The organism is Schleiferia thermophila (assembly GCF_003337435.1).
Taxonomy (GTDB): domain Bacteria; phylum Bacteroidota; class Bacteroidia; order Flavobacteriales; family Schleiferiaceae; genus Schleiferia; species Schleiferia thermophila.
The window spans coordinates 1-57,671 of record NZ_QPJS01000006.1 but is presented as its reverse complement, the minus strand read 5'-3'; the positions used below and the strand labels follow the sequence as shown (position 1 = coordinate 57,671).

The window sequence follows — 57,671 nt, the reverse complement described above, 5'->3', positions numbered from 1 at the left end:
TGAATATGCTAGGGGAGAACGCGATGCTGCTGAGCTGTTGTTTGAGTGTGAGGAGTATTGGCAAATTTTCAATGCCATGAATGGCAGGTGGTGATGCGCAGTCTTGTGATTTGGGGTTAATTATGTCTTCCAAACAGGGAGCATCCGGACCGGGAGGTTAAAAGATGAGGGGATAGATTTACATGAAATGATGGGAGGATAAATGGTGGCTGGATTGACGATTAGGCTATGCGTGAGGGATGCGGAGGGCGCCCGAAGGGCGGTGCGCAGCACGGGAGCGAAGCGTACCCCGGAGCAGCCCGACCCCGCGCGGCAAGGCCACGTGAAGGTGGCCGGCGCGCGGGGGCACGCCCTAAAAATCAAACCCTATGGATATGTGAAACATGCCGGGCAGCAGGGTGTAATCTTCGATACCGCGGGCGTAGTCGATGCGAACGATGTGGCCGAAGAGTACCAGTCGCATGCCGGCTCCTATGCTGGCGATGAGGGGGTCTTTGCGGCTGTCGATGATGATGCGAAGATTGCCTTGGTCGATGATGGTGGTGTTGATGGCATTCTCGGGGCTGAGGGGTGAGATGCCGTTCCAGGCGGTGCCTACGTCGCTGAAGAGCAGGAGTTGGAAGTTTGAAATGAAGTTGTTTCGGATGGGGCGCTGAAGGAGCATCCGGAAGATGGGCAGTCGGAGCTCCGAGTTGATGAGGGCGAAATTGTTTCCGTTGCGGGCGTTTTGGAAAAAGCCTCGCATGTTGGTGACCAGTGTTTGGAAAATGTACTGTTGGGTGGTGGCAATGGGAGTGTTTTCGTCGAATTTTGGGGTAAAGTTGTTGTCGACTCCTCCGAGAAAGTGCAGGAGGCGCTCAGGTCCAAAGGAGGTGCCAAGGGCAAGTCTATTTGCCCAAATGGCTGACCTGCCGGTGGGCAGGTAGTGTCTGAAGTCGAGACCTGCGGTGAAGAGGCCTGAACCGGTACGGAGGGGATTTCGGTAGTATTCGCTGAATATTTTGTATCGGAAACCTGTCCAGAGATTGATGCCACGGCTGAGGGATTCGTCATGTACGAAGGAGGCTCTGAGTATCGCGAAGTGTTGGTACTCGGTGGGTTGCTGCAGTGAGTTTGCTTCGCGGGCTAGTGCTATGCGGGTGTCGAGCCGGTAGGATGGGCTGAGGTGTATCGACCTGACTTCGTCAATTGGGAAGATGGCTTTGTACTGGCCTTCGTGGGTGAGATATCTGAGCCAGACGGGTTGGTTGCCGGTGACCACCATGCTTCGGCGGTAGAGGGTGTATTCGTGTTTCCAGCGTTTTTTGTGGTTTCCGAACCAAAGCAGCAGTTCATGGTTTGGGGACAAGGACCGGCCTGCCAGGGGGTTGAGCTCTGCGCGGAATCCCAGAAGTAGTTTGTAATCTTTCAACACATCAGCCACAGTGATTCTGGTCATTGCGTTGATTTGAGGATTGAGCAGGTGGGGTTGTGGTCTGCCGGTAAAGGGTTGGTACTGGGGGATAAGGAAGGCATTGTCGAGATTGAAGGAGAGGTGGTCGCGATAGAAGCTGAGGAGGTATGGTCTGCGGGGGGGAAGTTTGACATCTTCTTGTTTTCGGGCGAGGGGTTGTATTTTTGATAAAATGGACGGAGCCTGGAGCTGTGTGGGGGCTGCTGGCCTGCTTTTGCCGGTGGGGCGATATTTATCGATGAGTCGGGGGTCAAATTCATAATCGTCTATATAAAATTCGTAGAGGGGAGTTCTGACTTTAGAGCGGATGCCTGTGATGGTCTGAGGGGTATCGGAGAGCTGGTGGGTTTTGAATGGCTGGAGGTTGGTTTTTGATGTATTGTCGGGTATAGTTTGAAGTATTATCTGCGGACGTCCTTTTCTGTCGGTAATGGAGAGTATAAGTGTCGAACTATCAGGTCCCGGAGCGTAATGGGAAATAATACCGGGAAGCTCAGCCAGTGGAGTTGTGTTGGTATAATAGCGGTAATGTATGGCTGTATCGACACGAGTAACAGCACTGTCGAGGGTTGCTAAGGTGAAGGTAGTTGACAGATTCTGAGACCATTCGGAATAGATGAGGGTACCCCTTTTGAGCTTATGAGGACGGCCGGATTTATTGTCGGAGGCAAGCAGCAGGGTGGTTTTGTCTTCCTGTTTGCGGTGGAAGATTTGAAGGTTTTCTGGTCGTAATTCAGGATGAGGTTCTTTGGAAGGTTGGGGCGGCTGGGTACGGTTGGTGGATACGGCAATCCAGTCGTTGCCTGAAATGTAGATGGGATACAGGTCGGTGTGGATGTCGGAGGTGATGTTTTTGAGGGAGGTGTTTCGGATGTCGTATTCCAGAATGTCGGTTCGCCCATCTTTCATGGCGCTGAGTAGGAGTTTTTGTCCATCGGGGCTGTAACTGGCTGAAAATATTTTGGTAACGCCATAGAGGGGTTTTTTGGTCCATTTTTTTTCTTCGAAATCGTAGAAATTGAGTCTGATGAATCCGTTTTTTTCGTCGATGATGAGCAGGATGGGTAGGGATGGATTCCAGACTGGTATAGGGAGTTGGTGGTCTGGTGGCTCATAACTTCGATGGCCGGAGGTGTAAAGTCTTTTCTTCTTGCCTGTTTTGAAGGTGTACAGATGTACATACCGCTTGCCTCTTTTAACGGAGGCTATGGCCAGTTGATTGAGGGATGGATTGGGGTCTAGTGCTGTGATGCTGTGGTGGCTGTGTAGCTTGAGCAGGGCGATGGATTGGTTTGGCAGGGAGTAGTTTTGCAGGTCATTGAGCCACTTGTCGTTGGAGAGTTTCCAGCGTTTGATTAATTCTTTGGTGGAGATGCCGAGGACGTATTCTATTCCATAATCGAGGCTTCGGTGGATAAGGCTTGTAAAGAGGATGTTTTTGATTACTCCGCGGCCGTAGTTCAATCCGATGTAAGACCAAAGGCCGTGACCAGCCAGTCTGGCCAAATCGGCATCAAGGGTATTGATACGTCGGAAGGCGTTTCGGGAGTGAAGTTCTAAAATCTGCCAGGAAATCCGCTCGTCGTTTCCATAGGCAAGGTACGAGATTAATCCTTCGGTAAACCAGTCCGGGAAATGTATCCGCATTAAATCAATGCCGGCTGGCTGGAGGTCACCGAACATTTGAAAGTGTAGGAGTAGCCGTGCCAGTCCGGCTCTTATTTCCTGTTCGAGGGTTTGGTAACTTCCCGTAAAATGCAGGAGAAGAGTGGACTGTCTTCCCTGTAGGATAACTCTGGTAGAATTGGCGGGTTGGTTGATGTCGGGGTTGAGATTTGACTGTAGGCGGTCGCCATGGGTATTGAATAGAATCACTTGAAATCTGCCTTCCAGGTTGACTTCAAGGATTACTTCGAGCTCTTTCAAATTGCGGAAGACAAGGTTGGCAACTGCCTGTGGATACAGGGTATTGTCGGCATAGGTGTATATATCAAAACGGTCAAACCGGTAAAAACCCCATTCAAACTGATTGTATTGAACCCGGTTTTTGCCAAATTGCTGGACCAGGCCGTAATAAAATTGTGAATGGACGCTGGTGACAGCTTCAATAGCAAATATTAGGGCGTAAACAAAGTACCGGAGCATATAAACAAAAATAGGATCAAATCAGCTTTCCGCCGGCTTTTGTTCAGGGAGTTTCGGCCGGCAAAAGGGGCCTGAAGTGGCATAGATTGTTTTTTGTGAGATTTTTTTTAGAGATGAGGTCCCGATATTCATCAGATAAACTTCCAAGGCTCTCCGTCTTCTATATCCAGGGATAAATTTACCGATGTCTTATTAAAGATTATCTGGTTGGCTGATACTTTTACGGGCTTTTTTTATTATCATCTTTCAAAAAAACGCTGCTCATTTGAGAAAGTACTGGATTATCCTAATAGTGGCACTTGTTACACTTTCCTTACACGGTCAAAACGAGACGGATGAAAGGGCTCTGGTAAAAATCCAAGACGGAGTAAGTCTGCAGAGAGATACACTTTTTTTGCTAAATCTTAGGCTGAGAATACAGAATCGCTTTGGTATGATTGTCCACGACCAACAAGAGCTGCCGGAATATGATGCGCGTGTCAGACGCTTGAGACTCCGGCTCGATGGCTACCTGCTGAGTCCGAGGATACAGTACTATGTACAACTGTCGTTTTCGCAGGCCGACCAGGAGCTGGACAGAAGCAACACTCCACAGACCATACGGGATGCCATATTGTATTATGTATTCAGCGAAAAGTTGTATATGGGTTTTGGGCAGTCAAAATTGCCGGGAAACCGGCAGAGGGTGATTTCATCAGGTAGTTTGCAATTTGCCGATCGCTCCCTGGCAAACACTACTTTTAATCTGGACAGGGACTTTGGTTTTTTCTTGTACTACAGTGAAAAGTTTGGTCAGCAATACTTTAATCTGAAATCAGCACTGACTACCGGCGAAGGTCGAAATGCACAAATCACTTCTACGGGGTTGTGTCTGACAGCCCGACTTGAATGGCTTCCATTTGGAAAGTTTAACAATGCCGGTGATTTTACCGAGGGTGACCTGGAGCTGGAAAAAACCTTAAAACTTTCGGTGGCAAGTGGTTTCTCCAGAAACAAAAACACAAACCGCACCGGGGGACAAATTGGATTTCCTCTGTTTGAAAGAAGGACGTTTACTACCTACATTACGGATGTGATGGCCAAATACAGGGGGTGGGCTCTGCAGGCCGAACATTTTTACAGGCAGTTGGAGGACCCCATCACCTTTGGGCCTGGTGGTGAGGTAGCCTTTGTATACAAAGGTCAGGGGTTTGCTGGTCAGTTCAGCAAATATTTTATCCCTGGCTGGGAGGTAGCCCTCAGGCTGGCCACCACAAAGCCTGACCGAAGCATTAAAGATGTGGCCACGCGTTTTGACGAATATGTGGTAGGAATCACTCGATATCTGAGAGGTCATCGGGTGAAGGGTCAGTTCAATACGGGATATGTGGATATCTACAATTCCCTGGGCAGGAGAAGAGATGCTCTTGTTACCTTTCAGGTGGAATTTGGTTTCTAACGAACTCCAACCCTTATGCCGGGCATTTATATACACATCCCATATTGTCACAAAGCTTGCCACTATTGCAATTTCCACTTTTCGACCAATCTAAAGACGATAAACAGCACCGTAGAGGCCATTTGCCATGAAGCCGGGCTAGTGGCATCAGAGTTTAGCCAGGTTCATTTTGTCACATTATATATAGGCGGTGGGACGCCTTCCCTGCTCCATCCCGGGCAATTAAAGAAAATTCTGCACTCGGTACGGGAAAACTTTAGACTTACATCGCAAGAAACCACCCTTGAAGCTAATCCTGAAGACCTATTGCCTGAGAAACTCGAAGAATGGCTTGGATTGGGAATCGACCGCCTTAGTATTGGTATTCAGACTTTTGACGAGCAGTTTTTGAGGCAATTTAATCGCAATCATACTTCGCAACAAGCGTTTGATGCACTGAAACAAGCCCGGAGAGCGGGCTTCCTGAAGTACAATGTTGATTTGATTTTTGGTTTTCCGGGGCAGAGCATGGACCAATGGCTTAGCGATCTTCACCGAGCCATTGATTTGCAACCTCAGCATCTCAGTGTTTATTCTTTAACCCGCGAAGAAGGAACTGCATTTGACTATATGGTCAGGAGAAGAATGATTCAGGAAGCTGATGAGGGGCTGATGGCAGAAATGTTTTTTGCCGCGCGTGAACTACTGACCTCTACCGGCTACCAGCAGTATGAAATTTCCAACTACGCGCTGCCCGGCTACCATGCGCTCCACAACAGCAACTATTGGAAAGGAGAGCCATATATCGGATTGGGCCCGTCTGCTCATAGCTATACCGGCACACACCGCAGGTGGAATATCTCAAACAATGCCCTCTATGAAAAGTCTTTAGCTAATGGTGAAAAATGGTATGAAGAAGAACTGCTTACTCCGGAAATACACTTTAACGAATTGGTCATAACAGGTATCAGGACCATCTGGGGTATTGATATGGATAGGTGTCTTAATTTATTGAGGGATGAACAAAAGGACCAATGGCTAAAAAAAGTTGACCAACTGATAGAAAAGAATCAGTTAAAAAAAGAAAAAAACCATATCATCCTTCATCCGGATTATCTTTTCATATCTGACAGAATAGCCATTGAATTAATGGTCTGAAAAGTTTCAGGTTTTTTTTCTGACCGTTGATAGTGTCACGATCATGGGCAGGAAAGTAGCGACCAGGAATACACCAGCCTGCCGCTGAAGTATGGATTCAGTAAGCATTGCAAAGGCAATGACTAGAACCATCATTGTGCAGAGCCAATTTCGGCCATAAAACACAGGCAACAGCAAGGCGAGAAAAAGAAAAACTACACCTACTCCCCTTTCGGCCAGGGATTGGAGGAACTGATTGTGGTAATTATAAAAGCCGTCTCTCAGATAATATACTTTTTCGCCATCCCAGAATTTCTCATCACATGCGCTGAGGCGCTCCATCAAAAGCTTATCGGCCAGTCCCGGCTTATACCCTGTGATTGGAACTTCACTCAGCAGTTGAAGCGCTTCTTTCCAGATAAATTTCCTGTGATTGGTTTGCTTTCCATTTTTAACCTCCTTTAAGCTTCTGACTTCATCTAAGGTTTCATGCATCCTTCGATGTACCTCAGGTACAAATACATACAGCAAAGTGACACATACTGATAGCAACATAAAGTACATCAGGACTTTTTTTGTTTTGAATTTTTTTGAACTGAGAAAATGAATAATCAAAATGAATAAGAGAACCACCCATTGTATTCTGGATGCGAGAAGTATTACAGCAGCAATCAAAACGGATATCGCTGCGATTTTAAAGGATTTTTTAATAAAACAGGGCTGCCTAAGCAGCAGTACGATTGCAACGTTGTAATACAGGCTTAAATAATGTACGGGGAGGAAAAAATAAGGAGACCTTTTCGAATATTCAATGGAGGGATCTGAAATTTCAATCGCAATAAAATATACAATAAAAACCAGTGCAGAAAAAATGGACGAAGCCAAAAAAATATTTGGCAGATAAGTTTTTGAATACCTTAAAAAATCTTCATCATATACTACAAAAGGTAAACCCCAGAAAAGTAAGGGAACTTGTGTATTCATTATCTGGCGATACTCCGGGACATCCAAGGTCGGCAGACCAGAGAGATAGAGTAGTACAAGGCACAGATATACCCAGGCTGCAGGCCAATTGATGGTCAGCTGTCTCGGATTTGACGTCAGGCTGATAAGCCACCCGATGCCTGCTACCATCATTCCAGCAGATGCAGGAAGCCAGGGTGGTTGAAAAGGCAAAAGGGCAACATAATAAGACATGCCTAGCGAAAGAATCCAAAAAGCTGTTTTACGCAGCTTATGGTTGGACACTGTCATCAGGGATTGAGGATTTTTCTGTACTCATCGGGGTGGGTCAATACCCTGATAGCTTCAGCCACATCATGGTCAGCAGTAAGTGATTTTTGGATTCTTCCTTCCTGGTATTGGGCTCTGGAGACTATTTCCTCTTCCAGATAGCGGACGATTTCTTGTTTGTTTTTTTCTACATCGTCTTCTTTCGAGCGTTGGAATCTCTTTTTCAGTTTGTTTAGTTCGTTTTCTATTTCGACAAAATATTGTTCATCCTTGGTCGTTTCAACGATTTCAGAAAGGAGTTTTTCAGTTCTTGTCTGATAAGAAACCTCTTTGTCTTTTAACCAGTTTTTAAAGGCAGTCCATTCATTGTCGGACAACCGAAAGTTGACATCAATCTTGTCTCTTCCTTTTTTGTCCACGAAGAGAGTAACCCAGTCAAAGATCAGGTTGTTCTGAATTAAGGCTGAAAGGATAGGGCTGAATCTTCGAGGTTCGGTCACTATATCGGGGTCTATACCTCCACCATCGTAGACAGTTCGTCCATTTCTTGTAGTAAAACTCCTCCTCAGCGAATCGGCTACAGAAGATACAGAACCATCTTCATTGCGTTGGGAATAGTTTATGGCTTGTATACACCTGCCGGACGGTGTGTAATATTTGCTTACGGTTACTTTGAGTTGGGCGCCATAGCTGAGTTTTCTGGTTTGCTGAACAAGTCCTTTGCCAAAAGAGCGCTGTCCGATCACAACTCCTCTGTCTAAATCCTGCACAGCTCCGGATACAATTTCGGAAGCAGAGGCTGACCCTCTGTTGATAAGCACTACAAGAGGCACATCGGTATTGACCGGATTGTCCAAGGTTCGGTACGAGCGCTCCCATTCTTTAATTTTTCCTCTGGTACTTACGATTTCCTGGCCTTTTGGAATGAAAATATTGGAAACATTAATGGCCTCTGACAGTAGACCTCCGGGATTGCCCCTCAGGTCGAGGATTACACCTTTCAGATCAGCATTTTTCTGCAGGTCTGTCAATGCATCCTTGATTTCTTTGGAAGCTTTGTCGGTAAAGTTGGTCAGATTGATGTATCCAATGCCTGGTGCCACATACCCGCAATAAGGGACGGCTTTGAGCTGGATTTCCTCACGGTTAATTTTCAAATCCAATATGCGGTCCCCGCGTTGTACCTTTAAGGTAAACTGGGTACCCGGACTACCTTTCAACAAAGCACTGACTTCGCTGTCGGAAAAACCTTTTAACGATTTATCGTCAATGGCCAGAAGCAAGTCACCCGGTCTTACACCGGCCTTATCTGCAGGAGCATCTTTGTACACGCTTACCACCATCACATAGTCCTCTCGCTTACGGATGCTGGCTCCTATACCTCCGTACTGTCCGGTAGTTTGAATTCTGAAGTTTTCGATTTCGGATTCTTTGATATAGGTAGTATACGGATCAAGCGAGCTGAGCATGGACTGAATGGCTTTGTCCATCAATTTGGCCGGATCGGTTTCATCCACATAGTAGAGATTGATCTCTTTGAAAATATGTGAGAAGATATCGAGCTGTTTGTGTATTTCGAAGTAGTTGAGCGATGTAGCGGAAATGAGAAACAGGGCTACAACGGTAAATCTGAGTACATGCTTATTTTTCATCTTCTGGCTTGCCTTGATGTTCAACAAAGGGAAATTCCCGTGCCAATTTCTTAAAGGAGAGGTCTATTTCACTCCAGGTTGGAAGTTTTTTTCCGATATATATAAACAACATTAAGAAATCATTATTGCCCTGCGGAAGGAGATTTTTATTGAGCCGGTAGCCTTCTCTCATCAGTCGTCGGATCCGGTTTCTGTCATGGGCTTTTTTAAAAACCCGTTTCGGCACTGCGAAGGCGACACGTCTTGAGGGATTGTTAACAAACAACACTTTAAGCGGAAAAATGACCTTGCTGGCGCCATTTGAAAACAGTAGTTCGAATTCTGTTTTTTTCTTGATTAATTCAGCCTTTGACAGTCGGAAGTCGGGCACAGCATGGTAGGGATTGGAAGTGAGTCAGAAGCCTGAGTACCCGGGGCGGGACTTGAACCCGCACCCGCATTTCTGCAGACAGGATTTTAAGTCCTGCGTGTCTACCGATTCCACCACCCGGGCTAAATGAAAAACCCTCCGAGCAAACGGAGGGGGTTCTTGAGCGAGAAACGGGACTCGAACCCGCGACCCCGACCTTGGCAAGGTCGTGCTCTACCAACTGAGCTATTCTCGCAATCGGGCTGCAAATATACAGGCAGCCAGAAAAAATGTACAAGTAGGCTTAATGAAAATTTTATTCATACTCAAAGTTCACGTCTGTACGACTTGTTGCAAGAAACAATGGGTATATGTTATTCGAAAATTGAACTTTTTCGGTTTAAAACGCTGAAAAACAGATTAGATAAAAACACAAAAAGCGAAGCCAGGAGGTTGTACCAGAGGTATTCGACAGTGAGACCGGGAAATTTGTGCTGGAGGAAATGAAGACCTAGTATGCCCATCTGCGCAACAGAGGCCGTGAGTAATAAAAAAGGTGCAGAGGTCTTTTTCACAAAAAAGGCAACCAGAAAAATTCCAAGAATGGTTCCATAAAATAAGGAACCGAGGATATTGACCATTTCAATAAGATTGTCAAACAAAGAGGCTATTATGGCAAAAGCAATGGCCAGAAGACCCCAGAAAAAAGTTACGACACGAGAACACAATAGGTGGTATTTGCTATTTGGACCAATTATGCCGAGGCGATCGAGGTAATCGATCATTGTAGTAGTGGCAAGGGCATTGAGTTCACCGGCAGTAGAGCTCATCGCTGCCGACACAACCATTACCACTACCAAACCTATCAGCCCGTGAGGCAGATAATGTACAACATAGTGAAGAAAGATGAAATTGGTATCTTTAGGCGGTTTCGTATCACTTAAGAAAGCGTATTGCTCCAGGTATTCTTGCTTTACTGATGCGATTGCTGCCGAAAGTGACGCAATCGCTTCAGGTTGTGCTGAATTGTTTTTAACGTAGTCTTTTAGTTGATTTTTCAGTTCGCTATATTGATTTTCCAGTCGGCGAAGCTCAGGATGATTTTGAAGTTGAATCTGATTGCGCAATGAAGGGTTAAACACCATAGGCGCATCAGCAAAAGAAAAAAACATCCAAACCAAGACTCCGATAAAAAGGATGAACAACTGCATGGGAATTTTCAATAAACCATTAAAATACAATCCTTTGCGGGCCACACGGACATTACTTCCCGATAAATATCGCTGCACCTGGCTCTGATCAGTGCCAAAGTAGCTGAGCGACAAGAAGAACCCTCCCAACAAACCACTCCAAACGGTATAGCGTGTACTTGGGTCAAAACTCCAATCGAGTAACTGCAGTTTGCCATTAAGGTGGGCCGCCTCCAAGAACAGCTTCAGAGAAGCTGTTCCCGAAATGCTGTAGATGAGAATCCCTGTAACCACAAACAGGGAAAGAAAAATTACTGCCATCTGCCATTTTCCTGTAATCGAAACAGCACGCGTACCTCCGGAAACCGTGTATACAATCACGGCTAATCCCACCACTACACAAGTAGTTACAAGGTCCCAACCAAACAATACACACAATACAATAGCCGGCGCATAAATGGTAATCCCTGCTGCCAATCCTCTCTGAATCAAAAACAAAAAGGCAGTAAAAAGCCTGATCTTCAGGTCGAATTTCCTTTCCAGATACTCATAAGCAGTAATTACACGGCTTTTATAGTATTCATCTATAAAAAACCTGGAAATAAACCATACGGCAATTGGCAATCCGAAATAGAACTGTACGAACCTCAATCCGCTTTCGTATCCCAATCCGGGTGCTGACAAAAATGTTATAGCACTGGCCTGAGTAGCCATTACAGATAATCCTACAGTAAGCCAGGATGTATTGGTGCCTCGGTGAAAATCGCCGGAAGAAGCTACTTTTCTCGTCTTCCAGGCGCCATATCCCACTATAAAACCTATGCTAATAAAAATCACCAACCAGTCAATCCAATTCACTGAACCAAATTAAAAGTGAGGAAGAAGTGTAAACTTTCTGCAAAAAAAGCACCCTGAAAGATAGCTTGCACCAATTTATTTGATATTTGTGCACCAGATACATATCTACCTGGAACCAAATATCCTTGCTATGATTCGGAAAATTGTACTTCCAATACTCCTTTGGAGCGTGGCCACTACATCAGAGGCCCAGTTCAACAATGAAAGAATCGCGAATGAGTTTAAGCAAAATTTGAACAGCTATCTTGAAGCGTACCTGCGCCCCGCCTTTGATGGAACGGCTAATATCAGCCCACTATTGTGGAACTTGCCTTATGAGAACTCAAAATCGTACAACTTTTCTATCAATCTGAATACCGGTGCTTCATTTCTTCCTATTACAATGGCAAATTTTGATTTCTTTTCACTTGATAGAACTCAAAATTTTGAGCTCAAAAATCCAGGCAACAATATTTTACCAACCATCGTGGGTGGAGAAACGGACAATGAAATTTACTTCTACGTAACAGACAACAATGGCAACCGCGTGTTTGACCCCATCAGAGGCCACCATGTGAGGGCTGAGATTCCTGCCAATGATGGTTTTGACATTGGAGTGACACTGATTCCCACAGCAGCTGTGCAGCTAGGGGCCTGGCTACCTGTCCATACCGGTATCGGGCTCAGATACATCCCCACCATTATAGGCGATGATATTCAGTTTGGTTCGTTTGGATTTTCACTTCAACACAATCCATTGGGGTGGTTTGACCTGCCGATAGATGTTATTGTGGGATATAGTTTTAACCAGCTGACATTTGTCGGAAAAAATTTTGTCGAAGATGCCAATCCCAATCAATTCATTCTGGAAAGCCGTACCAACGCCATTGACCTGACGATCACCAAGAGATTCAGCTTTGTAAAACCGTACATTCAGTTAAATTACATAAATAACGTAAGCAGCGCCGACCTCAAGGGAACGTTTAATTACACATTTTCAGATTATCTAGGTGTACCGGCAGGGGTGTTGCAAAACCTGAGATTTAGCGTCACTGATCCAGTGTCCTTCAGCCGGTCAAATCAGTTTTTTAATGCGGGAGTTGGAGCACTTCTGACCTGGAAGAGCTTTTTTATGAATACGCACCTGATGTTTGGCAAGTTTCAGAATGTAGCGGTAAGCCTCGGATATCAGACCAGTATTTAGAATTCTGAAGACCTCCTCTTCAGATACCGGTATGGTTCGAGCGCATTACAAGACTGAAATAAACACTCACGAGTAAAGCTGCGCAAGCGCTGACAAACAGAGCAGGCACAGGCCCATACATCTGCCATATCAGTCCTGCCAATGAACTGGCCAGCATCAGGCTGATGCTTTGTAAAGCAGTATACGCTCCAATAGCCGTAGCTAGGTCTCTATGAGGGATGATGTCAGAGATCCATGCCCTGGCTACGCCTTCGGTGCAGGCATAAAATCCGCCGTATAGAACAAAGGCGATGAGCATCGCGTGCAGGGCTGTCTGCATAGCCAATAGTGCATACACCAATGAAAAAATTAAAAAACCAACTGTAGTTACGAACTTCTTTCCCACTCTGTCAGACAATATACCGACAGGCCAGGCAAGAAGCACATACGAGAGGTTGAAAAGAATGTAAAACCCAATCACTTCATAGTCTGAATATCCGGCGCTTTTGACACGGAGGAGCAAAAACATATCTGAACTATTGAACAAGGCAAAAAAAATCAGACCTATAAGGATTTTTTTGTATGGCTTAGGAGCTGATTTGACATAGCTCAGCGATACTAGCAACGATGGGATCCTCATGTGGCCACTAACCGAATGAACGGGTTTTTCACTGATTAGAAATGTGAGAAAAACAGAAATTAGCCCAGGGATAAAGGTTAAGAACAAAAGCCAGACATACTGACCAGGAAAAAGAAACAAAAAGCCAAGTGCCAGCAGCGGTCCAAATACTGCACCGAGAGTATCCATCGAACGGTGAAAACCGAAAACTGCACCCCGGTGCTCTGGTGAAGCCTCTTGAGCCAACAGAGCATCCCGTGCAGCGGTGCGGATACCTTTGCCAAATCTGTCGGCAGTGCGGGCAGAAAAGATACCTGCAGGATGAGTCCAGACGGCCAATAAAGGTCTGGAAAGGGCACTCAATGCATATCCGAGACGAACAAATGGCAGTCGCTTGCCAATCTGGTCTGACCACCGACCAAAAAATCCTTTGCTCAGCCCTGCAGTGGCTTCGGCCACCCCTTCAAGCACACCAATGAAAGCAAACGAATAACCTATTGACTGCAAATAGACGGGAAGAATCGGGTAAATCATCTCACTGGCCACGTCAGTAAATAAACTCACGAGCGATAGCACCCAAATTGTGCGTGTGAGATACCTGGCCTTCACTGGCAATCAAAAAACTGAGTTAGATATCAAGCACAACATCTTCCTCCGGACTGCTTTTCTGTTGGCCATAGGGCAGCGGATTTGTGGTTATTTCTTTGTGCAGCTTCCTGTTTTTCAATACGTCTAAAGCTGTCCAGACTGCCTGTTTAAAACTGTTTTCATCCGCCAATCCCTTTCCGGCAATGTCGTATGCCGGCCCATGGTCGGGCGATGTACGTACAATGCTAAGCCCAGCTGTAAAATTAACACCTTGCTCAAAGGCCATCAGTTTAAAGGGAATAAGCCCCTGATCGTGATACATGCTGATAATACCGTCAAATTTTTTATAGTGTCCACTGCCGAAAAATCCATCAGCTGAAAATGGCCCATAGACGAGGATACCTGTATTAAAAGCCTTTTCAATAGCCGGTGTTATGGTCGTGACTTCTTCCAAACCAATTAGGCCCGTATCGCCAGCATGAGGATTGAGACCCAACACTGCAATTTTTGGCTTACGAACGCCAAAGTCAATCTTCAGACTTCGCTCAAACCTGGCGATAGTATCCAAAAGTATCTCTTCTGTAATCATGGCTGGTACCTTGGACAGGGGCACGTGGACCGTAAGCGGTGTAATGCGAATCTGCTCACTGCACAAGATCATCATCGATGTACCGTCAAAGTGATGCTCAAAAAACTCCGTATGCCCTGGAAATCTGAATTCCTCACTTTGGGTGACGTGCTTGTTGATAGGGGCAGTGACTACGGCATCAATGGTACCTGATTTAAGTGCCTGAACTGCAGCCATCAGGGACCTTACCGCAAACTTACCTACATTTGGATCTGGCTTGCCAAATTCCAATGTAACCTCTTCCTTCCATGCATTCAGAAGATTGGGTCTTTTGGGATTAAGCTGGGATATATCGTTGATGATGTTGAAGCTGAAATCTGTGATGTTGAGTGCTTTTCGATGATAAGAGACCACCTTGGAGGAAGCAAACAACACTGGAGTGCACAACTCAGTAACCCGATTATCAAGCATGGTTTTAATGATGACTTCCAGGCCGATGCCATTGAGATCCCCGCAGGTAATGCCAAGTACGGGTTTAATTACGGTACTCATCAATCCAGTATTTGAGAAATTCGACCAGCAGACGCACCCCTGTACCGGTTCCACCCTTGCCCCGGTATGCATTGCCATTATCCTCTAAAAATGCTGTAGGAGCTATATCAATGTGAATCCATGGATAAGCGGTAAAATGTTCCAGAAACTTGCCTGCTGTAATTGCCCCGGCTTCGCGCCCACCGATATTTTTAAGGTCGGCAATCTGGCTTTTGAGCATGTCTTTGTATTCTTTCCAGAGAGGCAACCTTACACAGCGTTCGTAAACAGCATATCCTGCCTTTTCCAACAGGTGGAAAGTATGTTCATCGGCAGTGCCCATCACCACGTTGGCATGCTTGCTCACAGCCATCACGGCTGCCCCTGTGAGAGTAGCGAGATCGATGGCCAAAACAGGTTCATATTTTTTAGCATATGCCAGAGCATCAGCCAGGATCAGACGGCCTTCGGCGTCGGTATTCAGCACTTCCACTGTGGTGCCGTCGTACATAGTAATCACATCACCTGGTGTGAGGGCATTTTCACCCGGTCTGTTGTCAGTAGCCGGAATAAGCCCTGCCAGAAAAATGGGCAACTCCAATGCAGCTACTGCATGGAAAACACCAAGCACTGCAGCTGCTCCGCTCATATCGCTTTTCATGCTGTCCATCGATCCGGGTGTCGGTTTCAGACTAAGTCCACCCGTATCAAACATTACCCCTTTTCCTACCAGTACTATGGGTTTATCGTTGACAGCGTTGGTAGGCTTGTATTCCAAAACCGTGAAGGTAGGAGGGTCAATTGATCCTTTATTTACGCCAAGCAAGCCCCCCATTTTGAGCGCTTCAATTTTTTTCTTTTCAAAAATTTCTACCGAGAAATTGAGCTTTTTGCCAAGTTGTACGGAATATCCGGCGAGGTCGGAAGCATTCATGTCCATCACTGGAGTGTTGACCAGATCACGAGTAGCATAAACTGCCTCGGTCAGTGCCGTCAAGTATCTGATATTTTGGTCGGTTACTTCTGGTAAAATCATTTGGCTTAGCCGTACTTCTGGCTTTTTACTCAGATATCGGGAAAACCTGTAACTTCCCAGGGCTATACCTTCTGCCAGAGCCAGAACAAACTTCTCAGGGCCATTAATAATTATTGCTCCATCGGTCCACTTTTCCAGTTCAGGTACCAGTTCTGAACCTGTTACTCTGCACCATTCCAAGGCTTCTGGCTCAGCAAGGGATGTTTCAGGCATTTTCACCAACCACCGGCTATCCTGTCGAATAAACTTTACATCCTTCTGAGCAAAGTATTTGCGCTCTGAGGGGTTGAGTGTCGATTGAATTTTTTCTTCTGTAGTACATGTTATTTGGAAATTTACATTCTCAACATGCTTGTTGGTAAATTTCATAGGCTAATTTTTTTTAGTTAAGAAGGCCACAAAAGTAAAGATTACCGGAAAGGTCGGTGATAGGTCAATAAAATAAGAGCATTGAGAAACAAGGAACCGCTTCTTTCCTTCAGGAAGGAAGCGGTGGTTGCCTTATAAATTGGAATCAGAGTTTAAAATCTTCAGGTTTAAGCCCGCTGTTGATTTGAGCGGATGAAAAGGTCAGTTGGATGGACTGATTGCCCTGTCCCTGGCGGATTTTTCCCGGTATTTTCAGCCCTTGAACATCGCGGTAATCTCCCATTTCAACGTAAATACTCAACTTGCCCTGGGGAGTCTCCATATGGAATTCTTGTCGGACTTTGTAGAAAGTTTCTGTGTCGAAGTATTCCATCGTGATTTTACCTCTTTTGTCTTTGACTTCGAGTGCATAAGCAGGGCGTCCATCGATGTTTTCCACGCCTGTCAATTTCAATGAATATTCCGGATTGAGATATAGAGATTCTCCGACCAACATGGCCTGCTGGCGAAGATCATCGAGCTGCTCATCGGGGATGTCTGAGTCGCCCATCATGGATGTAGTACGGGCTTTTTTTCCGTTATAAACAGTTCTTTGGAGCGAGCCCATTCCATCTACGAGTAATTCATTACTCATCATGGGTGGGTTGGTCAACAGTCGCTTGGTGATGAATTTGCCTTTGAAGGGCATTCCAGTTATTTCTGCACTGTATTCGGTGGTGATATCTTTGATTGAGTTTATCACCTGCTCAGATCCGATGGCTGCGATGTAGTTTCGGATGATTTGCTCAGGGCTTATGTTCATGTCGGCTACTGCTGGCCCAGATGCAGAGATTTCATTGCCAAAAGCATCATAAAACTGTATACTTCCAAAAGTCCTGAGTTTTTCCACTACATCGGAAGCCTTACCCACTACAACAATATGAGCTCTGTCAACATTGAAATATTTGCGGCTAACGGTACGGACATCTTCAGCTGTAACGGCATTGAGGGCTTTCAGGTAGTTTTTATAGAAGTCTTTTGGCAGGTTGTAGCGTTCGATATCAATGGCAAAGCGGGCGATGGTCTGGGGGTTTTCAAGCGATAGGCCAAAGGTTCCGGATATGTATTTTTTTGCCAGATTGAGCTCAGCTTCAGTGACCAGCTCGTCGCGCATTCTTTTGATTTCCTTTATAATTTCGGAGATAGCGCTGTCGGTCACTTCGTTTCTCACTTCAGCGGAAGCATAGAAGCTGCCAGCGATTCTGTCGGTATTGTATCTGGAATAGGCTCCATAGGTATACCCTTTAGTTTCCCGCAGGTTTAGGAACAGTCTGCCTTCAGGACCTCCAAGGATCTGGTTTGCAATCCGCATCGCGATGGCATCGGGATGGCCGGGTGGCAGGTCAATGACATTACCTACATGAATGGCAGATTGTACAGAAGCATTTCTGTTGCTGAAATGAACGACGGGACTTTGAGGACTGGCTGGGAAGGGGTATTTAGCTGTCGGAACCTGCCCTTTTTTCCATCTGCCGAAATATTTTTGAGCGAGTTTGCGCGCATCTTTCTGGCTGATATCGCCTACTACAGCAAGAATTGCTGTGTTGGGTCTGAAGTAAGTCTGATGAAAGCGTATGCAATCATCGAGGGTGATTTTATCTACGGATTGTTCGGTCTCTACCTCTCCGTATGGATGGTTTTTGCCAAAAAAGGCCACATTGGTCACATTGGTTCGGATGGCCGATGGATTATCTTTGGCAGCCTGTATTCCGGATATGGCATTCAGTTTAATGCGCTCAAAGTCTTCAGCTGCCATGGCAGGGTTAATGACCACTTCGGAGAGCAGTTGAAAGAGTTTTTCGGCCGTACGGCTCAGCCCGGATATATTGGCTCCGGTTGAATAAGTTGACAAGGAGGCGCCTATAAAATCTACTTCTTCATTGAACTTTTCTTTAGGGAGGGATGTGGAGCCGTTCTTAATAAGCTCACCGGTAATATTGCCCAACCCTGCCCGTTCGCCTTCGAGTACCGGGTCATACGTGAATACAAGATTCAGACTCAATCGCGGCAATTTTTTATTTTCAACTACAATTACTTTAAGGCCATTTTTCAAAGTAAAGGTTTTGTAGTCTCCAAGTTGGATTTCGCGGGCAGGAGCGGGTTCGGGTCTTTTGCTTCTGTCCAATGTCTGCGCCATGGTTACACCTGTCATCATCACTGCTGTAAGTATTGTGTGAAAAATATTTTTCATTGAATTATGGTTGAGAGGTTTTGGGTAGATAGTAGAGTACAATTCTTTTGCTGGGATCGAGGTAGGCATTGGCTACCCGCATCAGGTCTTCGGGAGTGATGGCAGCTATTTTTTGGCTCATGGTGTTGATCAGGTTGGCATCGCCATAAAACACTTCATATTCGGCCAGCAGGTCTGCTATACCCTGCATGCTTCCCATTTGACTGATTTGTTGATTTTCAAATTGATTGAGAAGCTTTTGGAATTCGCGGTCGGATATTTTCTCACTTCTAACTTTTTCAATTTCAGCATTCATGCTGTTCAGGATATCCAAGGGATCTTTACCAAAATTGGCCAAAGCCAGGGTAATGAAAAGCCCTCCATCTTCCAGGTCGTAGGGAAAAGCAACTACTTCGAGCGCAATTTGCTGTTCATCGACGAGTTTTTTACGAAGTCGTGAGCTGTTTCCTGTGCTGAGCAGGCGGCTTACTAGGCTTAGCGCCAGGGCATCGTCTGAATTTTTCGATGGCATGCGGTACGCTACAAATACAGCAGGTAGTTGTATGTCGTCGTAGATGGTATCGACGATTTGGCCTTCAAGGGGTGGTTCGGTCACATCAGGTCTGGGTATGGTTCGTCCACCGCGCGGGATGTCTTCAAAATATTTTCTGACCAATGCTTCGGCATTGTCGTATTCAATGTCCCCGGCAATTACGAGTACAGCATTTTCAGGGACATAAAAGGTTTTGTAGAAATCCATAAACTCTTCAAGTCTGGCGGCATTGAGGTCTTCCATGGTGCCAATAGGAACGCTTTTGTAGGGATGGATTTTGTAGGCGCGTTTGAAAAGGTTTTCCTGAAAGGACATATACGGCTGATTGTCGATTCGAAGGCGCTTTTCTTCTTTTACTACTTCTCTTTGAGTTTCCACACCTATGGTATCAATTTTGGCATGGAGCATTCTTTCGCTTTCCATCCATAAGGCCATTTCGAGCTGATTGCTGGGCAGGACTTCATAATAGTAGGTTTTGTCATGAGTGGTGTACGCATTGTTGACACCTCCTGATGCTTGAATGAGTTTCATAAACTCTCCTCTTGCGATGTGTTCGCTCCCCTCAAACATCAGATGTTCAAAAAAATGTGCAAAGCCCGAACGCCCGGGAAGCTCATTTTTAGAGCCAACCTTATACAACACTCCAACGGCTACAATGGGCATGGTATTGTCGCGATGCATGATTACCCTCAGTCCGTTGCTCAGTTCTGTTTTACGAATATCGATCTGGGTTTGACCTATGGCAAAGTGCGTCATAATGACTAAAAGAATTAGATTATTGAATTTTTTCATCGGATGTTTTTTTCGGTGAGAAAAAAGATGGGTGCAAATTAACTTTTTTAACTGGTTTGAGATTCCTTAAAATTCCCCGTACGCATAAATATTTAATCAGTAAGATTGCGATTAGGTATTTGGACGATGATGTACATGGAAAAACCCCTGGTCGGGGAAGTCTCCTACCAGATTCAAGGTTGGGCTTATTTATCGGAAAGGATATGATTTTTTACTGTTTTCAGGGAATTTTCCGTTTTTCTGGAAAATCTGTTTCGCTCCCTTCCATCAGCCGGTGAGGAAAGTGTGGCTTAAGGAGACCAGCATGCGGAAGATTTTTTCCATTTTTTGGGCCTGGATGCATTGCAGGCATGCCTTACAATCAAAGCCTGCATATGGCACGAAAATATCCGATAGACCCGTTGGCTGCAGAGCGGTTGGTTGTCCATCATCAACATTTTATAGAAATAAAGATTGTATTTTCTGTTTTTGTTTTCAGCATCTTATTCGGGAGATGTTCGATGGCCGGAGGAGGAGATTGGTTTCCGGCTACACTGATGCATGTGCTCTTTATCCGCTATGAGTTGAATACCCGTTGATCACCAGCAAATCCGGCGACATAGTACAAAGTCATTTTCAGTAAATGTCCGTAGGTCAGGAGGCGACTGGATTCTTTTCCGATCTTAAGAATAAAAACAACAAAGCGCCTTTTCAGGCGCTTGCTTGTGCGGGCCTAGCAGGATTTTGGGTGTTTTTTTTCTTTTTGCTAGGCCTTCTTTTGCCATAGGTACCACGGTGGATTTTACCTCTTTTAGTCTTTAAATCTCCCTTTCCCATAGCAGATTGTTTTGGTTTGAGTTGCAAAGGTACAAGCACATAAGTATACATCGAGTCCGAAACCATTTACGTATGCCTGGTGTACAGCGATTAACTGCAGACCACATAAATAATCGACATAAACAATACAAACACTCTCCAGGTAAATACCTTTGCACATATAAAAATTTTGCAATCTTGGAAAAAAGCACGATACGTGAGGCCCTGACCAATGTGACAGCTCCGGGCGACTCGGAAAACATCGTACAAGCAGGACGTCTGCTGAATCTTCAAATTTTTGGCGACGAAGTAGTGGTAGATGTACAGTCACCTTCACCTGCCTTGCATAATAAGAAAAAACTTGAAGTTGACATTCTGAAAGCCATACACGATCACGCCTATCCAAAGGCCAAGATCAAGGTAAATGTTTCAGTAGCCGAAAATGCCAAAGAAGATATCCCCAGGCTGAGAGGTAGTGAGATTCCGGGAGTTAAAAACATAATTGCCATCGCCTCCGGCAAGGGAGGAGTGGGCAAATCCACCATATCAGCCAACATAGCGGCAGGGCTGGCCCGAATGGGTTTTGAAGTTGGACTGGTAGATGCTGACATATACGGACCGAGCATGCCCATCATGTTTGATGTGCCCAATGCCCGTCCGCTGTCGGTACAGGTAAACGGCCGTGGTATGATGCAACCTGTGGAGAGCTATGGTGTAAAACTTTTGTCGATTGGCTTCTTTGCTCAGGCCAATCAGGCTGTGGTATGGCGCGGACCCATGGCCAGCAAAGCTCTGAACCAAATACTTTGGGATACGTACTGGGGGGAGCTCGATTTTATGATAGTGGATTTGCCACCGGGTACAGGTGATATTCACCTCTCGCTGGTACAAAGCGTCCCACTTACGGGTGCGGTAGTAGTCACTACACCACAGCCCATATCACTGGCCGATGCCCGAAAGGGAGTGGCCATGTTTCGCATACCTTCCATCAATGTACCTGTGCTCGGGTTGGTAGAAAATATGAGCTGGTTTACGCCAGCCGAATTGCCCGAAAACCGTTATTACATCTTTGGCAAAGATGGGGGTAAATATCTTGCTGAAGAGCTAAACGTACCTTTTCTTGGTCAGATACCGCTGGTACAAAGCATTCGCGAAAGCGGGGATGTAGGCCGCCCGGCAATATTGCAAGAAAACACACCGGTGGCAGAAGCATTCAATATGGTGATCCGCAGGATGGTGGAAGAGCTGATGATTCGCAATGAAACCCTCCCCCCAACGGAAGTTACCCGTATTACAACCATGGCGGGCTGCAGCGCTGTGAAAAAATAACCGGTACAATGATAAACGATTTTTTACAACTCAAACTCCAACCCATCAAAGCGGTGCTCTTTGACGCAGATGGAGTACTGACAAACGGACAGATCATCATCGACAGCCGTGGGGAGGAAATAAAGGCCTTTCATGTAAAAGACGGCCAGTTTTTTCCGTTTATGCGGTATTGTGGTTTTGTGCTTGGATGTATTTCGGGACGCCATTCCACATCTTTGGCCACTCGTATGGAAGCCCTGAAAGTTCACTTTGTCAAAACCGGCGTAAAGAAAAAATCCGAAGCCTATCAGTTCTTTAAGCAAACCTATGGATTGACGGATGAGCAGATTGTCTACATAGGCGACGACATAAACGACCTGAAAGTCATTAAACAGGTTGGTTTTTCGGTTGCGCCAGCCGATGGTCTGGTGCAGAAGTATCATCCGGTGGACTACATCTGCGAGGCAAAAGGAGGAGAAGGGGTATTGAGAGAGATTTTTACCATGCTGGTAGAAGCTCAGAATCTGGAGAGCAAACTGGAAGAGTTTATTGAAAAAGAGCTGTAGATGACTTCCTTATACGAGTATTCAAAGTCCCGGCCTGTAGTGATTGCAGGCCCATGTGTGATGGAAAGTCCCGGTCTGCTGGACGAGGTGGCATCAGTGCTGCACGACATCAAAAACAGAAAGGGATACCGCATCGTGTTTAAATCCAGTTTTGACAAGGCCAATCGCACATCGGTACACTCTTTCAGGGGGCCCGGATTGGAAAAGGGGCTGACCTGGCTGCAAGATATCAAATCGCGCTATCAACTGGAAGTGACCACCGATATTCACGAGAGCTATCAAGCTGGGCCTGCCGGGCAAGTGGTGGATGTGCTACAAATTCCTGCCTTTCTGTGCAGGCAGACTGACCTGGTGGTAGCTGCAGCTCAAACCGGACGTGTAGTTAATATCAAAAAAGCTCAATTTCTAACGGCTGAAGATATGAAATATCCTCTGGAGAAAGCTAAAAGCACCGGTAACGAGCAGGTGTGGCTGACCGAAAGGGGGAACATAATGGGATACAACAATCTGGTAGTGGACTTCCGTAACATTCCTGCCATGAAGCTGCATGGTGTACCTGTGATCATGGACTGCACACATGCCGTGCAACAGCCCGGAGGGGGCGTAACCGGGGGAAATCGCGCGCTGGTAAAACCTATGGCTCTGGCTGCCAAGGCGTTTGGTGCGGATGGGTACTTCTTTGAAGTACACCCTGATCCGCCTAAAGGCCTTAGTGATGCAGCAAATATGTACTATCTGGACCGTTTTGAAGAGTTGCTCGTCGAATTAATTGCCCGATGAATCCAACTGAAATATTCGAAACAGCGCGAAAAACCCTTGATATTGAAATTGAATCGCTGGCGCTCACTTCTGCTTCACTTGACGATGGATTTCTGAGGGCCGTACAGCTTATCAGCCAATCGCGGGGAAAGGTGGTAGTAACCGGTATGGGTAAGTCTGGACATATCGGGCGTAAAATTTCGGCTACCTTGGCCAGTACCGGTACTCCCAGTTTTTTTATGCATCCGGCAGAAGCCTATCACGGCGATCTGGGTATGATCGACAGCCAGGACACAATACTGGCTATAAGCTATTCCGGTGAAACAGATGAAATACTGAAACTGATTCCGTATCTGAAACTCAATGGCAACAAGCTGATCAGCTTAAGTGGAAAATGCGACAGTACACTAGCGCGTAATTCCGATGCTCACATACAAATTGCCATCACCAGAGAAGCTTGTCCACTGGAGCTGGCGCCTACCTCTTCTACCACAGTAACGCTTGCCCTGGGCGATGCGCTGGCCATTTGCCTGATGAAAATTAAAGGGTTCAGGGAAGAAAATTTTGCGCGCTTTCATCCGGGTGGTAGTCTTGGCCGGAGGTTGCTCAGCAAGGTAAAGGATCACATGCGTACAGAGAATCTTCCGGTTGTGCCTCCGGAAAGCTCCCTAGCGATTGTTATCAATGCGATGAGCGCTGGTAGACTTGGGCTGGCTCTTGTCAAGGGCAATGGAAGGGTGCAAGGCATTATTACCGATGGTGATCTCAGACGTCTCTTCGAAAAAAAGGGAAAAAATGCTTTTGATTTGCGCGCTTTTGAAATCATGACTCCTAATCCAAAAACCATTCATCAAACGGCATCGCTCAAAGAGGCTGAGCAAAAAATGATTGATCATAAAATCAACAGTCTGGTGGTGATAGATGAGATGACCGAAGAACTTCTGGGAGTGATTCAGATTTACGATATTCAATAAATTGACTCTTCTAGCCTGAAGTTGAACGGGTTCTCCGTTTAAGGAGGTGAATTCTATAAGTTTTGGTAGCGGTACCCGTGTAAAATGCCGGAAGGAATACTTGCCGGAACGAGACAACTGTAAAAAACTCAGGTATTGGCTTTGGATGCTGATAACTGAGATTAGAAAAGCTGCTGTGTTAAAAGACTGGGATGCAAGGAGATGCGGATGACAAGGGATGTGTCAGAGGGGCCGTCATCACTTGTGCTGGTCTGAAAAAGTCAGGGGTCAAGGATACATTGGAGAAAGTGTGCAGGGATAGATACAGACAGCAGTCTGAAATTACTTGTGCTTGGTGCGGGTAATTCTGCTTTGGATTGGTAAAACTGGATTGGTGACTTGCTAAATGTGTGGTAAATGGCTGGTATCTTGGTGGAAGTACTTCATTGCTGGCTTGAGTATGAATACCTGGAGGCTGGTTGAGCGTGGTAACACGCGCCAGGGCGGAGGCGGATATGAGCCGCAGCAGGCGGGCCGTGTGGCACACGGGCGAGGAGGCGGAGCGGCAGCAAGCCACCGCGGCCCGATGTGCCACGCCCGAACTGCAAGGGGAATAGGAGCCGTAGACCGGCCCCCGGCCGCGCAGATATTGCGGCCGGGGGAGGCGCCCAACGTATTGGAATCCGTAAAGCGATGGTGGAAATGCCGGGGGGTTAAGCACCCGGGGTGATAAATTTACTTGCGACTGGGAGGGGAGGAGTGGGTTAAGGTATGGTACAGCTCCCGGACGATGCCGTCGGCCAGGCCGAGCTTTGGGACATACATCAGCTCGGCTCCTGCCCATCGCATAACGCTCAGGTAGATGCGGCAGGCGTGGAGGATGACGTCGGCGCGGTCGGGATTCAGGTCGAGCTTGAGGATGAGCTCCTGGCGGCTGAATTTTTGGAGGTAGTCAAAGGTGCTCTCCAGATATTCGAGGGTAAGGGGTACGCCTTGGGGCTTGCCGCTGAGCTTGAAGAGGCGGTTGATGTTGCCTCCGCTGCCTACCATTGCGAGGTCTTTGATGTGAGAGGTATTTTGCTTAATCCAGTCTTTAATGGAGTACCAATCGCTGTCGCTTACAAGGCCGTTCAGGAGGCGAACGGTGCCAATGTTGAAGGACGCGGAGGCGGTAAGCAGGCCTTTTTGGATGAGGCTGAGCTCTGTGCTGCCGCCTCCGACGTCGATGTAGAGTATGTTGGGCTCTCTTTGAAGGAGTTTGGTGATAAATTCGTTGTTTTTGATGAGGCGTGCTTCTTCCTGTCCGGAGATGATTTCGACGTGTATGCCAGTTTTTTGGTGGATGTCCTGTATGATTTTGGGGCCGTTGGTAGCATCGCGCATGGCTGAGGTGGCGCAGGCGCGATAGATGGATACTTCATGAACTTCCATGAGGTATTTGAAGGCCATCATTCCGGCGATGATTTTTCTTTCAGTTTTTTTTGATATTTTCTGCTTGGTGAAGGAGTCGCTGCCGAGTCTGACGGGTAGTCGGGTGAGTGAAATTTTTTTGAAGTGGACTTCTTTGTTGCTTTTTATCACATTGGAAATGAGCAGTCTGATGGAGTTGGAGCCGATGTCGATGGCCGCGAGCTGAGTAATGTTCATTTGGGTAAGTTTGGGTGAAATGGTGTAAAGATAGGGTGTGTATCTTTTATTTTTTGGGTGCGTCGAGCCTTGGCATTTTTGTTAAAAAGGGTGAAGGAGGCGGTTTAATGGACAGGGCTGGTTATGGATTGATTTTTAGGTCGAGGAGTTTGAGTTGCTTGGCGGAGTGGCCGTTGAAGGTGTTGAAGTCGAGGGTATAGATGGCATCGACGGTGCCGGCATTGATGATGTGGGGGAAGTGATGGCCTTTAGAAAACCATACGGCTTGTATATATGTATTGGTTTCGGGTTCGTGCAGGTAGAGCTTGATATGGGATTGGTCGGAGCCGATCAATCGGCTGTTGTTGAGTACTTTGAGGTTTCGGCTGATGTAATGTGGGGTTGGATTTCCGATGCCGGTGGGCTGTAGGTGAGTTGTGGAGAGTCTGATGAGTTTGTCATCGATGTCAGCGAGTTTGATTTCGGCTTCGGCGAAGAGTTTTTTTTTGAACGTTTCTGGCGTGGCTTGTCTTTTAATCACCTCGCTGATGGAGTGAAAGAAGAGTTCGAAGTTGTCGGGCAGCAGGGTGACGCCGGCGGCATGGCTGTGACCTCCGAACTGATGGATGATGTGGCTGCAGAAGTTAAGGGCATCGTAGATGTTTACGGTGAGGATGCTGCGGGCAGAGCCAACGAGGAAATCACCGCTGCGGGTGAATACGATGGCAGGTCGATGAAATTCCTCAACGAGTCGTGCGGCTACGATGCCGATTACGCCTTTTAGCCAGTCGTGTCCCTGAAGCACTATGGCATAGCGATAGCGGGAGGGGTTGTGTTTTACCATGTGGATGGCTTCGGAGGCTATGAGGTCTTGAGTGGTTTTTCGCTCGGTGTTGAGTTTTTCGATTTCCTGAGCGATTTGATTGGCCTGGCAGGGTTGGTCGGTGGTGAGGAGTGACAGGGCGAGATTGGCGTGTTCGATACGTCCGGCGGCATTGATTCGGGGCCCAGCAGGAAACCGATATGATGTGATGTGACAGGAGTCTTGATACCTGCTGAAGTGATGAGGGCTTGTAATCCCGGGGATGGGTGTTGATTGAGCACTTGCAGGCCCAGCTTCATGAGGGTGCGGTTTTCATCGACAAGGGGCACCATATCAGCTCCGATGCTGAGGGCCACGAGATCGAGCATGCTGTGAACGTATTCCGGGTCGAGCTCCAGCCTGTGAGCCAGAGTCAGGGCGAGCTTGTAGGCCAGTCCGCAGGCAGAAAGCTCTTTGAAGGGGTAGTGACAGTCGGGGCGTTTTGGGTCTACAACGGCCACAGCTTCTGGCAGGACCGCACCAGGGGTGTGGTGGTCGACGACGATAAGGTGCATTCCTAATCTGCCGATTTCGCTGGCGAGGGCCAGTGATTTGATGCCGCAATCCAGGGCCACAATGGTGTGAACTTTTTCGGCAGCGGCTTTGGCTATTCCTACGGATGTAAGGCCATAACCTTCGGTATATCGGTCTGGGATGTAGGTGGTAAAGTTGGGATAAAAGGTTCTGAAGAATCGGGACATCAGTGCCACAGAGGTAGTTCCGTCTACGTCATAGTCGCCGTAAAACATGATTTTTTTACCCATTCGGATGACTTCAGAAAGGTGGTCGACGGCCTTGTCCATATCGGCCAGCTGAAAAGGATTGTACAAATCCTCTGGGGTGGGTTTGAAAAACTTCCGTGCCAGTTCAAAGGAGGTGATACCTCTGTTGTAGAGAAGTGCGCTGTAAGAAGGGATAAAATCGAGCTGCCGGCTCAGTTCGAGGATATCGGGGGTTATCTCCTGCTGTTTTAGAATCCATTCGTACTGTTCTAGACTCATAGGGCTTGAAATACTTTTCCAGGTAAGCTGATAATAGCCCCCTTAAGCTCCATCTCTGTGAGCATGGACAGTAGTTTTGAGAGGGGCAGATCGGTCTGCATCATAATTTGGTCGATGTGGACTTTTTCGGTACTTTTAAGGAGTTGGTAAATCTCAGCTTCTGCATCGGTGAGATGGGGAAACAAGTCGGCCTGAATGATTTTAGGCCGTTGGTCCCGGCCGGGCAGATCCCAATGGAGGATATTGGCAAGGTCGTCGGCATCGGTAAAAAGGTGCGCCTCGCCTTGTTTGATCAGCTGATTGGTTCCTTCGGAATACACATCGCCTAATCTTCCCGGTACAGCGAAGACTTCCCGACGATAGCTACGGGCAAAATCTGCTGTAATCAAAGCTCCTCCGCTATCGGCTGCTTCCACTACAATTACGACTTCGCACATACCGGCTACGATGCGATTTCTGACGGGGAAATTTTCTTTATCAGGCTTAGAGCCCCGGAAATATTCCGTGAGCAATCCTCCTGAGGCAGAGATTTCTTTGGCGACGGGGGTATGTAGGGGTGGGTAAATTCTGTCGAGTCCATGAGCTAAAACTGCCAGGGTGGGTATGCCGTGTTCAAGGGCGGCTTTGTGTGCAATAACATCAATACCATAAGCCAGACCACTGACTATGCAGACATTGTATTTTTTTAGGTCTTCTACGATTTTCTTAGTGACAAGTGAGCCATAGGGAGTGGCTTTTCTGGTGCCTACGATGGCTACCAGGTGAAAATCGTTTAGGTTGATATTGCCTTTGTAAAACAAAATGGAAGGCGAGGAGGGGATATTTTTGAGTCGGCTGGGGAAGTCTGGTGAGTAGAAGGCGAGTATCTGTATGTTGTTTTTTTTAAGGTAGTTGTATTCCATTTCGACCTGCCGGCCGTGATCTTTGAGAAAGTTTTGGATGCGCTCTGCAAGTACCCGCCCAATACCGGGAGTAGTACTTAAGGCAGAAATTTTAGTCTGAAATACCTGGCGTGCAGTGTGGTGATAGGAAATGAGGGTTTTGGCCAAAGCAGGACCTATCCCTGGAATCATGTGCAGTGCCAGGAAGTAGAAAAGCTCATCGTCTGTAGGGTGCAATGTCTGGGTCATTGGCCCGTTCGATTGATCAATGTGGAGGTTGCCTGTGCAGTAGGCGTCAGTACAATATCGTGAATGCAGACATGCTGAGGCTGATGAATAACGAAGTGGATGCAGTTGGCAATATCTTCGGCTGTAAGGGGCTGCATGCCTTTATAAACGTTGTGAGCGCGCTGAAGGTCGCCTTCAAATCGTACGGTGGAAAATTCTGTTTCGGCAAGACCGGGTGAGATCTGACTCACGCGAATGCCAAACTTAAACAAATCCTGTCGCATGCCTTTGGTTATGGCCTCCACTGCATGCTTGGTGGCACAGTACACGTGTCCACCTGGATAGACTTCTTTACCCGCCAGAGAGCCGATGTTGATGATATGGCCTTTACCAGTTTCAATCATGTATTTGGCAGCAGCTCTGCCCATGTAGAGGAGTCCTTTTACATTGGTATCGATCATGGTGTTCCAGTGCTCCGGATTGGCCAGGTCAAATCTGTCGAGACCAAGAGCCAGACCTGCATTGTTGACCAGTACGTCCGGCGGGCCAAAATGTTCAACAGCTTTACTGGCTGCGACTTCTATATCGTGCTGAATTCTGACATCAGCAGGTAGCGACAAAGTGTTCGAACCCGACATTTGGCACTCTTTCTCCACCTCAGCCAGGCGATCGGCGCGCCTGGCCATGAGGACAAGGTTATGTCCTTCGGCAGCTAGCTTTAGCGCTGTAGCCTTGCCAAATCCGGCACTTGCGCCGGTAATCCATATAGTTAGTTTTGTCATAAACATCAGATTAAGTCCAGCTCTTCAAAATACTGTATGACGGCTTCTTTCATCAGCCAGGATTGTTCGCCGGGCTTCAAACGGGGAAGCTCCTGCACCAGGCGGTAATGCGGCCATCCATCTGAGTCTATCCCTTCAAATTCATAATAACCATAAGGCTGTAAAAGTCTGCAAATGGCTATGTGCATCAAGTTGATTTTTTCATCCTTTTTAAACCTTTTGTAGCCTTTGCCCAATTCCTGTACTCCGATTAAAAACAAAATACCATCCAGGTCAAGATCCTCACCCTGACTAAATCTCTGACTCAACAGTCCAACCAGGCGTTCCCATTTTTCCTTCAAAATTTCCCTGTCCATAACGGCACAAAAATATTGAGAACTTTGCAGGGTATGGACAGGGAGAGCTCACCTCCAATCCATTCGGAACTTTTTTGTCGCTACAAATCTCCATTTTAGAAGCAGCTGATGCGATTTTGCGGATAAAAGTTTTGGTGTACCGTGCTGCTCATCCGCCTTACAGACCACTGGCCAAAAGCCTACATTTGTACCTGAAAAAGCAATTTTTTTAGTAATGCAGCACAATACTGTGTTTATTGGCTATCACTTTGCTCTGTCAGAGACAGATCCATGGAAAGACCTTATGATTGCGGAACTGGCCGAAATTGGATTTGACATGTTTGAAGATCACGCCAATGGTTTCACAGCATGGGGATTGGAAAGTGAAGTACGGACAGATAATGTACACCTGATCATAAGCCGCTACAACGCCAAGACCCAGATAAGCTACACCACAGAACGACAAATCCAACAAAACTGGAACGAAGAGTGGGAAAAACATTTTTCGCCTGTAGAAATTCCAGGTTTTTTATACATTAAAGCTCCATTTCATCCCGACAAAGAGGGGTTTGAGCACATCATTACCATCTATCCAAAAATGGCTTTTGGCACCGGTCACCACTCCACCACATACGGCATGTGCATGCTGATGCGGGCCATGGATTTTAAGGGCAAAAATGTACTTGACATGGGCTGTGGCACGGGAATTCTAGGAATATTAGCCCTAAAATCAGGGGCTGCACATGCTACAGGAATCGATATAGACGAATGGGCAGTGGCCAATACAATGGAGAATGCTTTACTCAACCACGTAGACCTGCCTGTTTATCAAGGAGATGCCAACTCCATCAGCGGCACTTTCGACATAGTGCTTGCCAACATTCAGAGGAACGTATTACTGGCCGATATCCCGAAATACGTGCATCACATGAATATGGGTGGCAGTTTGTTGGTTTCAGGATTCTATGATAGTGACTTCGATGAAATTCACCGGGTTTGCTTAGCACACGATTTGCGCTTAAACAATCGTTTTCAACTCAACAACTGGCTTTCGCTTCACTATACCTACAAAAAAGAGGAATGAGATACACAACCCTGCGTTCATTCACACTATTGTTGTTTTCATTAAGTTTTAGCTTTCAGCTAAAAGCACAGAAGGTAAGGAGTTTTTCAGCCGATACAGCAGCCTGGAAGATCGAAGTTCTGGAGATACTCAAAGATCAAGATAAAGACCGAGCCACCAGGATCGTCAATCATATAGCTCAGATACTATCTACGGGGAAATTATCGCGTACTGACTTTGAATTGATTGTAAAAACCAGCAACACCTTTCTGAAAAAGCGAATGCTCGATCTTGATGCCTGGGAGCATTGGTTCAGAATACTCGCTCACATGGCAGAGCAAGAGGACACGGATAAAGCCTCAAAATTTCATCGCGATTTTGAAGTTTTTGCTGCAAAAAATCCCAACAAAGCCATCAGAGATTATCTCTCCGTGATACATGGAGCTTTTCTAAAAAGCGAACTTTACAACGATGGTCAACTCAGATGGGTATATACCGGGGTATTTGAATTTGAATTTACGGACGAACCTTTATTTAAAATTCCTGCAACGGATCTTTATGCCACTTTCAGAGGCGACTCCACATTTATCGAAGAAACGGGTGGGATTTTTTACCCAAAAACCCTGACCTGGAAAGGAACCGGCGGCTCTCTTTATTGGGAAAGGGCCGGGCTGAGCAGAGACTCTGCGACAGCCCGCTTTTCAGACTATCAGATCAACGTATCCAAAGCATTTTTTGAAGCTGACAGCGTAACACTCTACACACAGGTATATCTCAAAGAGCCTGTACTCGGCAGGTTGGAAGAACGCCTCAGCAGCAGAAATACACCCGAATCAGCTATATTCCCCCGATTTTACGCATACCGAAACGACATCCTGATCAAAGAAATACTGCAGGATGTAGACTACATTGGTGGATTTTCGGTAGTGGGCGGTGGAGTATTTGCGTCGGGCACCACAGATGCCCCCGCTACACTGGTTCATTTTCATCAGAAAAAACCTCAACTCATTGTTCGAGGCGAGCGATTCAGTTTGAAGCCCGATCTCTTCACTTCGGAGGCCGTGGAGCTTTCGCTAATGCTTGATGAAGATAGCATTTATCATCCAAGGCTTTACTACAGAATCGTTCCTTCGCAGAGAATTGTTACGCTCATAAGGCAAGAAGAGGGATTGGGACAATCTCCCTTCGTGGACTCCTATCACAAATTGATCATGCGATTTCAGACACTTGCCTGGAAAATGGGCGAGGAAAAGATGATTATTACCAATATCAACCAGGGAATAGAAATCCCCGCCACCTTCGAATCAGCACAATACTACCGCGAAGAACGCATGGACCGATTGCGTGGGTTAAGCAACAAACACCCTCTGATGGAAGTCGTCGAAATGAGTAAATATTTCGGTTCAGAGACTCTGGAAGCAGACAAAGTAGCTCAATACCTGCGCATAAATCCTCAGAATGGTAAAATTTTTCTGATGAATCTGGCAATAGAGGGCTTTCTTAAGTACGATCTGAACACACACACAGCCACGATACTGCCCCGAACGTACGAATATATCGACAACTACCTCGATAAAAGGGACTTTGACGTCATCCAGTTTGTTTCATCCGTCAGTGGTAAACCAAATGCTACCCTTAGTTTGCTGACTAAAGACCTGATAATAGACGGTGTATCAGTCATCACGTTAAGCGATTCACAAAAGGTAGGACTCTTTCCGGTGGACAAGAAAATCGTCATGCACCGAAATCTGAATTTCGATTTTGCCGGTCGGATTGTGGCAGGCAGGTTCAGCTTTTGGGGCAGGGAATTTAAATTTAAATACGACAATTTCATCATAGACATGCCTGCCATCGATTCCATGAGATTTGCTGTTGAAAGTTTTGAAAAAGATGCTACAGGCTTAACCACATTGGTCAATGTACAAAGTGTGCTGGCTGACCTCACCGGTCAACTCGACATTGACAAACCCAACAACAAATCAGGGAGAAAATCTTTTGGTGAATATCCCATTTTCCGCTCAATTAAAGAAAGCTACGTCTACTACGACAAACCTTCCATTCACAATGGCGCATATAACAAAAAGAACTTCTATGTGCGACTTGAACCGTTCACCATTGACAGCCTCGACAATAAGAAAACAGAGGGTATTTCCTTTGACGGAACACTGGTCAGTGCCGGCATATTTCCCGACATTCAGCAGACCATCAAAGTACAGCGCGACTATTCGCTTGGCTTTGAAATGCAGACAGCTGCCGAAGGCCTATCAGCCTATGGGGGCAAAGGCACCTATTCCCAAAAACTATCGCTTTCCAACCTGGGACTTCGAGGTGACGGCCGAATCGACTATCTGACCTCATCTGCCATAGCATCTGAATTTTTCTTTTTTCCGGATTCTACAAATGCTTTAAACGTATCGTATTCCATCAAGGAAGACAGCAAATACAATGTACCCACTCTGGCTGCCCAAGGTGTAGTACTGCACTGGGAGCCCAAAAATGATGTCATGTTTACAAAAAACACCATCAGTCCATTTCAAATGTACGACGACATAAAGATGAAAGCCGAAGGCACTATGGCGCTTTCACCTGCAGGACTGACAGGAAATGCCGCAATTGCTTTTCAGAATTCTGAAATGAAATCCAGAAATTTTTCTTTCAGAAGAAGGGAATTTTCTGCCGATACATCCAACTTCAGGGTAAGGCCTTACGATACAGGTCCTTGGGTATTTGAGACCCTGGCAGCCACAGCCTATGTAAACTTTGATCACATGAAAGGTAATTTCACCCTGCACTCTCCGGCTCAATATATGAATTTTCCGGAGCATCAATACATAGCCTTTATGGACCATGCCGACTGGCACATCGCCGAAAAATCCATTGAAGTGATGAAAAAAAGTCAGATGCCCTCCTCTCGCATGGTCAGTACAAAACGCGAACAAGACAGTCTTCAGTTTGTGGCCAATAGCGTAAAGTTAAAAATGGTGGAAAATTATCTGGAGGTGTTCAAAGCTTTTGAAATAGAAGTTGCAGATGCTACTATATATCCCGATACAGGATATGTGATAATAGACCCTCAGGCAGAAATGCGTACCCTCCAAAATGCACAAATCATCGCCAATCGCCACACCAAATACCACAAATTTGAAAAAGCAACCGTAAAGATTGCTTCCCGAAACAACTACTCAGGCTCCGGCTATTATGATTACATCGATGAAGACAATACCGCCTGGCCATTGTATTTTGAAGAAATCAGCGTAAACAGGCAAGGAGTGACGAACGCACGGGCTCAGATCAAAGAAGAAGACGCATTTTACCTAAGCACTTATTTTGCCTTCTATGGAAAGGCCCTCCTCACTGCACCCGAAAAACAATTAACCTTCGATGGCTACACCTTAATCCAGCACGCCTGCAGCCGCATTCAGACCGATTGGTTTCCCTTTAAATCCATCATCGATCCCAACAATATAGTAATTGACCTGCCCGAAACAGCCGACGAACTTAACAAAGCAAGAATTTTCAACGGCATTTACATTTCCAACGATTCAACAACGGGCTATTCAGCCTTTTTGTCAAAAGAAAGTCCGAAAGCTGACCTCGAGCTTATACTTGCTGGCGGTCAGTTGTATTTCGACAAGTCCATGAACAGTTACATCATCACCTCCGCTGAAAAAGTCAAAAACCCCGATGCAAAAGGAAACTATCTGGCATTAAACATCAAGACTTGTGAAATGTATGGAGAGGGGCGTCTTTCGTTTGGCGATCGGACCGGCCTGGTAGAAATTGATGCATATGGCACCATCCGACACAGACTCCAAAATGACGAAATAACCATCGATATGTGGATGGGTTTTGATTTTCACTTCAATGACGATGTGCTCAAGGCCATTACTCAAAAACTCAAAGATGCCTCAGACCTTCCGTCAGCCGATCTAACACGAAGGGCATTTCTCATTGCCATCAATGAAATGCTTGAAGGTAAGGAGCGCCAGCGATTTCTCGACGAATTCAGAAAAACAGGTCTACCGGAAAAAGTTCCAAAGCCCTTTCTCAGCACAATCACTTTCAGCGATCTTCAACTGAAATGGAACCCTGAAACCAACTCTTTTCTTTCCGAAGGTTTGATAGGCATAGGCACAGTCGGAAAGACACAAATCAACAAAAAAGTAAACGGAATATTTGAAATCGCCCGCAAGAGAAGAGGGGATGAAATTTCAATCTACATTGACCTCGGAAAGAAAGATGTGTATTTCTTCCAATACCGTCGAAATGTTATGGAATTTTACTCTCCTGACCAAGAACTACTGGACATCATTGTCAATACAAAGCCTGACGCCCGTAAAAAAGAAGAAAAAGGAAAGCAACCTTACACCTATACCGCTGGCACTCGTGGACGGTTAAACAGATTTCTGAACAGGATGGACACAGATATTGAATAACCAGGCTTTATGGCAAAACAGAAGGATTTTTGAGCCCTTCATACTGAATCAGCTCAGCTTTGATAGAGCCAACCAGTAATTCGGATTTTATCAGCAGCGGCACTTTATTATCGTCTTTCGACACCCAAATGGTCATTGCGTCCTTCTCTCTGAAAACCCTACCTTCCTGTACCAAAGGTTTAAATTTCATGGCCTTAACCTTTCCAAATTTGGTTTTTAAAACCTCATCACCCATGTATTTGATTTGAAAATGAAACATTTCATGATCGAGAAACACCGGAATCTGTATCACGGCTCCAGGTGACAGAGATTTTACATCTGTAAATCTTGCATAGTAAAAAGCTGAAAAAATGTCTTGTGTCTTATCCTCCAGATTGAAGACTTTGTTTTTATCCAACATCAGATCCACTGCTGTATTCTTATCATTATCGAAGATAATATGTCTTTTAATTACATACCCCCCTTCGTACACATCTCTGATAAACTCTACAGGCTCCAGATTGTCAATGTCGTAGTACGTTTCATACCGGTCTCTGACTTTAAAGAACCACTCAAACATGCCTTTGGAGTATCCTATCCCTACCATATGGGCAATGGTTTTACCATTTTTCTGTTGTAAGTCGTCTACGCTGACAACTGCCTCACCGGCTGTAAGTAATCCATAGGATATGGAATACACCAACCTTTCACCAGTGGAAAAAGGCTTTACAGCCGACACCTTCACCGAAGGCAACACATATGCGCTGTTGCTACCTGACTGTGCATTGCCTCCTATGCAAAGTAGTAATAAAAACAACTTCAGCGTTTTCATAAATAATTTTTCTAAACCATGTTCTAAAAAAATGCCAAAAATCTACATTTGCTGCAGAAAAAAATATTTACACCATCATGCGTTGGATAATCTGGATTCTTTCATTGCTTTTTTTACTATACGCTGAGAACAGACTTCGCACAGCAGGCGAACAACTTCTAAAACCAATTGTCAATCAAAATCCACCGGATTTGTCCATTGGTATATCCAAGGATGATTTCATCGCATTTTTAGAAGCCGGTGGACCCGATGGACGCAGAGTTTATGTCGATGTGATTAAGGCCAATGATTTTTTATATCCGCTGGCTTACGGGGTTTTCTTTTCTTACACAATTTTTCTGCTTGCATCAGGATTAGACAGTAAATTTCTTAAAAATTTTGCCTTTCTTCCCATCATCAGTATGCTGGCAGATTTCACAGAAAACTCCTGTTTTATTCTGCTTGCGTCTGAATATCCCGAATTCAACAACACTATATTTTTCATTGGACGCAACGCGCAAATGGTCAAGTGGTATGGTGCCTTTGCAAGTATTTTGGTTATTTTGATTTTAATAGTATTGAATATCAGAAAAAAATTTGCTACCAAATCTTCCTGACCCGGCCGAAAAATTCAAAGGTATCATCATTGAGTCATCGCTTTTTTCTGTCTTTTTTGTCCTTTTTTCGCGGTTTTGAGTCACGAGTCTTATCGACTTTCAAATCTTCAAAAGAAAATTTATTCAATACTTCCAGTTTTTTGACGATAAGCTCAAGATTCTCTTTATGCCGTTGAATGTTTTTTTCTACTTCTTTTACGAAGGGATTTCCGCCACTTTTTGAGGTAAACAGATTGATGTTGTTTTCAAGGAGGTTGAGCTCTTTCCTTACCTCATCGTACATGCGAACAAGGCGCTGCCTTTCATTATAGACAGCCAGTTTATCGCCTTGTTCCCAAAGGTTATTCATCTTAAGCTCAAATCTGATCAGGTAGATTTCATTTTTATTGAGGTCTAACTTTTCGAAATACGAATCAATCAGCTTGTGAAATTCTCTTTCAATTTCCTGGTTGCCGGGAGGCACTTTGCCTAAAGATTTCCAATGCTCAATTTGCTGGGTCAGATAGTCAGGTGAAATTGAGCTTTCAGCGATATTTTTAAGCTCTTCGAAAAAGAGTTTTTTCTTTTCAAGATTATCAAAAAGTTCCTTATCTTTTTCCTTCAGATACTCGTGATACCGGTCAAAAAATTTGTTGCAAGTTTCCCTGAACTCGGTCCAGACAGATTCTGAGTATTTTTTTGGTACAGGACCTATCTTTTTCCATTCTGACTGAATTTTCTTAAAGAAATTAACAGCTTCATCCCAATCGGTTCTTTCTACATTTTCTGCGGCTAATCTTACCAATTCTCTTTTCTTTTCAAGGTTGGTGCCTTGTACCTGTTTTATTGCTTTGTAAAAAGCATTTTTAGCTCTGATTATATTTCTGATAGTGGAATTGAACTGCTGCCAGATTGTATCGTTTTCAGGATGTAGTACACGACCGATTTTTTTAAATCTTTCGGTGTAGGAAGGAATTTTATTGATGAGCTCCTGCCACTGATCGTGCGTTTTAATTTCATTCAGATCAATGGTTTCCAGCTCACGAAGTATTTCTTTTTTCTGCTGTATTTTTTCTTCTCTTTCTTTCTTAATAAGCTCTGAAAGTTCTGACTTTTTTTCCCTTACTTGGTCCAGGATTTCGTTAAAAGTCTTCCAAAGCTCTTCTCTGTTTTCTTTTGGCACAGGGCCTACTTCTCGCCATTCTTTCTCGAGTAATTTAATTGCTTTAGTTAGGTCTGAAATTTTCTCGAAATCGCTTTCGAGCAGTTCCTTTGCTTTTTGAATGATTTCTTCTTTCTTCTCCTGATTCTTTTTAAAGTGCAGATCTCTGAACTCTTTATTGAGCTTAAGATTGTCGTAAAACTTATCCAGGTAAAAGTGATATAACCGGTAGATGTGTTCGCTTTCACTGTATGGAATCGGGCCTATTTTTTTCCAATTGTCCTGCAATGTGCGAACTCTTTCAAATGTTTCTTCGGTTATATCAGCGTTCATCGAAAGAGTTTTCAGCTCTTCCAGGATCAATTTTTTCTGGTAAAGGTTGGATTCAAGCTCTTCTTTTCTTTTTTTGTAGTATTCATTTAGCTTTTGCCGAAATTCGCTGTAAATTTCTTTGAATTTCTGTCTGAGAGGTTGCTCATAAGAAAAATCGATCTCATTGCCCCCGTCCTCGACAAATGCCTGTAGTTTCTCTCTTCGCTCTTCGTCCAGGTGAAAGAGAATATGGCGCTTGATAGCCTCGATGTGTTCCTTAATTTCTGTGACAAGCTCATTTTTAATGAGCTTTACAGCCTTTTTGTATAACTCTTCAGGAGAATCCTCTTCATAATGTTTGAAAATATTGTCACTGTGCTGCTCATCGGCTTCATGATGGTCTTCATCGTCCTGATGTTCGAGAACATTGTCATCCAATTCTTCACTTTTTGCCGTTGATTCGTTGTCAGTGATGGCAGTTTTATTCACTTCATTTTCTACAAATGTGGTCTTCATCTCCTCTTGTTCAGAAAAATTATTGCTCATGTGACAATATTAAGGGTCAAATAATCAAGTAGTTATGGGATATGTTTTGATATAAAATCCCATGCCTTAATGGCCTGTAAATGTAGCATTTCCATACCATTTCTTACAAAAGCACCTCTCATTTTACATTTTTGTAAAAAAATGGTAGTCTCTGGATTGTAAACAAGGTCAAAGCAATAACTCTTAGCTTTTATTTTTTGAAAATCTATGGGCGGAAAGGTAGAGACATTTGGATACATTCCCAGCGGTGTGCAGTTGACAATAAGTTTTGGAAACTCCGTGATGGGTGTATTTATGTCATCGTATGTCAAAACTTTATCCCCACCTGGCTTTCGGGAGATGAAGTAATGGTCTACGGCCAATGACTTCAATGCCAGGCTCACAGCCAAAGCACTGCCTCCCGTGCCTAGAATAAATGCCTGCTCAATGGTTTCTGAGCCAAGAAAGTTTTTAAGACTTTCTTTAAAACCTTCTACATCTGTGTTATGGCCTATGAGTTTACCATTCGCGCTCTTTACAATGGTGTTCACTGCTCCGGTGCCTTCAGCCTGTGCAGTGAGCTCACTGAGGAGGGGAATTACCTTTTTTTTGTATGGTATGGTCACATTGACGCCTACTACATCCGGCTGTGAGAGCACATGTAGTATCTGTGTCACATCTTTTACTTCAAACAAGTGATAAGAAATATTGGAAATACCGAGATTATTAAAAATCACCTGCCAAATCTCTGGCGATCGGCTGTGGGAAAGCGGAAATCCCACCAACCCTAATTTAAAAGATTTAGTCTTCAAGGCGATTTGGCTTGGATTTGCGGGCTATCCACTCTATACTGACTACTAAAATAATTCCTGCAACAAAAAATAGGACACAGCCCATGACCATGGGATCTGATTCCATTTGTCCGGGCCAGATGCTTTTTTCTATAAAAGGTACCTCAATTCCTTTACTATTGATTCGGGTTTCTATGACTTTCTTCCATGGCCATACTTTGTAAAGCGCCCCTACCATGAACCCACTTAAAAGACCTACTGCCTGGTCATGAAACCTTTGTAGTAACCATGAAAGGATATTGGCCATGGTGATGAGCCCGACCACACAGCCCATGGCAAATACCACCAATACTCCAAGCTCTAAACTGGTAACTGCCTGCAATATGATATCGTATTTACCAAGCAGCAATAAGATAAAGCTACCTGAAATACCCGGAAGAATCATAGCTGAAATAGCCACAAAACCGGAAATAAAAATATAAATAGTACCTTCAGGTATTGAAACCGGGGCTGAACGTGTGATTTCCAGTGCCAGAATAAGCCCTGCCGAAAAAAATAACCAAACTGCAGGTGTGGGATTTTCGATTTTTTTAAATACCAAAAACGCACTGGCTATAATGAGGCCAAAGAAAAAAGACCAAGTAAACAGACCGTATTCATTTAATGCAAATTGAATGATTCTGGACAAGGTGGCTATTGAAAATCCTATTCCAATTATCAAAGGTAAGAGTATTGGCATCCGGCTCTGTTGCCAAAAGGCTTTAAATCCTCTTTTTTTCAAAGTGTACCACGCAGGACCGCCCAGGTTTTTGATTCCAGCAAGCAGGTCTTCATATACACCTGTGATAAAGGCTACAGTTCCGCCAGACACACCAGGTACTATATCAGCAGCTCCCATGGCCATCCCCTTTAAAAATGTTAAAAATGTTTTTTTCATATATGTGAGAAATCCCGACAAACCTAATCGAATTTTGGAATAGTAGATTGGTTCGACGCAACTGCCCATTGTTAATAAAATAATCCTCCATGGTATGCACTGTCATATCTTTGTGCCATATTTGAGGTATTACTTCAATCGCTGTATATGCCTGACTTTGAATTTGACGAAACCACAGACCTGGTCATGCGATTTGAAAAAATGATGGCTGAAGACCGGGAAGAGTTCTTTGATACTGAAGAGCTGGAAATCATCATCGACTATTACTTTGCCAGTGAAGAATTTCGAAAAGCACTGGCAGTAGCCGATTATGGTATCCGAATCTACCCCGGCTTGCCTGACTTTTACATAAGAAAAGCACAACTCTATCTGGACCAAAGCAGAATAGATGAATCGAGAAAAATGCTGAAAGAAGCTCAAAAGATTGCCCCTGAAAACCCAGATGTGCTTTATTTACAGGCAGATATTCATTCAAAAACAAGAAATCACCATCTGGCCATCCAATATCTGAAAAAGCTTGTTTCGCTCTATCCAGAAGATACGGATGCCTTGAGCTTTCTGGCCGCTGAGCTTATGGAAATCAAAAATTACTACACGGCCATTGAAATACTGAAAAATCTGCTTGAAGAAAACCCTGAGGATCCTTTCCTTTTGCACAACCTGATTACGTGTTTTGAAGAGACTCATAAAACGGATGAAGCCATTGAATTATTGACTAAAGTCATCGATCTATCTCCCTACAATGAGGTAGCCTGGCACAATCTGGGCAATCTTTATCTCAAGAAAGGCAATTTTGAAAAAGCCATCTGGGCGTATGAATATGCCATTTTGATTGACGAAAATTACATAGCCCCTTACTACGACCTAGGGTATACATATGAGATAACAGGAAATTATCAAAAAGCCATTGAAATTTATAACGAGGCATTGGGAATCGACATCTTTACCTCGCACTCTTATATGTGTCTCGGCAGGTGCTACGAGGCACTGCATCAATTCAAAAAAGCTCTTTTTTATCTTGAAAAAGCCTATGAAGAAGATCGGACCAACCCTGATATCCTAGCTTCATTGGTTCGACTTTACGACCTTACAGGTAAAGATGAGAATGTACTGATTGATTACATTACCCGACTGCTGGAACTCGATACAGACTTCTCCGGAACGCTGCTGGCAGCCCGAATCCTCTTTAAGAGAGGATACTTTCAAGATGGGATGGAGCTGGCCACAGATCTGCTCGAAAACCACCAAATTGACAAAGAGATTATTCTATACTACATTAAAGTGCTGGTCACTGAGGGAGAAGTAAAATCAGCACTTAGGATTTTGAAAGTCGCGGTCGAATTGTATCGCGATGATCTGCATCTGCGAATTATTTTAGCTTCTTTGTATACGCTGCAAGGAAATTTTTACACAGCTACTACTCACATCAAAAAAATTAACAAAATCAGAACATTTGATTCCGAAGATCTGATTCACATATTTAGTCGATATATGGAAACCGACGATATGTCCGAATGGATAGAGTATGTGAATTATCAGCTGTAATGGCCCTTATATAGTTCAATGACTCTTTTAAATAAAATTCGGGAATGGATCAACATCCGGCTGTACCCTTCGAAGAGAGGGGTTTTGTATTTTTTGAGAAGAGCTTCGTTTGTAATTGCCCTGGTAACTTTATGCGCATTAGTAATTAATTACGGATATAAACTTAGTGCTCAGGAAAAAACACTTGTATTTAAAATAGTACAGTTTTCACTGATTTTTTATTTGACGAAATACATTATTAAGATCATCTACGATTTTCATCCCATTCAATTTATCAAAGAAACAAAGATAGAAGCCTTACTGATGCTGCTTATTCTAATCAATTTAATCTCCCTGTACTTTTTCGATTTTAATGTACTTAAAGAGACAGGAAATTTATTGAATATTGACAATGTAGATGCCTTTTTTAATGCGGGCATTCAGATATATTTTTTAGTAGTTTTTTTAATTGAATTTGGCAAAGCATCTTCTATTCTTGATACGATAAAAATTAATCCGAGTTTATTATTTATTTATTCTTTTTTAATTCTATTTACTATTGGAACTGCGCTGTTGCTAATGCCTGAAATGAATGTGACGGGAAAGTCGCCGGAATTTTTGGATGCATTGTTTACCAGTATATCTGCAAGTTGTGTAACAGGTCTTACAGTGGTTGATACAGGGTCGTTTTGGTCTTTCAAAGGACAGCTGGTGATATTGATTCTGATACAGCTTGGAGGCCTGAACATCATAAGTTTTGCTACGTTGCTGGTGCTGTTCACCAGAAACAATATAGGCCTTCGCCAGCAAAGCATCATGCAAAACAACCTTCTGGCGGACTCATTGTCCAGTTCATCAGGTTTGTTAAAGCGCATTTTTACTTACACATTTACCATAGAATTGATTGGGTCTGTCGTATTGTTTTCTACTTTTTATTATCAGGAGAGTAAATCTTTCATTAGAGGATATTTTGACGCATTGTTTCACAGCATATCTGCTTTTAATAATGCAGGATTTTCTACTCATGAAAATGGTCTGATGGCAGAAGGTGTTTCCACTGCATATTGGTATCACATTATTATAGGAATTTTGATTATAATTGGAAGCCTGGGATTTTCCAACATTTATGATATTTTATCCATTAAAAAAAGGAGATTAGATGAAAACAAGCCATGGCTTAGTTTGAAGATTGACACGCGCATTTCATTGTATGCAAGTGCAATCCTGATACTGTCTGGCATGGTAGTATTCTTCTTGGTTGAAAGGAACGGGATTTTGGCTGATGACTCTCTTTTTGTTGGCTTAGTTAAGTCATTTTTTCAATCTGTTACCGCTCGTACAGCTGGCTTCAACACAGTAGATATTGGCTTATTGGCAGCCCCTACGCTGATTCTATTGATTTTTCTGATGTTTATAGGCGCATCACCCGGTTCCACAGGTGGAGGCATCAAGACCAACACGTTTGTACTGATTTTCATCGGTACGTATACCATTATTAAAGGCCGGGCGAACATTGAGATTTTCAAGCGAACCATCCCATACGATTTGGTGATGAAAGCCTATTCGATCATGCTTTTTGCCATTACCACGATTAGCATCGGAATTTTTTTGCTGTCGGTTTTTGAACCAGAATTTTCGCTGCTCCAGCTGTCTTTTGAGCAAGTAAGTGCTTTTGCAACAGTAGGGCTGAGCACAGGTATAACAGCAGAGCTTAGCGTTCCCGGTAAAATCATTATTATGGTTACGATGTTTGTAGGTAGAATAGGACCGCTTACACTTGCTTACTCCCTTCTCCGGGAATCAAAAAGCAAATCCTACAAATATCCGGAAACCAGAATTATGGTAGGATAAAGCACATCCATCAGGCAGGAAGCTGCGAAAATGTCCGTTTTCTTTTGAGAAAGTATTCTGATAAAATTGACCTAGGCCAGAGTTTTACGGAATTTAATTTTGTAGTTGACCGGAATCGCCTGTATTTTACCACTTTCGGTATCAATCTGTAAAAGGAAAAGTGCGCTTTGACAATCATCCAGGAGTGAAGAACTTTTCCTTCAATCAGAAATTTTATTCCAGCTATTCCATCTAGTATCAACCTGATAAAAATGACAAAAATTACTCTCGGGAAATCCATGTTTTTAGACAGCATCAGTAGGTTGTTTCGGAAGTTCAGAAAAGTTTTTCTGGGCGAGTGATAACTCAAAGTACCTCCTCCCAGATGATATACTACCGATTTTGGCTCGCAAATTAGCTTATAACCAAGTTTCCTGAGCCTCCAGCAAAGGTCAATTTCCTCTTGATGTGCAAAAAAGACCGGATCAAAACCTCCGGATTCTTCAAAGGCGCGGGCTCTCACAGCCATACAAGCACCTGATGTCCAATGGACTTCGGTTACAGAGTCGTATTGCCCAAGGTCTATTTCCAATGTTTCTAAAATTCTTCCCCTGCAAAAAGGATATCCCAGCCAGTCAACAAATCCACCGGCAGCGCCTGCATATTCAAATCTGTCAGGTTGTCTGTCAGATAAAATTTTTGGCTGTACAGCAGCTATTCCTGGCTCTTTCTCCAGCCAATTGGTCAAAGGTTCAAGCCAACCTTTATTTACTCTTACATCGCTGTTAATCAGAAGATATACATCTGATTTTATTTGCTTCAACCCACGGTTGTAACCGTCGGCAAAACCAAAATTGTTCCCTAACTCTATGACATCAACAGCCGGGCAGTGCTCTCTGATCCATTCCACCGAACCGTCCGTTGATCCATTGTCGATCACCACTACTCTGGCATTCTGGCTGCAGGAAATCAGATCGGGCAGATACCTCATCAGATGATTCAAATTGTTGTAAGCCAAAACCGCAACAGCTACTTCCATTCTAAATCGGAATAAAAAACAAAGTCAGGCAAAGCAAGTATTTTTGCGGCCTCATTGCCAAATTGAATGTTCGAAATAAAAGATGAATTCCGACTGTTGTCTATCGTAATTCCCGTGTTTAATGAAGAAAATACCATCAAAAACATACTCAACAAAATAAGAAGTGCTGAGCTAATTGAGGGTATTCAGAAAGAAGTGATTATTGTAAACGATTGCTCCACAGACAATACAGATCTTCAAATCCGGGAATATATCTCCATGCACCCGGAGATGAACATTCAATACATCTGTCATACTGTCAACATGGGCAAAGGTGCTGCTTTGCGTACGGGAATTAAACATGCTACAGGTGAATTCCTCATCATTCAGGACGCTGACCTCGAATATGACCCGAGAGAATACAACATGCTGCTCAAACCAGCAATTGATGGATTTGCAGATGTAGTCTACGGATCAAGATTTATGGGAGGCAATCCTCACCGAATTCTCTTTTTCTGGCACTCTATCGGAAATAAATTTTTGACTTTTCTGAGCAATATGTTTACTAACCTCAATCTCACGGATATGGAAACCTGCTATAAACTCTTCAGGACTTCCATAATTCAGAGAATCACTTTGAAGGAAAATCGGTTTGGATTTGAACCAGAAGTCACTGCAAAAATTTCCAGAGTTCCGGGTATCCGTATCTACGAGGTAGGGATTTCCTACTACGGAAGAACATTTGACGAAGGAAAAAAAATAAATTGGAAAGACGGCTTTCGAGCTATATACTGTATTTTTTACTACAATCTCATAGACAGAGAAGGTTTCAAATAGTACCAATGCTATGAAACTACAGCATGTCTACCTTTGCCATAAAATCTGCATAAATGAACTTTATCAAGTTTTTAACTTCCAAAACATTTGTCATCCAGCTTCTTATTTTTTTTGTTCTCGTTTTTCTTTTCATTTTTGGTTTTTTGAGGTGGGCTAATTATTATACTTTGCACGGAAAGGAAATTAAAGTGCCTGACCTTTCAGGATATTCACTGAGTGAAGTAGAAGATATTTTACAAAAACTCGAACTAAAATTCGTGGTACTGGACTCATCAGAGTATTATCCGGATAAGCCCATATTCAGCGTATTAAGTCAATATCCCGCACCAGAAGCTTTGGTAAAACCTGGAAAAATAATCAAACTGACCATCAATCCCTCAGGGCCAAGACTGGTGAAAGTTCCTAATCTAGTAGAAAGGTCGAGAAAACGAGCTGTTTACGATCTGGAATCCAAAGGTTTTAAAGTGGGTAAAATCACCTTTATACCTTATATTGGAAAGGACATGGTAGTGGCTGCCCAGCATATGGGAAGGGAGCTAACTTCCAATGATTACCTACCTAAAGGATCGGTAATAGACCTCGTTGTAGGGATGGGTCTGGACAGTGAACTTTTGGAGGTGCCTTATCTTCTTGGAAAGAATTTTACAACAGCCAGGCAAATCCTTTCGCAACTCGGGCTTAATATTGGATATTTAAACATTGAACCCGGAACAGATACGTCCAGAGCATTTGTGTATAGACAAGAGCCTATGCCTACCATCAAGAAAACCATATTCAAAGGAAGTGAGATAAGCATATGGTTAACAAGTGATTACAATAAAATGCCTATGGATTCGTTATCTTACTTCAGCATCCAACAGAATCATGAAGAGATGGATTTTTAAAATAGTACCACTTCTGTGGATATTTCTTCATATATCCCACACAAATGCTCAGATCAGGGAGATGCTTTACACACCGCTGCGTACGCCCATGGCACCTCCGCAGGCCAAAATTTTGAGCAGCGATACCATTGAGCTGCCTGTTATTGATGATTTTTCCTATCTTTCTATTCTTCCCTCCCAATCTATTTGGTCTGATATTCAGGTAACTGTCACCAGAAATAAAGCCACAGGTCAGATCACTATAGGCACAGCCACATTTGATGGGCTCGACGAATATGGCCAACCATACCATCCTACCCAAATCGCCACTGACACCTGTGATATGCTGACCTCCAGATATATCAATCTGGCAAATCGCACCAATGTATGGCTATCATTTTACTACCAACCCGGAGGTTTGGGCGAATTTCCAGAGCCCGACGATAGTCTTGCACTTTATTTCTGGAGCCCCGACGACAGTACATGGACCTCCGTATGGCGCGAAACTGGCCCTCAGAATCAAACCTTAACCCCTTTCAAACTAGTAATGATTCCCGTAGACAACGTCAAATTTTTAAAAAAAGGTTTCAGATTCAGATTTGTCAGCTACGGTGCTCCTTCAGGAGCTTTTGATGAATGGCATATTGACTATGTGTACTTAGATGCCAACAGAAATGCCAATGATACTCTAATCGCTGACCCTGCTTTTGTCAAAGAGCATCCACAGGTCATAAGCGGTGCTTTTTCGGCAGTGCCTTGGTGGACCTTTAACAATTCTATGCTGGTAGATCAAGTGTCTCACAGATATCGCAAAAACGGGCTCCCGGGCTCGCAGAATCTAGTATTAGGCCAATACAGAGCTTTTTCGGGTCCAAATTTGATCGCATCAGGTAATGGCAGCCCAACTATTGACGACAATCATCCCTACAATACTGAAGTCGAATTCATTCAACCTTTTACCAACCCCTTATCCCTTCCTTTCACTCCAACAGGAGAATTTTCGATCGATGTGCAAAGTTTCTTCGCCGGAGCAAATGCAGGTCTGAGAGAGAACGATACCATTTCTCATCGGCAGGAATTCAGAAATTATTATTCCTATGATGATGGAAGCCCTGAGAGAGCGTTTGGAATCGTGGACCAGGGGGGAGCGATCACGCTCATCAACCTCACTCCCTTAACTCCTGATACTTTGGTTGGATTGTATATAAATTTTGTATATGCCGGTGTAGATGCTACCCAAAACGAATTCAAAATTGTCGTATATCAAAATCTTCAAGGCATCCCCTCAACTAAGCTCTATGAGTCTCCGGAATGGCTAAGACCAGAATACCCCCCCAGATATCAGAACTTCATCGAATACCCCTTGTCCGAATCAGTCTATATCAATACACCTGTATACATTGGTGTTAAACAAAAAACCATTCATCCGCTTAACATTGGCTTCGATGTAAACTCTCCCGGAAGACATCTCCTGGTCTTTGGTGATGGCACCAATTGGTTTCAAAGTGTATTCCAGGGCAGTCTGATGATAAGGCCCTACTTCAGGTATCAACCCCTTGACCTGTCTGTCTCCGAAGAAACACTGTCTGATTTACCATTCATTGCCCTTTTTCCAAATCCTACATCCGAAAGATTTTTTATCCAAATACCTGAAAATCAAACTTACTTGGCTGAGATGTACACCATTGATGGGAAAGTTGTAAAACGATTGACCACAAGCGGAAAACTGACCGAAGTACCAATCAATGACCTCCCGGATGGAATGTATTTGGTCAGGTTGACAAACCTTAAAAACCATAACACACAGCACCTGAAACTAATTAAAAAAAATTAAGTAGCCCCGTGACCGAAAGCCCGCTTCAAAACTTATCGGATGAATCCGGTGAGGAGCTATATGAGCATTACAGGTTTGTAGCTACGCCGGGGCAGAAGCCTTACAGGGTTGACAAATTTTTACACAATTTCATTGAAAACTCATCCAGAACCAAAATTCAACAGGCAGCAGAAGCCGGCAACATCTTAGTCAATGGAAAACCCGTAAAATCCAACTACAAAGTAAAGGCCGGGGATGTCGTGAGTGTAGTATTACCACATCCACCTCGAGAAACAGAGCTAATACCCGAACCCATCCCTCTTAACATACTCTATGAAGACAAACATCTCATTGTTTTAAATAAACAACCAGGCCTTGTCGTTCATCCGGGTGTCGGAAACCATTCAGGTACTTTAGTCAATGGTCTGCTGTATCACATCCATCAGCAACTACCAAAAGGCAATACCGATGCCGTAAGACCCGGTCTGGTGCACAGACTTGACAAAAACACTTCCGGCATTATGGTTGTGGCCCTAACTGAACATTCCATGATGCACCTTGCCAGGCAATTTTACGATCGCACCACTTCACGGACATACGAGGCAATTGTTTGGGGCGATTTTCATGAAGACCAAGGGACAATAACCGGAAATATAGGAAGAAACCTGAAAGACCGAAAAGTAATGGACGTTTTCCCTCCTGATAGTGGCCTTGGTAAACATGCGGTTACTCATTTCAAAGTCTTAAAGCGCTTTGGATATATTACTCATGTCGAATGCAGGTTAGAAACTGGGCGTACCCATCAGATCCGTGCGCACATGAAGCACATTGGGCATCCTCTTTTTAACGATTGGGAGTACGGAGGCGATAAAATATTAAAAGGTACTCGACATCAAAAATATCAACAGTTTGTACTTAATTGCTTTGAAATTTGCCCGAGGCATGCCCTGCATGCCAAAACATTGAGTTTTGACCATCCTGCTACCGGACAGCGTATGACTTTCGAATCAAACCTTCCACAAGACATGGCCTCTTTGCTCGTAAAATGGGAAACCTACACCTCAGGAAGGAGCAGCTAATTCCCCCGATTCCCCATTTGCTGCCTTGTAAAGAAAAGATTACTATGCTACTTTTGCAGCCGGTTTTAGGCCTCATAGTTCAATGGATAGAACGAAAGTTTCCTAAACTTTAGATATAGGTTCGATTCCTATTGAGGCCACAAAATCCTTACGCCCCCTTTCATTAAACAATTAGGTAAGGGGGCTTTTTTGTTCAATTAAGTGACGTTTTTTTTAATAATCAATACATCTTTTGAAACTAATAAGACGTTTTCCAAAACAAATTTTAAAGCATTTTGACTTTGAGATTATGATGCATCTATCAAATAAAAAAAAATCATTCAAAGAGTGATTAAATTCAACGAGTTTACAAATCTGAAAAGAACAATGTAATTGTACTCAATCTGGCTATAGTCCCTTAATCATTTTCGGGTGGAACACTACTTAATATGCAGGTTGGAGGGAGAAGGGTTTTTCATTGTAATATGGGGAAAGATATAAGAGAAATGCTTCAATATGTCATTAACCACAAGTAAGCATGTATACTTCATGACGCTTGAATTTTTGAAGGATCTCAGTCAATAATTACTGCTGTAATAGGGCAAATTTTTATTCAGCAGGTCTCTCATTTACATAAAAGAGTTTGATTTTGGAGTAAATACCCGATGAGATTTCTCCGATAAAAAATTGACCTAAACCGGTTCATATATCTGCATCATTAAAGGAATATCCAATATGGTAATCAAACGATTTATCCGGGCAGGCTGTTAAAGCGGTATGAAGCAATTTACGAGACTGATAAAATTGTTGGATACTACCAATAAAACCAATGAAAAAATATCCGCATTGAGTTGGTATTTCTCGAATGCAAATGATAATGATAAACTCTGGGTTGTAGCGCTCTTTTCAGGTAAAAAACCGAAAAGAGCTGCCACAAGTACAGAACTTCGAAAGTGGGCCTCTGAAATGGCTGGTCTTCCTCTTTGGATTGTGGAAGAGTCGTGGCACATAGCAGGAGACCTCGCAGAGACTCTATCGAAAATACTTGCCGACCGTCAAGGTGAAGCTTTCAAAAATCTGGAGGAAGCTATGGATTTTATAAAATCTATTACGCCATTGAGCCCGGAGGAAAAAAAGTGCAGAATCACAGAAAAATGGCTGCTTATGACTGCCGATGAGCGCTTTGTTTTTAACAAAATGATTTTAGGGGGATTTCGACTCGGGATTTCTGAAGGGCTTTTGACCAAGGCTCTTGCCAAAAGTTTGAATTTGACCCAAGATGATGTAGCTGTGCGATTGTCTGGAAATTGGGATCCGAGCACCACCAGCTGGTAGAGTTTGTTCTGCGAGCATCCTTCCAAAGCCTCGATAAAACCCTACCCATTTTGTTTAGCCTACCCCCTGGAGGAAGCTCCGCACAACTTAGGCCATATTGAAAATTGGATTATCGAATACAAATGGGATGGAATCCGAGGACAACTCATAATGAATAACCAAAAAGTAGCCCTATGGTCAAGAGGAGAAGAGCTAATTACTGACGCGTTTCCCGAGTTTTTTACACAACTTGAAAATAAATGTATTCCAGACGCAGTGCTAGATGGCGAAATTATTCCCATAGACAATCAAGGAAATCCAGCACCCTTTCACAGCTTGCAGCCCCGCCTCGGAAGAAAAAAACCATCCAAAAAAATCTTGTCACAGTATCCCGTAAAATTCAGAGCTTATGACCTTATTGAATACAATGGTGAGGACCTTAGACTTAAACCCCTTATTGAAAGAAAAAATAAACTGAATAATTTGGTAGCTCAACTCAATGTAAATATTATAGATGTTTCGGCTTTGCTTAGATGTAATTCATGGGAAGAAGCGGATGAATTGCGAGCCAGAGCAAATGAAATGGGAAGTGAAGGTCTGATGGTGAAGAAAAAAGAATCAATTTATCATACCGGAAGAAAAAAAGGTGATTGGTACAAATGGAAAATAGACCCTCAGACTATAGACGCAGTGTTGGTATATGCCCAGAGAGGACATGGAAGGCGGGCTAATCTTTATACCGATTACACATTTGCTTTGTGGAAGGGTGAGGAATTAGTACCTTTTACCAAGGCCTACAGTGGGCTTACTGACGACGAAATACGCCTTGTAGCTCGCTTCATCAGGCAGAATACCCTGGAGCGATTTGGTCCCGTTCGTCGCGTCAAACCTGAGTTGGTTTTTGAAATAGCTTTTGAAGGTATTCAACCCAGTAAAAGACATAAAGCAGGTATAGCCTTGCGTTTTCCTCGCATAAAAAGATGGCGAACCGACAAAAAAATTGAGCAGGCTGACCATTTGGATACACTACTTTTGAAATTAGAAAGTTCGATGAATTAACATTGATGAATTCTCCCGTAAAATTATCGGCTAAGGTATATTTTCTTATTGCACTTTCCATTACCATATCTATTTCACAATTTTATTACTACAAAAAAAGTCAGGAAAGACAGAGTTTACTTAACCAGTTTTTCATAGTTTCATCTAGAATAAGAAATGAAACAGCTGCCCTTAAATCACAAGTACTTCTTTCATATTTTGATAAAAATATCCGCAATGTTCCATTGTTATTTCAAGAAAATCTCAAAACGATAGAATTTGCGAAAAATCTAATCAATAAATATGATATCATACCAGATAAAAAGTCAGAATTTTTAAAAATAATGAATGAACTATATGATGTAAATGCATTTGGATTTGAATTGTATTTAAGTTCTGATAATGAGGATAAAAAAAATATATTAGAAGTAGTAAATTACTTGAGTAAAAATTATGAGTCCCTTAATTTATTGACGATGGAACTCATTGAATATACGGATACAATTGCAAAAAAATATGAAAGAGCAAATTTACTCTTTTCATTTGCATCTGTGATATTGATTATATCTATTCTATCTTTTGTAATTGTACCTCAAATTGCAGAATTAGAAAAGCTAAATCAGGAATTAAACGCATCAAATCTCCTCAGAGAATCCATACAGGATAGCTCTCCAAATGGAATTTTTTTTGTAAATAATGAATTAAAAGTCCAACTTCTCAACGAAAAAGCAAAAGAAATAATCAAATTGTTGTCAAACAAACAAATAACTGAAGGAGAAGATCTGTCTAATATTTTTTTAGAAAAGGATCTTCGTGCTCTATTTTTCAAAAACATCGAGGAAAGTAAAGAAAAAAAATTTTCGCATGACTATATCTCAATCAATACACCAAATCCATACCATTTTAAAATTTTATTTTACGCAGTTAAAAATAGCATTGGAAATCTCAGAGGAACTACAATCATCTTTAGTGATATTACTACTGAAGTCATATCACAACAGCGTCTTAAAAGATCCGAAAATTATTTCCGTACTTTGATTGACAAATCCCATGGAATAATTTTTTCGTTAGATCATTTGCTAAGCATCAAATATGTATCTCCGGCAATAGAATATTATTCGAAATATCAGGTAAATAAAATTTTAGGCAGGCCTTTTGTTGAATTAATTAATAACAATGAAAAAGAGAAAATTTTATCGTATTTGATAGATAAAATAAACTTGGAGAAAATGGATAATTCCATCACATTCTCCATCAAGGGCCTATCGAACGACATAGTCCTATTGGCCAACTGTGGAGTGATAGAAAATGAGGAAACCAATCTGAAGGAATTGATTCTGGTATGTATGGATATTACAGAACAAATAGAAGCAGAGAAGAGATTAAAGGAACAAAACAAAAAATTGAGGGAAATAGCCTGGATTCAGTCACATGTGGTCCGAAAACCTGTAGCCAATGCACTAGGATTAATCCAATTACTGCAGCAGTCCAATGACCTCCAAAAAAATTCAACTGAATTTCAACTAAATGAAAAAGAATTGTATGAACTATTGAAAAAAGAATTATGGAATCTGGATGAAATAATTAGGCAAATCAACGAGAAGACAAAAGAAATCTGATTACTGATTAATTTCTAAAAACCGGTCAATATCATTGGAACGACCAAAAACCACGATAATGTCATCCTCTGTAATTTTTGTAGACGCATCCGGTACGCCGAGAATGTGAAATTTTCCGTCTAGATTTCCTTTTCTCATCACGGTAATTAAATTAATACTGTATTTTTCTCTTAGTCCGATATCTCCCAAAGTGCGGTTGCAGATAATTCGGGGTGCTCTTACTTCAATAATTTCGTAGTCATCCGGTAGTCGGATGCTCATCAATACAGACGGATTAAGCAACTGCTCTGCCACGTTATTGGAGACCTCATCTTCAAGCGATAGTATTTCTTTTACTCCTATTTTCTCCAATATCCGCTTTTGAATCGGATCCTGAGCTCTCACTATGATTCTTTCTACATCCAGCTCCATTAAAGCAAATGTGGTAAGTATTAGATCCTGGAAATTAGTCCCTATGGCCACCACCACGGCATCCATTTCTTCAATGCTTTGGGCTTCAAGATTTTTTGCATCTGTGGAGTCCAGGCAAACAGCATATGCGACATCGTCCTTAAGGCTCTCTACCCGATCCTGATTGATGTCAATGGCCAGTACTTCGGCACCTCTCTGGGACAGTTTTCTTGCAATAGCACTCCCAAACCTGCCCAAGCCAATGACTGCAAATTTTTTGTTCTTCATTGCAAAACATGCTTAAGGTCTGCGATGAGATCCTCAGCGTCTTCCAGTCCTATGCTAAGTCTTATCAAAGAGTCAGAAAGGCCGGACTTTAGTCTTTCGGCTTTGGGAATGCTGGCATGTGTCATGGTAGCTGGATGTCCTGCAAGTGATTCTACACCGCCTAAAGATTCCGCTAACGTAAAAATTTTTAAAGAAGATATGGCTTTGTAAGCATCTTCCACGCGATCTCCTTTTATAGTGAAGGAAATCATCCCTCCAAAAGCTCTCATTTGCTTCTTTGCAATATCGTGACCAGGATGGTCCGGAAACCCGGGCCAGAAGACTTTTTCAACTTTAGGATGGGATCTGAGAAATCTGGCTATTTTTTCTGCATTTTCACAATGGCGCTGCATTCGTACATGGAGGGTTTTAATCCCTCGTAAAGCCAAAAAACAATCCATTGGTCCTGGTATGGCTCCAGCAGCATTTTGAAGAAAATACAATTGTTCAGCTAAATTATCATTTGATGTAATCAAAGCACCCATTACCAGGTCACTATGGCCGCCGATGTATTTTGTAGCTGAATGCATCACCACATCAGCCCCCAACTTTAAAGGCTGCTGAAGATATGGGGACGAAAATGTATTATCGACTGCCAGCAAAATGCCTCCTTTGGATTTTGCTAATGTCGCCACTGATTCTATATCAATCACATTTAGCATTGGGTTGGTGGGAGTCTCAACCCATATCAGTCTGGTTTTTTCGTTTATTTTTTTTTCAATTGAGGATAGATCCTGCATGGGGACAAAGTGAAACTTTAATCCAAGTTTTTCATAGACTTTCACAAAAAGCCTGTAGGTACCCCCATAAAGGTCATTGGTTGATATTACTTCATCACCAGGATGTAAAGTTTTTAGAAGCGTATCAATTGCTGCCAGTCCACTAGCGAATACCAAACCGTGTTTTCCTCCTTCCAATGCGGCAAGATTGTTTTCCAGAGCTTTTCGAGTTGGATTGTGTGTTCTTGAATATTCAAATCCTTTGTGTACTCCCGGAGCCTCTTGTGCATAGGTCGAGGTCTGATAGATCGGTGTCATTACCGCCCCAGTTGAAGGATCAGGTTCCAGTCCGGCGTGAATGGCTTTTGTTCCAAAGCCTTTCATTATTGTATTGCTCATTATAAGGTAAGACCTGTTTTTTTAAATGACATTGAACTTTTTACCAACTCTAACAAATGCTTCCACTGCTCTGTCAATATGTCCGGTTTCATGAGCAGCAGATAGTTGAACTCTGATTCTAGCTTGGTCGCGAGGTACAACCGGGTAGAAAAATCCTATTACGTAAATTCCCTCGTTGAGCAGCTCATCGGCCATCAACTGTGAAAGGCGGGCATCGTAGAGCATGACCGGTGTGATGGGATGAATGCCGGGTTTGATATCGAACCCTTCCTCTGTCATTTTTGATCGGAAATAGGCTGCATTACGCATTACTTTATCCCGTAATTCAGTAGTTTCACTTAGCATATCCAGTATTGCTATGGAAGCTCCTACTATGGCGGGCATTAATGAATTGCTGAATAAATAGGGCCTTGATCGCTGGCGCAGCATGTCAATAATCTCTTTTCGACCGGAAGTAAAACCGCCCATAGCACCACCCAGGGCTTTACCAAGGGTACTTGTAATGATATCGATTTTACCCATTACATTGTGGAATTCGTGGGTACCTCTGCCTGTTGGCCCGATAAATCCAGTGGAGTGGCATTCGTCTATCATTATCAATGCATCATACTGTTCTGCCAATTTTACAATTTCATCCAATTGTGCAATGAAGCCATCCATGCTAAAGACCCCATCTGTAACAATGATTTTGTTCCTGGCCCCTTCCTGGTTTGCCTCTTTCAATTTGGCTTCCAGGTCATTCATATCATTGTTCTTGTATCGGTAGCGCTTTGCTTTGCACAGCCTGACTCCATCGATTATGGAGGCGTGATTTAATTCATCTGAAATAATGGCATCCAATTCATTGAAAAGAGGCTCAAATACCCCACCGTTTGCATCAAAAGCTGCAGCATACAAAATGGTATCCTCTGTACCGAGAAATTTTGATATTTTTTCTTCCAGTTCTTTATGTAGGTCTTGAGTGCCGCATATAAATCTGACACTTGACATTCCAAATCCGTGCGTTTCAAGGGCTTTATGGGCAGCTTCCAATACTTTAGGATGAGATGACAGTCCCAGATAGTTATTGGCACAAAAATTCAATACTTTTTGACCTGTACTGAGGGTAATCTCTGCTCCCTGAGGTGAGGTGATTATTCTTTCTTTTTTATATAATCCAGCCTCTTCAATGCTTTTCAATTCTTCCCGAAGGCGCGTCTTCAATGTCCCATACATATTCAGGATGTTTAAACAAGTTGATTGATGGTATTTAAATCCATTTCATAGTGTGTCAGAGCACGGAAGAGCTTGTGTCTTTGAGCGAGCTCATCGAGAGAAAGTTCTTCCAATCTTTCGGTTCCGAATTTTTCGACGCAGAATGATGCCATGGCGGAAGCATGTATTACTGCACGCTTCATATTTTCAAAGCTAATATCTTCGGTTCTTGCCAGATAAGAGATAAACCCACCGGCGAACGTATCGCCGGCACCGGTTGGATCAAAGACTTCTTCCAGAGGCAAGGCTGGAGCTATAAAAATCTGACCTTCGCCGAAGAGTAAGGCACCATGTTCGCCTTTTTTGATAATCAGATATTTCGGACCCATCGAGAGAATTTTAACTGCAGCTTTGACCAGGGAATATTCACCTGATAACTGCCTGGCTTCCGAGTCATTAATGGTTAATACATCAACGTTTTTCAGATTAAGCATCAGATCCTCCCAATAGTGATCCATCCAGTAGTTCATGGTGTCCAATACGATGAGTTTCGGGCGCATGTGCAATTGCTCAAGTACTCTTTGCTGAACACTTGGCATTAGGTTGCCTAACATTAGGTATTTACTATCCTTGAAGTGCTCTGGTAAGATAGGGTCAAATTCACCGAGTACATTTAATTGAGTCTCTACAGTATCTCTGGTATTCATGTCCAGATGATACTTACCCTTCCAGAAAAAGGTTTTTTTTCCTGATTTAATTTGCAGGCCGCTGGTATCTATGCCCCTATTTTGAAATGCCTGGATTGTTTCCTGGGGGAAGTCATCGCCCACAATGGAGACCAATCTGATTTCAGGCAACAGGTAAGATGCTGCCAGACTGATATAAGTAGCTGCACCTCCGATTATTTTATCAGTTTTTCCAAAGGGTGTTTCGAGTACATCGAAAGCAACAGTTCCAACAACAAGAAGACTCATACAATAATTTCAATCTAACTGCTGGCAAATATAGGCGGTTAAGCAGGATTGAGCTTTACATAAATAGTAATTGAAGGGAGAAAATAAAGGTAAACAAAAAACCCCGGCACGAACCGGGGTTTTTACAAATTATAAGGAGGGCAGCGACATACTCTCCCGGCTTGTGGGCCAGTACCATCTGCGCT

The 57,671-nt window shown here is 43.7% G+C and carries 46 protein-coding genes and 3 tRNA genes; 21 read left to right on the top strand and 28 right to left on the bottom strand.

All coding sequences use genetic code 11. From position 1 onward, the window contains the following. Positions 1-352: 352 nt before the first annotated feature. The gene (locus DES35_RS10640; RefSeq protein WP_037359687.1) at positions 353-3,598 is read right to left on the bottom strand and encodes a WD40 repeat domain-containing protein; all 3,246 of its coding nucleotides are present in this window, start codon (positions 3,596-3,598) and stop codon (positions 353-355) included. 265 nt (positions 3,599-3,863) lie between these two features. Between DES35_RS10640 and DES35_RS10635 the strand changes: the two genes are divergently transcribed. Both DES35_RS10635 and hemW read left to right on the top strand, forming a co-directional pair. Then, the gene (locus tag DES35_RS10635; RefSeq protein WP_125039388.1) at positions 3,864-5,036 is read left to right on the top strand and encodes a porin; all 1,173 of its coding nucleotides are present in this window, start codon (positions 3,864-3,866) and stop codon (positions 5,034-5,036) included. Between the two features lie 15 nt (positions 5,037-5,051). Next, a complete protein-coding gene (gene hemW / locus DES35_RS10630; protein ID WP_037359690.1) occupies positions 5,052-6,173 on the top strand; it encodes a radical SAM family heme chaperone HemW in 1,122 nt (373 codons plus the stop codon). 6 nt (positions 6,174-6,179) lie between these two features. Here hemW and DES35_RS10625 read toward each other — a convergent pair whose 3' ends face one another. The 6 genes from DES35_RS10625 to DES35_RS10600 form a co-directional block, all read right to left on the bottom strand. Continuing rightward, positions 6,180-7,406 (bottom strand): O-antigen ligase family protein, encoded by a 1,227-nt coding sequence (locus tag DES35_RS10625; protein ID WP_114366528.1) that lies wholly within the window; start codon positions 7,404-7,406, stop codon positions 6,180-6,182. Then, positions 7,406-9,037, bottom strand: a complete 1,632-nt coding sequence (locus DES35_RS10620) for a S41 family peptidase (protein WP_037359694.1) — start codon at positions 9,035-9,037, stop codon at positions 7,406-7,408. The genes DES35_RS10625 and DES35_RS10620 overlap by 1 nt, the downstream gene beginning before the upstream one ends. Next, positions 9,027-9,407, bottom strand: coding sequence for a ribonuclease P protein component (rnpA, locus tag DES35_RS10615; RefSeq protein WP_051889369.1), 381 nt, complete (start codon positions 9,405-9,407; stop codon positions 9,027-9,029). Before rnpA ends, DES35_RS10620 begins: the two co-directional genes overlap by 11 nt. A gap of 37 nt (positions 9,408-9,444) precedes the next feature. Then, positions 9,445-9,530: transfer RNA gene (locus DES35_RS10610), tRNA-Leu, on the bottom strand. Positions 9,531-9,569: 39 nt separating this feature from the next. Continuing rightward, a tRNA-Gly gene (locus tag DES35_RS10605) sits at positions 9,570-9,642 on the bottom strand. A 118-nt stretch (positions 9,643-9,760) separates the two neighbouring features. Then, positions 9,761-11,434, bottom strand: coding sequence for a sodium:solute symporter family transporter (locus DES35_RS10600; protein WP_114366527.1), 1,674 nt, complete (start codon positions 11,432-11,434; stop codon positions 9,761-9,763). 130 nt (positions 11,435-11,564) lie between these two features. Between DES35_RS10600 and DES35_RS10595 the strand changes: the two genes are divergently transcribed. After that, entirely contained in the window at positions 11,565-12,617 is a 1,053-nt protein-coding gene (locus tag DES35_RS10595; RefSeq protein ID WP_125039389.1) for a DUF6588 family protein, read from the top strand. Between the two features lie 19 nt (positions 12,618-12,636). Here DES35_RS10595 and DES35_RS10590 read toward each other — a convergent pair whose 3' ends face one another. The 5 genes from DES35_RS10590 to DES35_RS10570 all read right to left on the bottom strand — a co-directional run bounded on the left by DES35_RS10590 (position 12,637) and on the right by DES35_RS10570 (position 19,861). After that, positions 12,637-13,779: an MFS transporter gene (locus DES35_RS10590; protein ID WP_235183083.1), complete on the bottom strand. Its 1,143-nt coding sequence runs from the start codon at positions 13,777-13,779 to the stop codon at positions 12,637-12,639. Positions 13,780-13,843: 64 nt separating this feature from the next. Continuing rightward, entirely contained in the window at positions 13,844-14,923 is a 1,080-nt protein-coding gene (gene pdxA, locus DES35_RS10585; protein ID WP_114366526.1) for a 4-hydroxythreonine-4-phosphate dehydrogenase PdxA, read from the bottom strand. Then, positions 14,907-16,307: a leucyl aminopeptidase family protein gene (locus DES35_RS10580; protein WP_037359699.1), complete on the bottom strand. Its 1,401-nt coding sequence runs from the start codon at positions 16,305-16,307 to the stop codon at positions 14,907-14,909. Before DES35_RS10580 ends, pdxA begins: the two co-directional genes overlap by 17 nt. Positions 16,308-16,452: 145 nt before the next feature. Next, positions 16,453-18,537: an insulinase family protein gene (locus tag DES35_RS10575; protein WP_037359700.1), complete on the bottom strand. Its 2,085-nt coding sequence runs from the start codon at positions 18,535-18,537 to the stop codon at positions 16,453-16,455. Between the two features lie 4 nt (positions 18,538-18,541). Then, entirely contained in the window at positions 18,542-19,861 is a 1,320-nt protein-coding gene (locus tag DES35_RS10570; RefSeq protein ID WP_037359701.1) for a M16 family metallopeptidase, read from the bottom strand. Between the two features lie 374 nt (positions 19,862-20,235). Between DES35_RS10570 and DES35_RS10565 the strand changes: the two genes are divergently transcribed. Then, positions 20,236-20,439: a hypothetical protein gene (locus tag DES35_RS10565; protein ID WP_125039390.1), complete on the top strand. Its 204-nt coding sequence runs from the start codon at positions 20,236-20,238 to the stop codon at positions 20,437-20,439. Between the two features lie 112 nt (positions 20,440-20,551). Here DES35_RS10565 and DES35_RS10560 read toward each other — a convergent pair whose 3' ends face one another. Then, positions 20,552-20,677 (bottom strand): 30S ribosomal protein THX, encoded by a 126-nt coding sequence (locus DES35_RS10560; RefSeq protein ID WP_084180192.1) that lies wholly within the window; start codon positions 20,675-20,677, stop codon positions 20,552-20,554. Between the two features lie 177 nt (positions 20,678-20,854). Between DES35_RS10560 and DES35_RS10555 the strand changes: the two genes are divergently transcribed. Genes DES35_RS10555 through DES35_RS10540 form a run of 4 tightly spaced genes read left to right on the top strand, consistent with a single transcriptional unit; the run spans position 20,855 to position 24,263 of the window. After that, entirely contained in the window at positions 20,855-21,985 is a 1,131-nt protein-coding gene (locus DES35_RS10555; protein WP_235183084.1) for an Mrp/NBP35 family ATP-binding protein, read from the top strand. 8 nt (positions 21,986-21,993) lie between these two features. Next, positions 21,994-22,530 (top strand): KdsC family phosphatase, encoded by a 537-nt coding sequence (locus tag DES35_RS10550; protein WP_037359704.1) that lies wholly within the window; start codon positions 21,994-21,996, stop codon positions 22,528-22,530. Continuing rightward, the gene (gene kdsA, locus DES35_RS10545) at positions 22,531-23,310 is read left to right on the top strand and encodes a 3-deoxy-8-phosphooctulonate synthase (protein WP_037359706.1); all 780 of its coding nucleotides are present in this window, start codon (positions 22,531-22,533) and stop codon (positions 23,308-23,310) included. Beyond that, positions 23,307-24,263 carry a KpsF/GutQ family sugar-phosphate isomerase gene (locus DES35_RS10540; RefSeq protein ID WP_114366525.1) on the top strand — a complete coding sequence of 319 codons (957 nt, stop codon included), beginning with the start codon at positions 23,307-23,309 and terminating at the stop codon, positions 24,261-24,263. Before kdsA ends, DES35_RS10540 begins: the two co-directional genes overlap by 4 nt. A gap of 714 nt (positions 24,264-24,977) precedes the next feature. Here DES35_RS10540 and DES35_RS10530 read toward each other — a convergent pair. The 6 genes from DES35_RS10530 to DES35_RS10505 form a co-directional block, all read right to left on the bottom strand. Then, the gene (locus DES35_RS10530) at positions 24,978-25,889 is read right to left on the bottom strand and encodes a Ppx/GppA phosphatase family protein (RefSeq protein WP_037359714.1); all 912 of its coding nucleotides are present in this window, start codon (positions 25,887-25,889) and stop codon (positions 24,978-24,980) included. Positions 25,890-26,010: 121 nt separating this feature from the next. Continuing rightward, complete coding sequence (locus DES35_RS10525) at positions 26,011-26,712, bottom strand: DHHA1 domain-containing protein (protein ID WP_114366523.1); 702 nt, start codon at positions 26,710-26,712, stop codon at positions 26,011-26,013. Positions 26,713-26,729: 17 nt separating this feature from the next. Next, a complete protein-coding gene (locus DES35_RS10520; RefSeq protein WP_114366522.1) occupies positions 26,730-27,731 on the bottom strand; it encodes a single-stranded-DNA-specific exonuclease RecJ in 1,002 nt (333 codons plus the stop codon). Beyond that, positions 27,728-28,861 (bottom strand): DNA-processing protein DprA, encoded by a 1,134-nt coding sequence (gene dprA, locus DES35_RS10515; protein WP_114366521.1) that lies wholly within the window; start codon positions 28,859-28,861, stop codon positions 27,728-27,730. Before dprA ends, DES35_RS10520 begins: the two co-directional genes overlap by 4 nt. Next, a complete protein-coding gene (locus DES35_RS10510) occupies positions 28,858-29,622 on the bottom strand; it encodes an SDR family NAD(P)-dependent oxidoreductase (protein WP_114366530.1) in 765 nt (254 codons plus the stop codon). The genes dprA and DES35_RS10510 overlap by 4 nt, the downstream gene beginning before the upstream one ends. A 5-nt stretch (positions 29,623-29,627) precedes the next feature. Continuing rightward, positions 29,628-29,978 (bottom strand): hypothetical protein, encoded by a 351-nt coding sequence (locus tag DES35_RS10505; protein ID WP_037359723.1) that lies wholly within the window; start codon positions 29,976-29,978, stop codon positions 29,628-29,630. A 214-nt stretch (positions 29,979-30,192) separates the two neighbouring features. On the opposite strand from DES35_RS10505, the gene prmA reads away from it, so the two are divergent. Further along, positions 30,193-31,041, top strand: a complete 849-nt coding sequence (gene prmA / locus DES35_RS10500; RefSeq protein ID WP_037359726.1) for a 50S ribosomal protein L11 methyltransferase — start codon at positions 30,193-30,195, stop codon at positions 31,039-31,041. Beyond that, entirely contained in the window at positions 31,038-35,456 is a 4,419-nt protein-coding gene (locus DES35_RS10495; RefSeq protein WP_114366520.1) for a hypothetical protein, read from the top strand. Before prmA ends, DES35_RS10495 begins: the two co-directional genes overlap by 4 nt. A gap of 7 nt (positions 35,457-35,463) precedes the next feature. Here the strand turns inward: DES35_RS10495 and DES35_RS10490 are convergent, their stop codons facing one another. Beyond that, positions 35,464-36,267, bottom strand: coding sequence for a DUF3108 domain-containing protein (locus DES35_RS10490; RefSeq protein ID WP_037359730.1), 804 nt, complete (start codon positions 36,265-36,267; stop codon positions 35,464-35,466). A gap of 77 nt (positions 36,268-36,344) precedes the next feature. Here DES35_RS10490 and DES35_RS10485 point away from each other — a divergent pair, with 77 nt between their 5' ends. Continuing rightward, entirely contained in the window at positions 36,345-36,863 is a 519-nt protein-coding gene (locus DES35_RS10485) for a hypothetical protein (protein ID WP_037359732.1), read from the top strand. Positions 36,864-36,897: 34 nt separating this feature from the next. On the opposite strand, the gene DES35_RS10480 is transcribed toward DES35_RS10485, so the two are convergent. The 3 genes from DES35_RS10480 to DES35_RS10470 are packed head-to-tail and all read right to left on the bottom strand — an operon-like array spanning position 36,898 to position 40,569. Then, positions 36,898-38,862, bottom strand: a complete 1,965-nt coding sequence (locus DES35_RS10480; RefSeq protein ID WP_037359735.1) for a DUF349 domain-containing protein — start codon at positions 38,860-38,862, stop codon at positions 36,898-36,900. Positions 38,863-38,894: 32 nt separating this feature from the next. Then, complete coding sequence (locus DES35_RS10475) at positions 38,895-39,623, bottom strand: shikimate dehydrogenase family protein (RefSeq protein ID WP_211306553.1); 729 nt, start codon at positions 39,621-39,623, stop codon at positions 38,895-38,897. A 19-nt stretch (positions 39,624-39,642) separates the two neighbouring features. Further along, a complete protein-coding gene (locus DES35_RS10470; RefSeq protein ID WP_037359742.1) occupies positions 39,643-40,569 on the bottom strand; it encodes a DUF368 domain-containing protein in 927 nt (308 codons plus the stop codon). Between the two features lie 147 nt (positions 40,570-40,716). On the opposite strand from DES35_RS10470, the gene DES35_RS10465 reads away from it, so the two are divergent. Then, positions 40,717-42,114 (top strand): tetratricopeptide repeat protein, encoded by a 1,398-nt coding sequence (locus tag DES35_RS10465; protein ID WP_114366519.1) that lies wholly within the window; start codon positions 40,717-40,719, stop codon positions 42,112-42,114. 18 nt (positions 42,115-42,132) lie between these two features. Then, positions 42,133-43,944 (top strand): TrkH family potassium uptake protein, encoded by a 1,812-nt coding sequence (locus DES35_RS10460; protein ID WP_114366518.1) that lies wholly within the window; start codon positions 42,133-42,135, stop codon positions 43,942-43,944. A gap of 10 nt (positions 43,945-43,954) precedes the next feature. Here DES35_RS10460 and DES35_RS10455 read toward each other — a convergent pair whose 3' ends face one another. Next, positions 43,955-44,962 carry a glycosyltransferase family 2 protein gene (locus tag DES35_RS10455; protein WP_114366517.1) on the bottom strand — a complete coding sequence of 336 codons (1,008 nt, stop codon included), beginning with the start codon at positions 44,960-44,962 and terminating at the stop codon, positions 43,955-43,957. 66 nt (positions 44,963-45,028) lie between these two features. Here DES35_RS10455 and DES35_RS10450 point away from each other — a divergent pair, with 66 nt between their 5' ends. The 8 genes from DES35_RS10450 to DES35_RS10420 all read left to right on the top strand — a co-directional run bounded on the left by DES35_RS10450 (position 45,029) and on the right by DES35_RS10420 (position 53,483). Continuing rightward, entirely contained in the window at positions 45,029-45,778 is a 750-nt protein-coding gene (locus tag DES35_RS10450) for a glycosyltransferase family 2 protein (RefSeq protein WP_037359754.1), read from the top strand. A 53-nt stretch (positions 45,779-45,831) separates the two neighbouring features. Then, the gene (locus DES35_RS10445; protein WP_114366516.1) at positions 45,832-46,662 is read left to right on the top strand and encodes a PASTA domain-containing protein; all 831 of its coding nucleotides are present in this window, start codon (positions 45,832-45,834) and stop codon (positions 46,660-46,662) included. Continuing rightward, the gene (locus DES35_RS10440) at positions 46,643-48,475 is read left to right on the top strand and encodes a T9SS type A sorting domain-containing protein (RefSeq protein ID WP_114366515.1); all 1,833 of its coding nucleotides are present in this window, start codon (positions 46,643-46,645) and stop codon (positions 48,473-48,475) included. The genes DES35_RS10445 and DES35_RS10440 overlap by 20 nt, the downstream gene beginning before the upstream one ends. Before the next feature lie 8 nt (positions 48,476-48,483). Further along, positions 48,484-49,533 carry an RluA family pseudouridine synthase gene (locus DES35_RS10435; protein WP_037359761.1) on the top strand — a complete coding sequence of 350 codons (1,050 nt, stop codon included), beginning with the start codon at positions 48,484-48,486 and terminating at the stop codon, positions 49,531-49,533. A 68-nt stretch (positions 49,534-49,601) separates the two neighbouring features. Then, positions 49,602-49,673, top strand: a tRNA-Arg gene (locus DES35_RS10430). Between the two features lie 616 nt (positions 49,674-50,289). Continuing rightward, positions 50,290-50,847 carry a DNA ligase-like domain-containing protein gene (locus tag DES35_RS11765; protein ID WP_307718906.1) on the top strand — a complete coding sequence of 186 codons (558 nt, stop codon included), beginning with the start codon at positions 50,290-50,292 and terminating at the stop codon, positions 50,845-50,847. Positions 50,848-50,850: 3 nt separating this feature from the next. After that, positions 50,851-51,885, top strand: a complete 1,035-nt coding sequence (locus DES35_RS11760; protein WP_307718907.1) for a cisplatin damage response ATP-dependent DNA ligase — start codon at positions 50,851-50,853, stop codon at positions 51,883-51,885. Between the two features lie 5 nt (positions 51,886-51,890). Next, positions 51,891-53,483, top strand: coding sequence for a PAS domain-containing protein (locus DES35_RS10420; RefSeq protein WP_114366514.1), 1,593 nt, complete (start codon positions 51,891-51,893; stop codon positions 53,481-53,483). Here the strand turns inward: DES35_RS10420 and DES35_RS10415 are convergent, their stop codons facing one another. The 4 genes from DES35_RS10415 to DES35_RS10400 are packed head-to-tail and all read right to left on the bottom strand — an operon-like array spanning position 53,484 to position 57,486. After that, positions 53,484-54,161 (bottom strand): potassium channel family protein, encoded by a 678-nt coding sequence (locus DES35_RS10415; protein ID WP_037359770.1) that lies wholly within the window; start codon positions 54,159-54,161, stop codon positions 53,484-53,486. It abuts the gene before it with no gap. Further along, positions 54,158-55,303: a cystathionine gamma-synthase gene (locus tag DES35_RS10410; protein ID WP_037359833.1), complete on the bottom strand. Its 1,146-nt coding sequence runs from the start codon at positions 55,301-55,303 to the stop codon at positions 54,158-54,160. Before DES35_RS10410 ends, DES35_RS10415 begins: the two co-directional genes overlap by 4 nt. Positions 55,304-55,339: 36 nt before the next feature. Continuing rightward, a complete protein-coding gene (gene kbl, locus DES35_RS10405; RefSeq protein ID WP_114366513.1) occupies positions 55,340-56,533 on the bottom strand; it encodes a glycine C-acetyltransferase in 1,194 nt (397 codons plus the stop codon). 11 nt (positions 56,534-56,544) lie between these two features. Further along, positions 56,545-57,486 carry a PfkB family carbohydrate kinase gene (locus DES35_RS10400; RefSeq protein ID WP_114366512.1) on the bottom strand — a complete coding sequence of 314 codons (942 nt, stop codon included), beginning with the start codon at positions 57,484-57,486 and terminating at the stop codon, positions 56,545-56,547. Between the last annotated feature and the right edge of the window lie 185 nt (positions 57,487-57,671).

What these genes read in the sequence shown, in the direction of transcription:
- DES35_RS10640 (WP_037359687.1), bottom strand. Translation starts at nt 3,598, where the DNA reads ATGCTCCGGTACTTTGTTTACGCCCTAATATTTGCTATTGAAGCTGTC.
- hemW (WP_037359690.1), top strand. Translation starts at nt 5,052, where the DNA reads ATGCCGGGCATTTATATACACATCCCATATTGTCACAAAGCTTGCCAC.
- DES35_RS10625 (WP_114366528.1), bottom strand. Translation starts at nt 7,406, where the DNA reads ATGACAGTGTCCAACCATAAGCTGCGTAAAACAGCTTTTTGGATTCTT.
- DES35_RS10620 (WP_037359694.1), bottom strand. Translation starts at nt 9,037, where the DNA reads ATGAAAAATAAGCATGTACTCAGATTTACCGTTGTAGCCCTGTTTCTC.
- DES35_RS10595 (WP_125039389.1), top strand. Translation starts at nt 11,565, where the DNA reads ATGATTCGGAAAATTGTACTTCCAATACTCCTTTGGAGCGTGGCCACT.
- pdxA (WP_114366526.1), bottom strand. Translation starts at nt 14,923, where the DNA reads ATGAGTACCGTAATTAAACCCGTACTTGGCATTACCTGCGGGGATCTC.
- DES35_RS10580 (WP_037359699.1), bottom strand. Translation starts at nt 16,307, where the DNA reads ATGAAATTTACCAACAAGCATGTTGAGAATGTAAATTTCCAAATAACA.
- DES35_RS10575 (WP_037359700.1), bottom strand. Translation starts at nt 18,537, where the DNA reads ATGAAAAATATTTTTCACACAATACTTACAGCAGTGATGATGACAGGT.
- DES35_RS10570 (WP_037359701.1), bottom strand. Translation starts at nt 19,861, where the DNA reads ATGAAAAAATTCAATAATCTAATTCTTTTAGTCATTATGACGCACTTT.
- DES35_RS10565 (WP_125039390.1), top strand. Translation starts at nt 20,236, where the DNA reads ATGGCACGAAAATATCCGATAGACCCGTTGGCTGCAGAGCGGTTGGTT.
- DES35_RS10560 (WP_084180192.1), bottom strand. Translation starts at nt 20,677, where the DNA reads ATGGGAAAGGGAGATTTAAAGACTAAAAGAGGTAAAATCCACCGTGGT.
- DES35_RS10550 (WP_037359704.1), top strand. Translation starts at nt 21,994, where the DNA reads ATGATAAACGATTTTTTACAACTCAAACTCCAACCCATCAAAGCGGTG.
- kdsA (WP_037359706.1), top strand. Translation starts at nt 22,531, where the DNA reads ATGACTTCCTTATACGAGTATTCAAAGTCCCGGCCTGTAGTGATTGCA.
- DES35_RS10540 (WP_114366525.1), top strand. Translation starts at nt 23,307, where the DNA reads ATGAATCCAACTGAAATATTCGAAACAGCGCGAAAAACCCTTGATATT.
- DES35_RS10530 (WP_037359714.1), bottom strand. Translation starts at nt 25,889, where the DNA reads ATGAACATTACTCAGCTCGCGGCCATCGACATCGGCTCCAACTCCATC.
- DES35_RS10525 (WP_114366523.1), bottom strand. Translation starts at nt 26,712, where the DNA reads ATGGTAAAACACAACCCCTCCCGCTATCGCTATGCCATAGTGCTTCAG.
- DES35_RS10520 (WP_114366522.1), bottom strand. Translation starts at nt 27,731, where the DNA reads ATGAGTCTAGAACAGTACGAATGGATTCTAAAACAGCAGGAGATAACC.
- dprA (WP_114366521.1), bottom strand. Translation starts at nt 28,861, where the DNA reads ATGACCCAGACATTGCACCCTACAGACGATGAGCTTTTCTACTTCCTG.
- DES35_RS10510 (WP_114366530.1), bottom strand. Translation starts at nt 29,622, where the DNA reads ATGACAAAACTAACTATATGGATTACCGGCGCAAGTGCCGGATTTGGC.
- DES35_RS10505 (WP_037359723.1), bottom strand. Translation starts at nt 29,978, where the DNA reads ATGGACAGGGAAATTTTGAAGGAAAAATGGGAACGCCTGGTTGGACTG.
- prmA (WP_037359726.1), top strand. Translation starts at nt 30,193, where the DNA reads ATGCAGCACAATACTGTGTTTATTGGCTATCACTTTGCTCTGTCAGAG.
- DES35_RS10495 (WP_114366520.1), top strand. Translation starts at nt 31,038, where the DNA reads ATGAGATACACAACCCTGCGTTCATTCACACTATTGTTGTTTTCATTA.
- DES35_RS10490 (WP_037359730.1), bottom strand. Translation starts at nt 36,267, where the DNA reads ATGAAAACGCTGAAGTTGTTTTTATTACTACTTTGCATAGGAGGCAAT.
- DES35_RS10485 (WP_037359732.1), top strand. Translation starts at nt 36,345, where the DNA reads ATGCGTTGGATAATCTGGATTCTTTCATTGCTTTTTTTACTATACGCT.
- DES35_RS10480 (WP_037359735.1), bottom strand. Translation starts at nt 38,862, where the DNA reads ATGAGCAATAATTTTTCTGAACAAGAGGAGATGAAGACCACATTTGTA.
- DES35_RS10470 (WP_037359742.1), bottom strand. Translation starts at nt 40,569, where the DNA reads ATGAAAAAAACATTTTTAACATTTTTAAAGGGGATGGCCATGGGAGCT.
- DES35_RS10465 (WP_114366519.1), top strand. Translation starts at nt 40,717, where the DNA reads ATGCCTGACTTTGAATTTGACGAAACCACAGACCTGGTCATGCGATTT.
- DES35_RS10460 (WP_114366518.1), top strand. Translation starts at nt 42,133, where the DNA reads ATGACTCTTTTAAATAAAATTCGGGAATGGATCAACATCCGGCTGTAC.
- DES35_RS10455 (WP_114366517.1), bottom strand. Translation starts at nt 44,962, where the DNA reads ATGGAAGTAGCTGTTGCGGTTTTGGCTTACAACAATTTGAATCATCTG.
- DES35_RS10450 (WP_037359754.1), top strand. Translation starts at nt 45,029, where the DNA reads ATGTTCGAAATAAAAGATGAATTCCGACTGTTGTCTATCGTAATTCCC.
- DES35_RS10445 (WP_114366516.1), top strand. Translation starts at nt 45,832, where the DNA reads ATGAACTTTATCAAGTTTTTAACTTCCAAAACATTTGTCATCCAGCTT.
- DES35_RS10440 (WP_114366515.1), top strand. Translation starts at nt 46,643, where the DNA reads ATGAAGAGATGGATTTTTAAAATAGTACCACTTCTGTGGATATTTCTT.
- DES35_RS11765 (WP_307718906.1), top strand. Translation starts at nt 50,290, where the DNA reads ATGAAGCAATTTACGAGACTGATAAAATTGTTGGATACTACCAATAAA.
- DES35_RS10420 (WP_114366514.1), top strand. Translation starts at nt 51,891, where the DNA reads ATGAATTCTCCCGTAAAATTATCGGCTAAGGTATATTTTCTTATTGCA.
- DES35_RS10415 (WP_037359770.1), bottom strand. Translation starts at nt 54,161, where the DNA reads ATGAAGAACAAAAAATTTGCAGTCATTGGCTTGGGCAGGTTTGGGAGT.
- DES35_RS10410 (WP_037359833.1), bottom strand. Translation starts at nt 55,303, where the DNA reads ATGAAAGGCTTTGGAACAAAAGCCATTCACGCCGGACTGGAACCTGAT.
- kbl (WP_114366513.1), bottom strand. Translation starts at nt 56,533, where the DNA reads ATGTATGGGACATTGAAGACGCGCCTTCGGGAAGAATTGAAAAGCATT.
- DES35_RS10400 (WP_114366512.1), bottom strand. Translation starts at nt 57,486, where the DNA reads ATGAGTCTTCTTGTTGTTGGAACTGTTGCTTTCGATGTACTCGAAACA.